We start from the raw sequence: 57,671 nt of genomic DNA, 5'->3' as shown, positions 1-57,671 counted from the left end.
GTAAAATACCCTCCGCTTGCGAGGTCATGTCTTCTAACGCCTGCATTGATGTGTCGGCACGCACGATTTGCACCATTTCTACTTTTTCAAACTGATGCTGACGAATCAATCCACGAGTATCACGCCCTGCACTGCCCGCCTCACTACGAAAGCATGGAGTGTGTGCCGTCAGCTTGATCGGCAAGTCTTTTGGATTAATGATGCTGTCTCGTACACTATTGGTTAATGGCACCTCTGATGTGGGAATCAGATAATACTCTTTATCGCCACGCAGCTTAAATAAATCCTCTTCAAATTTAGGCAGTTGCCCCGTGCCTTGCAAACTATCACCATTAACCATATAAGGCACATACATCTCAGTGTAACCACGCTCAATATGAGTATCTAGCATGAATTGCACAAGCGCGCGATTCAATCTGGCCAGTTGACCACGCAAAACACTGAATCTAGAACCTGTGATTTTGGCAGCCAATTCAAAATCAAGCTGCCCCAAAGTCTCGCCAAGATCGGTATGGTCTTTAATCTCAAACTCAAAGGTGCGTGGCACACCCCAGCGACGAATCTCAACATTATCCGCCTCACTTTCACCCACAGGTACGGTCTCATGTGGCAAGTTTGGAATTTTTAGGCTTTCGGTCTCAATCTGAGTCATCAGATCACGCAATTTAACCTCAGCAGCTTTCATAAGCTCGCTCACTTGCTCCATTTGACCCAATAAATCATCTGCGTTTTCGCCCGCACGCTTCATTTCGCCAATTTTTTTAGCACCAGCGTTTTTTTGTGCTTGTAGATTTTCAGTCTCAACTTGTAAGGCTTTACGCTGATTTTCCATGCCTTGCCAAAAGTCAATATCAAGTTCATAGCCACGAGTTGCCAAGATTCTTTTAAGCTCTGTCAAGTCACCACGCAATAATTTTGGGTCTAACATATCTTACCTTTATGTTTAAAAAAATAAAAATGCCATTATCATAGCAAAAAAGACATGAAATTGCATGTCAGTTTGACAATTTTTCAGTGAAAGTGAGAAAAAAGTAAGACTTTCATGATTTTTTATGGCTTTTTGGTTTATTTTTTTGCATAAAAACAGTAATATAGTCATTCTTTTAGTAACTTTTCATCACAGGAATCCATCGTGAGCAAGGCCCTTTATCCATACACTCTAAAACCTGTCGCACTCAACATGACCAAGGATGAATTTCAAAATGCACAGCTGGCTTTATTTGAAAAAAGCACCAACAACTTCACATTAAGCTCCATCCGCACCAAAGAATGGTTCATCATCGCTCTTGTCGTGCTGGCAGCAATTGCAGGTCTGATTTTCGTAACAGGCTACTCCACCATCATCTTTTGGGTCATGCTCATACTTACAGCATTGTATTTAGTGGTTCGCACAGCTGGATTGAAATGGTATGTGCGTCGTGAATATGAAAAGCAAGCCAATGCCGTCAAAATGCCTGACGAAATGGCAAAGATACAGCTTGGCGTGCAAGCACATGGCATCGTGATGAGCATGCCCACCCAGACAAATCTCTTTGATAATCCACAGATGCGTGGCATGCAGATGCGTTCAACACCACTACAATCAGCCGTCATTCCATGGACTGCGGTCAGTAGCTGGGACGAAACAGATGGCTATATATTTGTGATGTTTGATATGAAAGGTCAAAAAGGCAGTCAAATCATTCCAAAACGCCTACAAGACAATGGATTGCCCATCAAAACCATCATCAAACATCTAAGCGAAGTCAAATCAAAAGGTCTAGAGTCTTTAACCAACACCCAAAAATAAAGCCTAGCCATCATATTTAGCATAAAAGCAGCAGAGCAATCGCTTTACTGCTTTTTTTGTTCATCAAAAACATTTTATATTTAAAAAAATAAAATGTTTTATTAGATATAATATAATTGACCTATTATCAAAAATGACGCATACTACCCATCATCTAAGGCATGGGCACTTAATTGTCTGTGTGAAATAAAACTCTTCAAAAAGGACCTCATCATGACAGACACCACCAACCAAATTGGTCTTACAAAGACAGAACTCGCTTCAGTCATCACAGCACTCAATACTTTGCTGTCTGGTTATCACTTATTTTATCTCAATGTACGCGGCTATCACTGGAATGTCAAAGGCGAGCATTTCTTTACATTACACCCAAAATTTGAAGAGCTATACACCAAATTACAGTTACAAATTGACGAAATCGCTGAACGAATCCTCACTTTAGGTGGCACGCCACTGCACGCTTATAGCGATTTTATCAAACATTCTGGCATCACAGAAGATAAAGATGTGTTTGATGGCAGAGCATGTGTTCAAGGCACCATCAAAGGTCTACAAACTCTCATCAAAGAGCAGCGTCAAGTAGCACTAGTCGCCGAAGAAGCCTGCGATCAGGGTACGGCTGATATTTTGGCAGGATATGTTCAAGATCAAGAAAAAGAGGTTTGGATGTATAACGCCTTTTTAGGATGATTTCACCAAATAACAATAACATGCCTCCATCAAAAAACACCTCAATCATCATTGGGGTGTTTTTTGATAACTCACTACATTATCATCAATGTTTTAATTCAATGATTTCAACCCAATAGCCATCTGGATCTTTAATAAAAGCAATGTCTTTCATACTCCCATCTTCTGGACGCTTTTGAAATTCAACGCCATTGTCATCAAACCATTTTACCGCCTCATGAAGATTTGGCACACTAAAACAGATATGCCCAAAGCCTCTTGGTTCGCCATTGCCATGATGATAGCTAAAATCAGCATCATCTTCAGTACCATAGTTGTGGGTTAATTCTAAAATGGCACGCTGGCGTGATACATAAGCAGTCAAATCCTCTGTCTGAGGTAAATCATCACGCTCCTTTTCGGTGAGCTTTGCCAAGAAATACAAATCAAATTTGGCATCTGGATATTGACTGTGGCGCAGCAAGGTCATGCCAAGTACGCCTGTGTAAAATGCCAACGATTTTACAGGATCTTTGATGCGTAGCATGGTATGATTAAAGACATAACCCTCTGATTGAGTCGGAATGCTTTTTACGCCATCAGCTTTTAAGGACTGTTCTGGCTGTGCGATGGTTGTCATCAATACCCTCCATTGATCTTATTTAAGGTTCACTAAAAAAATTCACTCGGCCTGTGGCGACATCATACTCAGCACCAACAATCATCAAGCGACCCGCATTGACCATATCCTCCAAAATGCGTGAGCCGTGCTTTAATTGACTGACCGACATACGCACATTCGCACGCACGGCACGGTCAATGAACTCATCCATGCCAATCTCACGATCTCCTGCCGTAGCAATCTCGTGTAGATTATAGACGCTTGGACGAATTCTATCCACAATCGATTGCAGGTTTGGCGAATAGCACTGTTCAGGATTCATCAATGCCTCCACACATGCAGTTACCGCACCACAGTGGCTATGACCCAGCACCACCACAAGTTGTGTGCCAAACTTATCAGCGGCAAACTCAATCGAGCCAATCTGGCTGGGTGCAACAACATTACCCGCCACACGAATGACGAACAAATCACCAAGCCCCTGATCAAAAATCAACTCCACAGGCACGCGTGCATCTGAACAACCCAAAATGATCGCACTGGGATTTTGCTCCTTGACCAATGTTGGCGGTGGAATGCGCAAAGGTTCGGTACTGGCAAGGCTTGCCACATAGCGTTCGTTGCCTTTTTTTAGCATGTCTAGGACGGTTTGAGCATCTACATTTTTCATGAACATTCTTTCTTATTCACTGCCAGGTATCTTGGAAGTATTGACATTTGGCGTAGCAATGAACTCTGGGGGTGATGGTTTTTGGATCGGAGTTTCATTGATGATTGCTGGCACCGTCTCTTTTGGCTGACTTGGTTTTGGCTGATCATCAAAAGAGATGTTTTCTTCTGGCGTGCTGGCAGTTGGCATCCGCACTGCTGACTTGGATTCCATCATCCCATCATTTTCCTGCCTTTGGATCGCTGACGCTCGCTCACGAGCCTGCTCTTGGCTCCTATTGGCAAGCATCTCGTCGGCTTTGGTGGCTGCCTGTATGGGAATCTCATTACGAGTAGCCTGCAATCGGACTTGTCTTGGTTGGCGACTTGATGAATCACGAATCACATCGCCTCTTTCATAATCATCAATGATGGATAAATAGTCCGCCATCGCTACCGCATTGACCTGAACGCTTGTTGGCAAAGCAAAACTGACAGCATGGGCAGTCGCATTTGCCTGCTCCATGCTGTCAAATTTACCATAAGTTAGAATATAGCGTGGGTTTTTATTGTCATCTAAATAACGAAAATAAGCAAATCTATCACGGTCATTTCGTGTGTTCAGATAGTTAACAATCACATCGTTTTGGCTCACATCCATGACTTGAATGGTGAATTTTTTAGCATTAAAATATTTTTTATCCTTAAATTCAGCAGGATAAGTACGCAAATCACGAATCAATGTGGAAAAATCGATTGGCGGCACAACGGTATCAAGCTCTCCAAGCGACTCAATATGAGTGGGCAACTCAGTAGAGTTGGTATTTTTTTTGTCAATCTCATCTTTTTTGGTGATGGTCGGAGCACTACTGGCAATCCATAAAATCAACCAAGCAACAAGCATCGCTACCGCCAAGCCAAGCCAATACAACGCTTGACGACGATGATATTTTTCTTTAATTGTGGCACTGATCGCCATACATCGTACCTTTTTTGTTAAGTTTTAGGTATTGTATCAATTTTTGTGTGATTGTAAATACTTAATGAATGCTCAAAAAAAACCATCTCCACGATCATCACAAGTATTCATCGATCGACATCAGCGTTTCTATCAATGATTGACGATCAAAATCTGCCGTCACAAACCCTTTACCAATACCCTCTAGCAATACAAGACGCAGTTTGCCTGACTGAACCTTTTTGTCATGCCCCATCAGGTCAAGTGCCTCATTAACATCAATGGCTGGCGGCTTGACTGGCAATCCAAATCTTCTCAAAAGCCCTGCCACACGAGTGATGGAATGACGCTCAACCAGTCCAAGCTTATGAGACATCACCAAAGCCTGCATCATCCCAACTGCCACTGCTTCACCATGCAGCCATACACCGTAGCCTTGATGCGTCTCAATCACATGGGCAAAAGTATGACCAAAATTTAACAAAGCCCTGACCCCAGACTCTCTCTCATCTGCTGCCACCACTTCCGCCTTAAACTGACAGGACCGAAACACCATCTCTGCCAAGACCGAGCCATCTCTGGCATTGATGGCATCGCCATGCTCTTCAAGCCATGTCAAAAAGCCCTCATCTAAAATCAAGGCGTATTTCACCACTTCTGCCAACCCAGCAGCGAACTCTCTGGCAGGCAATGTATCAAAAGTTGTCATGTCTGCCAATACCGCCATGGGTTGCCAAAATGCACCGATCATATTCTTACCACATGGGTGATTGATGCCTGTTTTGCCACCTACTGACGAATCCACCTGTGCCAATAGTGTCGTCGGCACTTGAATGAAGTTGACGCCACGCATGAAGCTTGCTGCTGCAAATCCCACCATATCACCAATCACACCGCCCCCTAACGCAATCAGCGTACAATCACGAGAGAATTGATGCTCAAATAAGACATCATAGATCCGATTGATACTATCTTGGTTTTTATGACTTTCACCATCTGGCAGTATGCAAGCCGCCACCGTTAAGCCTGCCTTTTTTAACAAACTCTCAAAGTCCGCCAAATAAAAAGGAGCCACCACCTCATTGGTAACAACCAATACCTGCCTACCCTTGATAAAAGGCATGATGGGGCTTGCTAAGTCCAATACACCTTGTGCATCTTTCTTACTGGCAACAATATAAATTGGATAATCATGGCTTTGGGTGTGTACAATCAATTCATGATTCATCATGACAAATCCTTAACCTATTTTTTTGGTCAATACAACTAAAATAAGTACCTAAATTTCACTTTTTTAATCTGGCAGATACCACCCAATCTAAAAAACAGTCATCGGCACACACCAGATGACTTATGATGATTTGACATATTTAGGCAGCATCCGCATGATGTTAGCAACCATTTGCTTGGGAAAAACTCGCCCAGTAGGAACAACAATGGTTGCAACCTCCTGATACAAAGGATGACGAATCCGATAAAGTCTCTCTAAGACTTCTTTGGGATTATCATTTTGTAGCAATGGACGATTTTTATCTTTTTTAGTACGAAACAGCTGAGTATCAACACTTGCCTCCAGATAAATCACCAAGCCTTTTTTAAGCAATGCCCTATTTTCTGCACGCTCCACTGCTCCACCGCCCGTTGCCATAACGATGTTAGACTGCTCAGTCAATTCAGCCAACGCTCGTGTTTCACGCTCACGAAAGCCAATTTCACCTTCTTTGGCAAAAATCCAAGGAATGTCCGCACCAGTCTGCGACACAATATAATGATCACAGTCAACAAAATCTCGTCCAAGCTGCTTGGAAAGTAGCTTGCCAATCGTCGTCTTGCCCGCCCCCATCGGACCAACCAAAAAAATCGATGGCAACATTTTAGCAAGTCCCTCGCTGGTTTTTTTGACCACCGTATCTTCAACGATTGAATGATCTTCTTCAAACATGAATACTCTATTTATCTTTTGTCAAAATCGCTTATCATACAAGGTTTGGGGGAATCTTGCTACTGTTTTTCATGAAATCACAGATAATTTTATGCCACCAAGCGATTGTTATTGCAAAAATCACGACATTGGTACGATTTTTGGTGTAATAAAAATCAACAATTCGTCTTTGCTGTCGCTATGATTTTCTTGACGAAACAATCTGCCAACCACAGGCAAATCGCCAAAGAATGGCACCTTTTTCACGCCTGCTTGATTGGTTTGTCGGTAAATTCCACCAAGAACCACTGTTTGACCATCATTGACAATGACATTCGTCTCTAAGGCATCTTCTTGAATAGCGATCACTCCCAAATTAGTTACAGGTGTGCCATTTTTGACACTAAGCTTTAGGGTGATTTTGCCATCTGGTGTGATGGTTGGTGTCGCTTCAAGCACAAGCGCCGCCTCTTTAAATACCACATTGGTCGCTCCACTCGATGTTTCTTCATGATAGGCAATCTGCATTCCCGATGAGATTCGTGCTGTCTGTTTATCAGCGGTTAAAACCTTTGGCATAGAAATCACTTCACCTCGTCGGTCAGCTTGCATGGCGGATAACTCCAAATCAAGCAACGCATCAGGCATATTAATCAACCCAAAGGCAATGCGACCTGCTGGGTTGGCAATGCCCAAATTGATGGACGGGCTGGCTGATTTTGTCAAGTTAGTTGTTGAATTTTCCAAACGGCGTAGATGTTGCAATGTTGCTTGCGACCCAGCAATTTTTAGATGCTCACTGTTTGATAATACACCAAAGCTTACCCCAAGCTCACGACCAAATCCATCATTAGCACTGACAATTCGAGCCTCAATCATCACCTGCTGAACAGGAACATCCAAGCGAGACACCAGTGCTGACACCTCCTCAATGACAGGCTCAACATCTTTGATGATGAGTGTGTTGGTGCGTGTGTCAATATTCGCCCCACCACGCGCAGACAACATGCTGGCAGAATGTTGCCCATCTCCTTGGTGCGTGATGAGTGATAAAATATCTTTTGCTTGAGCATAGTTGATGCGTATGTATCGTGTCTGCAAAGGCAGATGCTGCTCAGAGTGTCGCCGAGCTTGAGCTTGGCGTTCTGTCATCTGTGCCAATTCATGAGCAGATGAAATGCTGATCACACCTTGCCTCTCCTGCTTAACCAACTGCTTGGCATCAACAACGATATCAAGTGCTTGATCCCACGGTATGTTATCCAGTTTTAGTGTGATATTACCCACAACAGCATCACTTACCACGATATTAACATCGCCTGCGTGAGCAATGACATCCAAAACCGCACGCACAGGCATGTCTTGAAATGCCATAGAAATGCGTTCCCCTTGATAATCTTTCGACTCAGCAGCAGCTCCTTGCATGAATAACAGGCTTAAGATCACCAGTGAAAGCCTTGACCACCTTATTTTTATGGCAATCATGCGATTTATCAATCCTTCATTTTTATTGACCCGTGGAAAATGCCAAGTGCGTCTTTCGTTCATAATAATGCCCATCTACTTGTAATGATGCCTCTACGATGCCAATCTGCTCATGACTGATGTGGGTGATGACTCCATGATTCTCACCAATATACTGCCCAACTCGCACATGATGTGCCACCCCATCAGGGCTTAACACCATTGCCATCAGACGGCCATCTTTCTCCACTCTCCCTTGATACCTAAGAGATGCTAAGGGATATTGCTCTAAAATTTCTCGTGATCGACTTGGATTAACCGTCATCCTTTTGCCAAAGATTTGGGGTGTTGTTGTGAGTTTTTCGATGTGATTTTGGGCAGTTGGTGCAACTGGCTTAGCAGTTTCCTCTAAAGACTTAGACTGCCTTGCTGTATCTTGCTCATCACGGTCATGATGACTTTGATGATTGCGACCAAATGGAGAGGCAAACGGATCATTGTTTGGCTGATAATGCACAACATCACTTGCCACATCCAAATGCTTCATATCAGGAGGCGGTGAAGTGGTCGCATGAATGGCGGCCAGTTTACTCTCAACTTCTTGATCGACCGATGGTTGACACCCCATCAATAATAATCCAGACACCGTCAGCAGGCATGATAAGCACCGCTCATTAGCCATCAGCATGAACCGCCTCTCGTTCCAACTCTTTTTTGGTTTTAGCACGATAAGTCTTAGCTTGAATGCTTAGGCGAATTTGGCTACCTCCTTGATGCTGACCACCTTTTGCCATGTCAAAATCATGAAAGGTCAATGGCACAGGCAATGATGACAATTCTGCAAACAGATGCCCAAGCTGATGATAATCGCCAACGAATACGAGCGTCATGCCACGCTCAAAGAACATGGGCGTTTCGCTTTGTGCATGCGTTTTGACATCCGCGACTTGCACGCCAGTACGCATTGCTAGGGCATGAATTTGCTCTACCAAAGAGTTCACATCAAACGCATTTGGCAGCTGTTCAGTGATGGCGGATAGATCGTGATGCAAAATTCGTGTCTGCGCCTCAACTGCCGACAGCTGCCCTGCCTTGGCATATTTTGTAGCATACTGCGCCATCAACTGAATTTCTTGTGTAGCAAGTGAACGCCTTTCAAGCACCATTGAATGAATGACCATGATCCACCCAAATGCCATCACAAACATGACAAGCACCCCAAAAATCAACCCCTTGAACCACCAAGGTGCTGCACCGACATTCTCCCATGATAGCTGACTGATTTGTTGCCATGTCTGCCGTATCGTGCGACCGTCATTCAACTGCTTCATGGTCCATCATCTCCTTAGTTGCGTCAGTTACATCAAGCTGGATTGCACCATTGGCATGTTGCGTCTCATGAGAATCACTCAACACCAATTCATCAAGGTCAAGCCGAGCTGTTATCACAAAGTCAACCCAGTTGCCATCTGCTGACTGTTGCAAGCTGGTAACAAGCACATCATCAGCCCCAATATCATTTGAAGTCTCATCACCCAGTCGCCAAGCAAAGCGGCTGACGGAGGCGGTATCTTTAGACACCCCAAATATTGTTAGCATCTCGCCTGCATGACTGATTCTCGTCAAATACACCAACCCATCACTCACGGTCGCCAAATGCTGGATAAAATGCACCATCGCTACTCGGTTTGCCTTCAACTGATTGATGCTTTTGGCTTTATCAAGCAATTCTTGTTGTTGACGATCAAAAACAGCAATGCGGTCAATGCTCTCATCAAGCACTGCCATTCGCCGAACAATGTCTTCATTGATGGCTTGTTGGCGATTCAGTTGATGCCAATGATAAGCATAAATCGTCGCAATCATGATGATTGAGATTGCCAATACGCATTTAAGCATGCGGTAAAAGCTTGTGTTTTGACGAGCCTGCCTTAAATATCGCCAAGGCAATAAGTTCATGGTAGGCACACTCATACCACCCCCTTGATATCAGCTCGCATGGCAGCACCGCATGCCACCGCCATCTGCGGTGCAAGATGCACATCTGTACACCCCACCATGCCATTAAATGGATTGGCAAGCAACACTTTTTTGGCAGTCATGCCAGACAACACACCCACCAGCCCTTCATCCATCAAACCTGAAAGCACCACCACATCAACCACTGACTGCGTGCCAAGCTCGCATTCTTCTATCATCTTTTGAATGTCAAGTGCCACATCAAAACAAGTTGATTGAGCATCACTCATCACGCCATCATTGCCTAGCCCATCAAACCCCACAGATAAGCCATTCACTCCATCGGTTTGCTGACCAAAACATATCTCATAGTCGCCATCTGACTTGTCATCATGGCCGTGTGCGTAGTCATGAACATTAACCAGCATTTCATCATCTTGGCTAAGTTTGGTGTGCTGTGCAACCCCATCTGCTTTTTTGGCATACATCGCCAAAAACTCTTCAAAATCCACGCCAAAATCATCACAGTGCTGAGTGTCTGCTTGTTTTTGACTGAACAGCGTCTCATCATCTGTTGTTGATTGAACAGCACCATCGGTCAAATACTGCTCGAATTGCTTATCAGCTTGAGCTTGATGCACGCCGTGCGGTGTGTCATGGGATCTTGTGGTGGATTTTGAACCAGAGGTCAAGTACTCTTGGCGATAGTCAGCACCTGATAAACCTCCTGCATCATCAATATCGGCGACATAGGCATAAGTCTTCACATCATCTTTATGTATCAAAAGCACACGGCCCGCCAGCCCAACCATCATCGGCGATAACGCACGCAATAAGGCGAATTCAGGAACATCTATCACATTGATATCAAGATGACAAGCCGTCAACACATCCATGCACTCATCTACGGTAGCTGCATGCACAATGGTAAGCAAGACCTGCATTTGATTACCATCATCTTCTTGAATCGCAAAATCAAAATTAACTTCATCCAAAGGATAGGGAATGTGCTTGTGTGCGTCCAGTCGGATATGAATGTCCACTTCATCATCACCCAGTCCTGATGGCAACACGATATTTCGTATCATCACAGGCGCAGACGGCACCACAGCAACCACGCCTTGAGTAATGCCATGCTTACGCAACAGGTCGGATAACACCGATTGCTTGGTGCGCATCTCATCGTCATTAAGACGCTCGGTGGCATACGCCTTGACATGAAATCTGCCACGATGGCGAGTCAATGCCACCATTTGTATCGACCCTAAGCCGATTTCAATGCCAACCAAAACGCCACTTGACCGCCAAAATAACAAGCGATTCATCACACGCTCAATCCACTGACTTACGCTACGCATGATTACTTTTTACCGATAAAGTACACTGATTGCCATTCATCAACATTAAAGCCTTTCTTATTGACGCATGTCGTCATGATCAAAAGCTTGCTGATGTTCATCATTACAAAAAAATCTTTCGCAACCATCATCTTGTCGCAAGATGCCACGATAAGTCGCCAATGAATGTCCACAATAATCACAGTTTCGCAAACTGGTGTCATCGCCTTGTTGTGCAAAAAACGCCTTAGGCGGTTTTGGATACATGAATTTAAAAAACAACTTCATCACAATCAAGATAATAACAACATTAATGATAAAAGCAAACATAACATTCCCAAAAATAAGACAACCTAAAACTAAGGCAAAGCATGGCACTCATCGTACTCGTGATTTTCCAGTGATGTCTGATGACGCATCATAATATAGCATAAAAATACCCCATCACGCACACCAACAATGTCAAAAAAAGCCAAATTTTATGCTATACTAATCAGTGTCAAATTATTTTTTATGTTGATGACTGGCGGTTGAATGAATCGTGTGCTTGGATACGCCTAACCCATGGTACAAATAGGAATTTGTGCATCACGCCGCCATGAATGACGACCCACAAAATCATGTTGTGAAATTTTAGGATTATAAAAATGTCAGCAATCAAAATCAATGACAGTGAAGCATCACTACAAAGCATAGAGACATCAGCAGGTGAGATTACCTTTGCCATCATGCAAACCAACTTTTGGGTGGGCGATATCGCAGGCAATGTCAAAAAAATGAGTGCATTAGCGATGGATGCTAAAAACAAAGGTGCAGACATCGTCGTCTTTCCCGAGTTATCACTCATCGGCTATCCCCCAGAAGATTTATTGCTACGCCCAACTTTATCTGAGCGTGTCAAATTCGCCATGGATGAACTTGCCAAAGTTGAGGGCATCGTCATCATCTTAGGCTATCCACACATCGATCAACACGGCACTTTTAACTCTGTTGCCATTTTACAAGGCGGCAGCCAAAAAGGTTTCTATCATAAACAATGCTTGCCCAATTATGGCATTTTTGACGAACGACGCTACTTTGATGAAGGACGCAATCAAGTGTTGTTTGACTATAAAGGTGCTACGATTGGTCTTTTAATCTGTGAAGACATTTGGCATGACGCACCCATTCACGCTCTTAAAAAAGAAGGAGCTGATTTGGTTATCGTCATCAATGCGTCGCCTTTTGAAGTTGGCAAACAACAAAAACGCAAAGAGTTGCTGACTCGCCAAGCAAAAACCCACAACCTACCCATCATTTACGCCAATACAGTCGGTGCTCAAGATGACATCGTGTTTGACGGCGGCTCACTCATCATGCAAGCGGATGGCTGCATCGCCCATGAGGGTGCCAGATTCTTAAATCAATTAATCATGGCAAAATTCAACCCAATCAACCGCACTTTTGATAAACAACACAAAGCACCATTGGTATTGTCTGAAGAATCAGAGATTTATCAAGCCTTAGTGGTTGGTCTGCGCGACTATGTCAATCGCTCAGGCTTTAAAGGCGTGATTATCGGTCTGTCTGGCGGCATTGACAGTGCTTTAACCCTATGCCTTGCTGTCGATGCTTTGGGGGCGGATAAGGTCTATGCCGTGATGATGCCTTATGAATTTACCTCCAACATGAGTTTAGAAGATGCTGCCGCCCAAGCTGCTCGATTGAATGTTTCTTATACCGTTTGCCCAATTCATGATGCGGTTGAGGGCATGCGTGCCACACTGGCACCATTATTTGCCAATAGCACGCCTGACAACACAGAAGAAAACCTACAAGCTCGTGCTCGTGGCAACATACTGATGGCATTATCCAATAAATTTGGACACATGGTGGTCAGCACGGGCAATAAATCAGAAAATGCGGTTGGCTATGCCACGCTTTATGGCGACATGGTCGGTGGTTTTGACATGCTAAAAGACATCTACAAGACCGATGTCTATCGCTTAGCCAACTACCGCAACCGCCTAGAAGACAACCCAGTCATTCCAGAACGCGTCATCACACGAGCACCATCTGCCGAATTGCGTCCAGATCAAAAAGATCAAGACAGCCTGCCAGATTATGAAACGCTGGACGCCATTTTAAGAATGTATATTGATGACGACCTAGGCTACAAGGCGATTTGTGCCGCAGGATTTGAGCCTGCCTTGGTAGAAAAAGTATTACGCATGGTAGACAATGCTGAACACAAAAGACGACAAGGAGCGATTGGCACGAAAATCAGCAAAAAGTCCTTCGGTCGTGAGAGACGCTACCCACTAGTGAACGGCTGGTCAATTACTGGCTCATTTTGACATCAGTTTTTATCAATAAAAGTGATGATCATTAACCAATCATCACTTTTTAATCATTGAGCAAGTGCGATTTTTTAATCAAGGCATCAACTCTTAGTTTTGTACACACAAACAACCGTAACGACAAACTCATCATCAATTTGGCAACTGGTCAATCACACTGCAAAGTTTGGCAACTTAACCACATCAGCAAACTTGCTGACGACGCCAAGTCAGCAAATCAGCCACATCTTTAGCAATGCCTTGTTTTAACATTGCTAAATCGTCGTATTTTTTTTCGCCATGCAAAAAAGTACGAAACACCACTTGTAAAGTCATGCCGTATAAATCAGCCGAGAAATTTGGTAGGTGCACCTCCAGACGATATTGCATGCCGCTGACACTAGGTCGCATACCCACATTGACCGCACCAAAAAGACTTCCTGTCGCCACACCGCAGATGCCTTGTTGCTTACCCAGCAAAGCCCAATCAACCTTTTTACCATCCTTAAAGGCAAAAATGTCTGCACCATAAACACCTAGCACAGCAGGCTTAGGGCGATTAAGGGCGATATTTGCAGTCGCAAAGCCCAACTGACGACCGATCTTGTCGCCATGTTCCACAATGCCTGTGATGGCATAATCTCTACCCAAAAGCTGTTTGGCAAATGCCAAGTCATGATCAGTAAGAGCTTGGCGTATCAAGGTTGAGCTGATACGCACCTCATCATTAAATATGGTATTCAAGCTTGATACACTAAAATTGGAGTCCATCAAAAAGTGAGCATCACCCAATCGATCCTGTCCAAAGCGGAAATCATCGCCAAGCACCAAATGACGCACATTCAACCTATGCAAAAGCTGGGCAAACTCATCAGCCGACAGCGAACGAAATTCATCATCAAATCCAGCGACGATCAGGTGGTCAATGCCCAGATTTGCCATGATGCTCGCTTTTTCATTAAGACTTGTGAGTCTGGACGGTGGATTGTCAGGACAAAAAAACTCCCTAGGTTGTGGCTCAAATACCATCACTGCCGTAGCCAGTTGCTTGGATTTAGCATCCTTAACCAGCACATCAAGCATCACTTGATGCCCCAAATGCACACCATCATAATTACCAATCGTTAAGGCAATCGGTGGTAGCTTGTCAGGCTTGTTTAAATTTAAATAAGTAAGTTGCATGGCGTGATTGACAGCAGATTAAAATCCGTTATTCTAGCACATTTATGACCAAATTAAACTACTGCTTTTGTGCCATCGCATCAACGAATGCAACACTTTTTTCATTCACCACTTCTTTTGCGGTTTTGGCATGAATGTCCAAGCCCTTAATCAATGGCAAACTCATCACATCAACCCGCTGCCTTACCGACAGACTCACAGGCACCATGCGTGCAAACTCAAATAAATGCAACCACATCTCTTCATCATCCAGCTCTTCATCATCATCTAAGCGAATGGCAGCAATCTGCAACAAATCGTGAATCACGCCCTGCTCTTCTTTGGTCAGTTTCACACTTGTTATACCAAGCCCTGTCATGTAGCCCCCTGCCCAATCTTTAAGCGCCAATAATCGTTCACGCAAATCATGTTCATCATCAGGAACAAGCGGTTCATAGGCATAGGCATCATCTTTATCTTTTAAGGCAAAACTCACATCTTCGCCGTATTCGGTAAGCAGTTCGAGTGCTTTTTGATTGGGTATCTGAAAGCTAAGCTCTTCTAAAAGCCTTATCCAGCCTGTCTCATCTGGTGCATGACACACCGTCATCACGCCTGTCATGATGCCATGCAACTCACTGATTGACACATCTGACCAATCAACAAATGCCGCTGTCCAATCATCAAACCCTGATAAAAAATCATTCATAGTTCACCTCTCATCTCATCATCAATCTGCGACATCCATCATGCATATGCAGCATGGAAAATCACAAGCCTGATGACACATCTCGCCAAATGATGAAAATCACCCAACCCAATCATTATAGCATTTTTGCATGCTTACCTGATGCAAAATTTTGCACAAAATACCGTTTGACAGCACGCATGATGATGGCGATAATAATAAAAACACACTGAAAGATTTTAAAGGAATTGCCATGCTAAGCCAACTCCAGGCCCTAGAGCACACCATCTTAGAGATGAAAAAGCAGTATACTGTAACCGCCACCGAACTTGCCAACTTAAAACACAAGCTTGCCAACGATGACAAACCCACCATCATTCACAACCTACAATCCACTTTAGAAAAAACCACACAACAACTCAAAGATCAAACTGAGCGAGCCGATTCCCTAGAGAAATCTCGCAACGCACTACAAGCACAAATAGAAACCTTGATTGAACAAAATCAAGCACTAAAAGCCCACAATAAAGAGCTTAAAGACAAAAACACCCTTGCCATCTCTCGTGCTGAAATCGTCCAAGAATGGCTCGCCAAGATTGACAGCCAGCATTAATGTTAACTGCTCCACACCTAAAAACAAGGACCACTCATGAGCCATAACACCTCAACAAACAACACCAAACCCCAATCCGTTCACATCAGCATTGCAGGCACACCCCACCGCATCATTTGCCCGTCCGATCGCGTCAAATCATTGGAAATCACCGCCGACAAACTCAATGAAAAAATTCGCCAAATTCGGCAAGAAAGCAAAGGGAAAATTTTAAATAATGAAGAATTGCTTGTGCTGGTTTGTTTGGATTTGTATGACCAAGTACAAGAATTAAGTGCCGACATTCACACAAAAGAACAGTCAGCAAATCAAGCCATCGTCTTGATTGAAAAAATCAACAAAGACGCACAGTCAGTTTTAAGATAGCGTTTAACTTAGCCTTAAAAATATCAATCAGCATTGGGTGATTTTTCGACCGCCCAATGCTTTAATAAAAGCTCTACACAAAACCTTCACCTTCAAGCAACCATCCATTCAAACATCAGCTGACAGTTCAGGTTGGGGATGTTATTTGATTTCATATTTTTGTCATGATGATTAAGTATACTTTATCAACACCCACTTTTGGTAAAGCTCTTATGAAACAAACGACTATTTGGACGATATTACTCACCCCAACTTTGTTGAGCATTGCCGTCGCTCAAACACCCATTAAAACCCCAGCAGTTTTGGCAGGACATGCCGTTCAACCCGCTAAAAGCTTCATTCAAGCGCCGCCAGACGCCCCAAAATCTCTCCATACCAGTGGCAAGTTTACCACTGCGGTTCGTACCGACACTTTGGGTGTTATTATGGGAAAGTCAGCCACTCGCCCAACAGGCATCAGCCTGCCTTTTCGTGGTCAGCCTTTACAAGGTTACTCTGGCATCCAGCGAATGCAAGACGGAAGTTTTTGGATTTTGACTGACAATGGTGCAGGCTCAAAAGCCAATTCACCTGACTTCATGCTGCATTTGTCGAATTATGACATTGACTTTAAAACAGGTGAATTTTATAAGAAAAAAACCATCTTTTTAAAAGACCCCAATAAGATCATCCCCTTTCACATCATCAACGAAGCCACCGACTCTCGCTATTTGACTGGAGCAGATTTTGACCCAGAGAGTTTTCAAATCATTGATGATGCACTATGGATTGGTGATGAGTTTGGCCCTTATTTAATTAAGGCAGATATGAATGGTACTGTATTGGCCATTTTTGAAAGCCAGCTTCAAGGAATACCACTCATCTCACCAGACCATCACAAGATGCGTACTCCTGCCACGCCCAAAGGAACCTTTGCTTTTAATGTCAGACGATCTAAAGGCTTTGAGGGTATGGCAAGTTATGGAAAATACCTATACCCAATGCTTGAAGGGGCTTTATGGGACATCAACACGGACAACAATCAAAACGAAGATGGCACTGCTTATCTAAACATCATGCAGTTTGACACTCAGCAACAAGCATGGACGGATAAGGTTTGGTACTACCCCCTAGAAAGCCCCACGCATGCCATCGGTGATTTTAATATGATCGATGCCAATCGTGCCTTGGTGATTGAGCGAGATGATGGCGAGGGGGTGGTAAAATACGCCTGTAAAAATGGCATGAATCAAAGCCGATGCTTCAATAACTTACCCAAGTTCAAGCGAGTATACTTAATTAAGTTTGATGATTCACATGTAAATGATTTTGTACAAAAATTGGGCTATGTGGATTTATTAGACATCAAAGACCCAAATAAAATCGCCAAAAAGCCTTTAAGCGGTCATGTGTTTGAATTCCCATTTTTTACCATTGAAAATGTTGATGTGGTCGATGACACACACATCATCGTGGGCAATGATAACAACCTGCCATTTTCCAGCAGTCGCTTACCAAATGTCGCTGACGACAATGAAATGATACTATTAAGCACGCCAGAGCTGTTAAACTTAGGCAAATGACGCCAACAAAGAACCACTCAATAAAAAAGCAGGCACCACGACCTGCTTTTTTTTAAAGTAGAGTTAGACAGCATGAGCTTTGTCAAAAACAAGCTGATTGCCATCAAAATCTACCAAGACAACATCTCCTGCCACAAATTCACCTGATAGCAACTTTTGTGCCAATGGGTTTTCAATCTGTTGCTGAATGGCACGCTTTAAAGGTCTTGCACCAAACACAGAATCATGACCGACCGACACCAGCTCACTCATCGCTTGATCGGTCAAAGTCAATCCCAAACCACGCTCTTTTAAGCGGTTACGCAAGCGATCAAGTTGAATGTTGGCAATGCCTGCCATTTGTTCTTGTCCAAGCGGATGAAACACCACGATCTCATCAATACGATTGATGAACTCTGGGCGAAAATGTGCGTTCACCGATACCATCACCGCCGACTTCATCTCCTCATAACTTGCGTCTGCCATCTCAAAGATTTCATGACTACCCAGATTTGAAGTCATGATGATGACGGTATTTTTAAAGTCCACCACACGCCCTTGAGAGTCGGTCAAGCGACCATCGTCTAGTACTTGTAAGAGAATGTTGAAGACATCAGGATGTGCCTTTTCAATTTCATCAAACAGCACCACACTATAAGGTTTTCGACGCACCGCCTCGGTCAAGACGCCACCTTCTTCATAACCAACATAGCCTGGTGGCGCACCCAACAAACGACTGACGCTATGCTTTTCCATGAACTCACTCATGTCAATGCGTACCATTGCCGTCTCATCATCAAACAGAAAATTCGCCAAAGACTTGGTCAGCTCCGTTTTACCAACACCAGTCGGTCCCAAAAATAAGAACGAACCACTCGGCTTATTCGGATCAGAAAGGCCTGCTCGACTACGACGCACGGCATTAGCAACCGCAGTTACTGCCTCATCTTGACCGACCACTCTTTCATGCAGCCTATCCTCCATTGCCAGCATTTTTTCACGCTCGCCTTGCATCATTTTGGCGACAGGAATGCCCGTGGCAGCAGCGACTACCTCCGCAATTTCTTTATCCGTTACCTTATCTCTCAACAGCTTTGGCTGGGCGTCATCAAGTGCTTCATCATGTTCAAGCTGTTTTTGTAGCTCTGGAATCACGCCATACTGCAAACGACCTGCTTCGGTATAATCCCCTTCTCTTTGGGCTTTTTCTAAGGCAATGCGAGCTTGGTCAAGCTTGATTTGGATGTCTTTATTGCCCGCAACCAATGCCTTTTCACTTTTCCAGATTTCTTCTAAATCTTGATATTCTTTAGAAAGCTGGGCAATCTGACTTTCTAACTGCGCACTTTCAGACTTCGCACCCTGACCGTCATCATTTTTGACGGTTTCAAGTTGCATTTTTAACTGAATGATTCGGCGATCAAGCTTATCCATGACTTCAGGCTTGCTATCAAGCTCCATCTTGATGCGACTTGCCGCTTCATCAATTAAGTCAATCGCCTTGTCAGGCAACTGGCGGTCAGTGATGTAGCGATGGCTCATCTTGGCAGCAGCGATGATGGCATCATCTAAAATACGCACGCCATGATGCAACTCATAACGCTCTTTTAAACCGCGCAAAATGGCAATCGTATCTTCAACACTTGGCTCATCAACCAAAACCTTTTGGAATCGGCGTTCTAGTGCAGGGTCTTTTTCAATATATTGACGATATTCATCTAATGTCGTCGCCCCCACACAACGCAACTCTCCACGAGCCAGTGCAGGCTTTAACATATTGCCTGCGTCCATCGCCCCACTTGTTTTACCCGCACCAACCATTGTGTGCAACTCATCAATGAATAAAATGACGCTACCGTCTTGTTTGGCAAGGTCGTTAAGCACTCCTTTTAGGCGTTCCTCAAACTCGCCATGATATTTGGCACCTGCAATGAGTGAACCCATATCAAGCGATAGCACTTCTTTGTTTTTTAAGCTGTCAGGCACTTCTCCATTGATAATACGCTGGGCCAAACCCTCAACGATGGCGGTCTTACCCACGCCAGGCTCACCGATGAGTACAGGGTTGTTCTTAGTGCGTCTTGACAATACCTGTATGGTACGGCGGATTTCATCATCTCTGCCAATGACAGGGTCTAGCTTGCCATCACGAGCACGCTCAGTTAAATTTATGGTATATTTTGCCAAGGCTTGTCTAGCGTCTTCAGCATGTTGATGATTCACAGTATCTCCCCCACGAATGTGATTGATGATGGATTGTAGCTTTTGGGCATTTAAGCCTGATTTTTCCAAGAGTGTCTTAGTATCAGTAATCTGTGCCATGGCAAATAGCAGCCACTCACTTGCCACAAACTCATCGCCTGCTTGATCGGCGAATTTTTTTGCCAGATTCATGACTTGTACCAAATCAGGTGCCAAATTTGCTTGACCTGTTGGTGTCGTGAGGGTGGCAAGTGCATCAAGCTTTTTATCCAGCTCGGTGTGTATCACACCAAGATCTGCTCCAGCTTGGGCAAGCATTGAGGCATTGCTTTCATCTTGCATCATCACAGACAACAGATGTACAGCAAAAATGGCGGTGTTATCACGAGACAATGCAAGGCTTTGGGCAGCCTGTAATGCCTGATGTACCTTTTGGGTCAGTTGATTCAAATTCATATCATTCTCGCTTTCATTGATGATGGAAAAATATTTTTCCATTTACCAAATATATGCTTGACAAATACAAATTTTTCAATAACTCATTTTGAAAAATGATCTAAAAATTTCATAAGTAATTGATTTTTAATAATTATTATAAATTTTTCATCACACCTTGAAATGTCAGTATTCATACCAAGTAAAAAGTAAAATCGCTCTTTTAAGCGTGCAATGCTTTGTATATGGTGCCAGCCAGCACTTTACCAATGCCCTTGACGCTGGCAATCTCAAGCTCAGAAGCACTCAGTAACTGCTGCATGCCACCAAAATGAGTCAATAACTCTCGTCGTCGCTTTTCACCAAGTCCAGGAATGACTTCAAGCACCGAAGAGCCACGAGATTTATCACGCTTCTTACGATGGCTGGTGATGGCAAAGCGATGAGCCTCATCACGAATATGCATGATTAAATGCAATGCCTTATTATCCATCGGCAAATCTATCGGTTCATGATCAAGAAAATGCAACACTTCAAGCCCAGCCTTTCTACCCTCACCTTTGGCAACACTGACAAGCAAAGTATCATCAAGCTTACCAAGCTCGTCTAGCACCTCCTTAGCAACATTCAGCTGACCCTTACCACCATCAATCAATAACAAATCTGGCAAATCATGCTTGGTATAACGACGAGTTAGGACCTGACGCATCGCCGCATAGTCATCACCCCCTGTAATGTCATGAATGGCATATTGACGATAATCTCGCTTGCGAGCACCACCTGAATCAAAGACCACACAAGAACCCACAGCCGCCTCCCCCATGGTATGACTGATGTCAAAACATTCCACACGATCAATCGCACGATCACAGACCGACTCCAACAAAGATTTTAAAGCGGCAAATCTTAAATTGAGTTCTTGGTAATCGCTCATTTTTGCACCTAACGCGTTATCTGCATTCATCTTCGCCAGACTAAGCCATTCGGCACGATGTTTTTGTGTTCGATGCTTGATTTGGGTTTTTTTGTTAAACTGCTCTTGCAATATCTTAGCAATCGTTTCGGCATCATTCAAAGACTCACTGACGATGATTTCCTCTGGCAAGTCTTCACTGACTTGAAAATAAAAGGATAAAATAAATTCTGCCAAACGCTCGGCATTATTTTTATCACCCACGGCAATTTCATCAGGAAAATAATTCTTACCGCCAAGTACCTTGCCTCCTCGCACCGTCAAGACATGAATGCAAGTTACACCCACTTTATGATTGATGGCAAAAACATCTGCCTCCCCTGTCAAGCGAAAAACTGCTTGGCGTGCCTGCATCTCACTGACCATCGTGATGCGATCACGATAGAAAGCTGCTTGTTCAAAATTAAGTGCTTCTGCCGCCTGCTCCATTTTAGAGACAAGCATCTTTTGAACCTCGCCATTCTCCCCACCCAAAAACATCAATGCACTTTTAACATCATCAAGATACTCTTCACGACTCACCATACCAACACACGGCGCCTTACAGCGTTTGATTTGATATTCCAAACAAGGTCTTTTTCTGGTATTAAAATAACTGTTGGTACAACTTCGAATCATGAATAGCTTTTGCATCAGCAACAATGCTTCTTTCGCCCCTGTGGCTGAGGGGTATGGTCCAAAAAAACGCCCTTCAGCATGTTTGCCTTTACCGCGTCCATAGCCAAGGCGTGGAAATTTATCCATGGACATGAACACATAAAGATAGGATTTATCATCACGCAAAATGATGTTATAAGGCGGTCGATGTGCTTTGATGAGATTCTGCTCTAAAAGTAATGCTTCTGTCTCACCACGCACAATAATGATTTCAATGTCATGAATTCTTTGCACAAGTGCGCGCGTCTTTGGGTGTTCAACAGTTTTAGCAAAATAGCTACTCACACGATTTTTGAGTGATTTTGCCTTTCCCACATACAAAATCTCGCCATCACCACCAAGCATCTTATACACACCAGGCAAATTCGGCAGGGATTTTAAGATGGCATTTAAATGCGATTTTTTATCAAACCCTTCCTTGTTAATGGCGATGCTGTCTGTCATGGTTGCTCTTTTTTGTCATATGATTAACATCAATATATAAGGTGATAATCACCTTTTGCAAGATAAAAGCCCAATCAAACAATAAAAATCCAACCAAAATTAAACAAAACACTTATCATGGTATTTTTGCAGATCAATGGCATCATCAAGTTTTTTTTTGGTTTTTTATCAAAGGCTTTTGACACGGATCTGTGCCGTCTTAAAATCAATTTGGTGCAACATGATAACCATGATAGGGGCGGCTGCCATTTGCATCCACAATAACATCATCATTACCAATGGACAAAATCATTGATCAAGCAAATAAAAAACCTTGCCATAATGACAAGGTTTGTAGCAACTAAAAATCGCTTGATTAGGATTAAGCGTCTTTTTTTGCACCCAATTTTTCTTTGATGCGTGCAGATTTACCAGAGCGTTCACGCAGGTAGTAAAGCTTAGCACGGCGTACATCGCCACGACGCTTCACACTGATGCTTTCGATCAATGGTGAATGCAACTGGAAAGCACGCTCCACACCGATGCCGCTTGAGATTTTACGCACGGTAAAAGATGAGTTTAGACCACGGTTGCGCTTAGCGATGACCACGCCTTCAAATGCTTGCAGACGCTCACGGTCGCCTTCACGAACTTTCACCTGAACCACAACCGTATCACCTGGGGCGAATGATGGGTGGTCTTTTAATTGTGTATTTTCAATATGTTGAACTAGGGGGTGTTTATTGCTCATGGCAATCTCCAATCAGACGACATAGGCTGTATTCCTTTTTTTAGTGGTTAAAAGGTCGCATATCGTATCATCATCATGCAGTCATAAACTGCTTGCCCAAACCACATGGGCAAAAACTTGACCATTTTACTGATATTTGAGTATTTTTTCAAGAAATTTTTAAGATTTTACCTCATCATCAAGCACTTTTAGCCATTTGACTTGCTCTTTATTGGGTGTAAATTTTTCCCACAAGTCTGGACGGCGTAACTTAGTACGCTGTACCTGTTGTATGAATCGCCATTTGGCAATATTAGCATGATGCCCTGAGAGTAACACCTCTGGCACTGCTTGACCATGAAATACCAATGGCTTGGTATAGTGCGGATAGTCAAGCAGACCATCAACAAAGCTGTCCTGAATGGCTGAGTGATCATCGCCCATGACAAACGGCAAGCGACGAATGATGCTATCCATGACAATCATTGCAGGCAATTCACCCCCTGTTAATACATAATCACCCACCGAAATTTCAGCATCAACATAAGCTTCAAGCAATCGCTCATCAATGCCTTCATAACGACCACACAGCAAAATCATGCCATCATATTGAGCAAATGCCACAACACTTGACTCATCGAGTACACGACCTTGTGGCGATAAATGCACCACAGGGCATTGTGGCGATGATATGCCCTGCTGACCAAAATGATCTTCTGCCAATTTTTTGGCATGTAAAATCGCTTTTTCAAGAGGCTCTGCCATCATCACCATGCCAGGACCACCGCCAAAGGTGCGTTCATCGATGCGTTTGTAATTATCTGTGGTAAAGTCTCTAGGATTAATGGTGTGAATGACCACTTTCTCACAAGCCACCGCCCTCCCTGTAATGCCAAAATCACGCACCGCCATGAACATCTGTGGCATGATACTAATCACTGCAAAGAACATCGTTCACTCACCACTTAATAATCAGCACCCCATGCCACAAGCATGCTCTTCATCACCAAATCCACATTCAGTACAATGTCTGGGTGCCAAGGGATCAGTCTGTCTTCGTCATCAATACTATCTTTAGTAGCTTTCACGCTGATGATTTCATGCGCACCTGTCTCAAACATCTCTTTAATCACACCAAGATTTTCGCCTGCTTCATTAATGACAGTCAAGCCCATCAAGTCCGACCAATAATACTCATTGTCGTCCAGTGCTGGCAAACTGTCTTTATGCACCCAAATCGTCGTGCCATTCATGGTCTCAGCAACATTCCGATCAGCAATCTCTACAAAGCTTGCCACCAAACCAGACCCTTGCTCACGCCATTGCTTAAGCGTCAATGATTTAAATCCTGTCGCCGTTTTCATCCACCAAGGCGACATTTCAAAAATATCAGCGCGATTATCCGTTTCGCTAAATACCCACAACCAACCCTTAATTCCATAAGGTTTTTTTAGCGTGGCAATTTTGATCAATTCATCAACAGGTGGCATGTCCGCACCATCACGGCGTAGATTTGGCTTACTCATCATATTTGTTCATCGCTCACTTTTATACATAGTACCAAAAATAAAAAAAAAAATCGGATTGCATTTTGGTTTTATACAACTTGCAAACCGATTTTTTAGATGTAACTTTTTTGGCAGTCGCCAGTGCATTAAGCAGCTTGCTTTGTTTTTACCAGCTGAGCAACACGGTCAGAAGGCTGTGCACCTTTTGCAATCCAAGCATTGTATGCGTCCAAGTCAATACGGAAAGTCTCTTCTTGACCACGAGCCAATGGATTAAAGAACCCGATTTTTTCGATGTGGCGACCATCGCGTGCAGCACGCTTGTCAGCAACAACTACTTGATAAAAAGGACGCTTTTTGGCGCCGCCACGAGCTAAACGAATAACTACCATGAGGAACTCTCTTTTTGAAAATAAGTAAAAAATTTGTTGCAAGAATTGGGATAATCGCCTACCTGTCAGTTTTTTTGAGGATGAGCCGATGACAAGTCAAGCCATTACAAGATTTTAATTATAGCAAAAATTTACACGCCTTTCAAAGAAAAATCCATAAAATATCGCTGTTTTTCTCAAAAAAACGCACATTTCTCGCACTCACTCTCATGCACAATAAAGAAAAGCTGACAAACTGTGGTAAAATTTTAAGGCGATTGTTTTAGTCATCAAAACTGCGAGTTCATCATGAATCACCATAAAAACTTTTTCGCAACAATGCGTTACCGTCTACATTCTAATACCTGGCAGACGATTTTGGTGGTGTTTTTTATTGTTTTTGTCAGCGTCGCCTTATCATTATGGCTGTTTTGGCGCAGTCTTTATTTACCAGAGTTAAAAAGCCATGCCAGTTATTTGACCAGTGAACTTAGGTTATTTGATCAAGCTCGCACCAAGTGGGCAAAAGACCCTGAGTCTTTGGCATGGCTTGAACAAAATAGCCATATTGATCTCATTCACAATCCTACAGAATTTCCTGATGTGGCGGATAAATTTTTTGCAGGCAACATCACCGACATACTTGCCAAAGAAGTTCAGCGTGAACTTGGAAGAGAGGTTAAGGTATATTTTAAGTTTAAACCTGTGCCAAAACTTTGGATTCAAGACAGCAAATACCCTGACATTTGGCTGCGTGAGCCAATCGCTTATTATTCTCAGTACAGCACAGGGTTATTGGCAGGCTTTTTAATCGGATTGCCGTTTTTAACACTCTTAACCATTTTTGTTTTAGTGCGTGGTTTAAATCGACCACTTAAACGCCTTGAAAAAGCCGCCATTAACTACATTCAACAAGGTCATGCCACCACACTTGCCACCAATAAAGGACCTAGAGAAATCCGCAGAGTCAATACTGCTTTTAATCAACTGTTCACCACGCTCAACCAAGCTCAAAAGGAACGCACCATCATGCTTGCTGGCATCAGCCATGACTTGCGAACACCACTCACCAGAATGAGGCTGACTGCTGAGATGCTGCCTGATGAATTTGTCCGTGAAGGTTTGGTGTATGACATTGAAGACATGGATGCGATTTTAGAACAATTCATCTCTTTCATGAAAGATGGGTCAGATGAACCTGTACGCCCCACGAATTTAAATGCCATTTTTAAAGAAGTGATGGTGCAGTTCTCAGACATTCAGTTCGTGCTTGAAAGTCAATTGGATAAGAGTGTGCCAGTGCGTCCTTTATCCATCAAGCGTCTGATTATCAACCTGGTCAATAATGCCATACGCTACGGTCGTGAACCAATCCATCTAGGAGCACACATCTGCACCCCCAGTAGCGAAATTGATGACATGGAATCAGAGTTTCCCCAAAGTCACTTCCCAACACTGGTCATCTACATTAAAGATGAAGGTGATGGTGTGGCAGAAAATGAATTGGAACGAATCATGCAGCCTTTTGAAAGAGGCGAAACCGCACGCACCACTCAAGGCAGTGGATTGGGGCTTGCCATTGTTAGCCGCATCGCAAGTCTTCATCAGGGCAAGGTGAGTGCGATGAACCACCCAGATGGCGGTCTGTATGTCTGCATCAAAATACCACTCATCACTCAAATCATTGATGATGACATTCAACCTGCCACGACCATAACTTGAATCGACAAAAACCCAACAATGATAAAAATGAACCACCGATCTCATTTTTTATCATCAAAGGCGACCGTATTTTCTTAGGGTTGATGATTATTCGATTGGTGGCGGATTACTTAGAATCGCCAATCACCACTTGGTCCGCTTTTGCTTGGGTTAGCTTGTCAGCAGCAATCGTAACTCCTGCCTGCTTAGCAGGCCAATCCATGATGAATCGGGCACCTTGTAAGTCTGGACTTTCATCTACTTTCAAATTGGCATTGAACCAAAAGGCAATGCGTGAGACGATAGACAATCCCAACCCATAGCCGCCAGATGCACGGGTACGGCTGTCATCTAAGCGAGCAAATGGCACAAAAACCTTATCCCGATCTTCTTCTTTGATACCATGACCATCATCTTCCACACTCACAAAAGCACGCCCTTTGATCACACCTGCACGGATTATGATGGTACTTTCAGCATAACGCATGGCATTACCTGCCAGATTTTGTACCACACGATGCAAATACCTCCTGTCTGCCATTGCTTGAGCTTTCATTGGTGATACCTGAACTTGCACCTTGATGTCTTTACCCAAAGCATTTGTTTCTCGTTCAATTTGCACAAGCAACTCTTGTAAATTGACCATTTCCCAATCCATTTTGGGCGCACCTTCTTCAAGCTTGGCGTAAGTCAAAATTTCATCAATCAACTCATTGAGTGCTTCAATGTCCTCATCAATGTATTGTTTTTGAAATTGTCTGGACTCATAATCATCCTCATCTGCCAGCATATCCACCGCAAAGCGAATGCGTGCCACAGGCGTTCTAAGTTCGTGCGACACAGCACGAGTCAACTCTCGTTGTGCATCGATCAAACGCTTAATGTGCTGAGTCATGGCATTAAATGTTGATGACAATCGGGAAATGTCATCATGCCCCACTACTTGAACTTTGGTGTTAAAATCTCCTTGGGTAACCCTATTAACCCCCGCTTGCAAAAGCTGCAAACGACGCTCAAGTGGAAAAATCAATCCATAAACACCCAAGCTTACCAACAAAATACAAATCAGCACCATGCTGATGATTAGGTTCAGTGGAAACCAATTAAACAAATCAACAGGCCCTACCACAATGACATCATCTTCAACTTCTGTTGACATCACCATCGTAATGAAAGAATTTTGGACACCATCACCATCTTTGTACAATATGACAGGCTCATCTCGACGCAGGCGAGAGATCTGACTGGCATCAAGGTTTAAAGATGCCACAGATCTGATTTCAATAGGGTAGGTAAATTTTTGACTTAAAAACTCCAAGCGTTTTTCTTTGGCTTGTATGGTTGGGTAATAAGACAAATCGTCCAATAAAAACACAATCAACGAACGAACCTGCTGTTCATTTACCTGCGAAATTTTAACAGTGATCAGGTTGTTTTCATTTGGGATTCGATGATAGATGGTAGATTCTTTCGTAACAGGGTCATAACGAATGACTGTTTTGTCTTCATTAATCCGTCGAATTTCTTGACCTCTAAGATCCACCAAGTGCATGGGAATGATGCTAAAAGCCTCTCCAAATAAACGACTGGCATCCGACAACCAATACTGGCGATGAACTTCATCTCGTTGATGTGCCACACCTTGACTAATCAGATAGAACACCCCTGTAGAGATTTTTTCTCGATACGACTGCAGACGCTCCTGATTGATTGCCCCCACCAGTAAATAAGTAAAAAAGGCAACTGCCAAGCAAACCAATAATAATCCTGCATAGATACGAAAAAAAATACTACGCTCAGCCACAGAAGTCAATGCCATACGAAATCACCCTAATAAAATAAAAGCCAGCAATCGCTAGCTTTTATTTTTTAATTCACTTAATTACCTTCTTTGACGAACAAATAACCCTTGCTACGAACCGTTTTGATGCGTTTTGGGTTTTCTGGATCATCGCCAATTTTTGGACGAATACGCGAGATGCGTACATCAATAGAACGATCCTGACCATCATACTCAATACCACGCAAACGCTCAAAAATGTCCTCACGAGATAAGATGCGTCCAGAGTTAGATGCAAGCAACCAAAGCAAGTCGTATTCAGCACTGGTAAAATCAACCAGCTCATCATTCAAGGTTACCGAGCGACCACCATTGTCAATAACCAAGTTTCCAAATTCTAAGCGTTGCGGTGAGTCAACAGCTGGGGTAGCCTCTAAACGACGCAATAAAGCACGGATACGAGCCAAAAGAACACGCGGCTGAGCTGGCTTTGGAACATAGTCGTCAGCACCCATCTCCAAACCCAATACTTGATCCATGTCTTCAGTGCGGGCAGTGAGCATCAAAATGGGATTTTGGTAATGAGGGCGTACTTCACGACAGACAGTTAAGCCGTCCGAACCAGGCAACATCACATCAAGCACAACCAAATCTGGCTGCTCACTGATGATGCGACGAATCGCACGAGCACCATCCATCTCAATGGCAACATCCAACCCATTGCGTCGCAGATAGTCTTGGGTTAGTACCGCCAGTCTCTCATCATCTTCAACGATGAGAATTCTTGGAATGTCTTCTTTTTCTAAATTTGGTGTCATTGTTGTCATGAATTATCCTTGGGCATCAAAAGATGGCTTGGAAAATACACCGATTAAGCACGGTTTTTGTATTTGCGAATGGTTTGTAGCTGTGCTAAAGATTCAGCAAGTGCTGTTAACGCCGCACTGGTTTGAACAGTGTTGCTCTGATTGGCAAGCATTTCCTCAGCATTACGGCGAGCCTCAGCAATCTTTGCCTCATCTAAATGATCGGCACGCTCAGCAGAATCAGCCAATACAGTTACCAAATGTGGCTGCACCTCCAAGATGCCACCAGAAACATAAATCACCTCATCAACACCCTCAGCATTCTTAAGATTCAATGCACCTGGTTTTAATAAAGTAATCAATGGCGTATGACCCGCAAGAATACCTAGCTCTCCATCATGACCTGTCGCCACCAACATATTAATATCACCAGCGTACAACTCTTCACGAGCACTCACTACTCGACATTTGAAAGTTGCCATTAAATTCTCCTAATCATTAAGCTTAATGATGACGACTGCCAAATCGACAATCGTCAAAAATTTTAATCACACAAGGTGATTTAAACAACTAAGCTTATGCTGCTTGTAGCTTTTCAGCCTTGGCGATTGCTTCATCAATACCGCCAACCATATAGAACGCCTGCTCTGGTAAGTGATCGTATTCACCTTCAATGATTGATTTAAAGCCTGCAATTGTATCACGAAGAGCAACATATTTACCAGGTGCTCCAGTAAATACTTCAGCAACATGGAAAGGCTGCGACAAGAAACGCTGAATCTTACGAGCACGATAAACAACCATCTTATCTTCTTCTGACAACTCATCCATACCCAAGATGGCGATGATGTCTTTAAGCTCTTTATAGCGTTGCAACACTTCTTGTACACCACGAGCCACATTATAATGCTCCTCACCAATGACTTGTGGATCCAGCTGGCGAGAGGTAGAATCCAATGGGTCAACCGCAGGATAAATACCTTGCGAAGCAATATCACGACTTAATACTACTGTGGCATCTAAGTGAGCAAAGGTAGTTGCGGGCGACGGATCTGTCAAGTCATCCGCAGGGACATAGACTGCTTGCACCGAAGTGATCGAGCCAGACTGGGTTGAGGTAATACGCTCTTGCAAAATACCCATCTCCTCAGCCAAAGTCGGCTGATAACCCACCGCTGATGGCATGCGACCCAAAAGTGCTGACACCTCTGTACCTGCCAAGGTGTAACGATAAATATTATCCACAAACAGCAGAACATCACGACCCTTACCAGTGGCTTCATCTTTCTCATCACGGAAATACTCTGCCATTGTCAAACCAGTCAAGGCCACACGAAGACGGTTTCCTGGCGGCTCATTCATCTGACCATAAACCATCGCTACTTTTGATTTGGTGAAATCTTCAGTATTAACAACGCCAGCTTCTTGCATCTCGTGATAGAAGTCATTACCTTCACGAGTACGCTCACCAACACCTGCAAATACAGAAAGACCAGAATGCTTTAAGGCGATGTTATTGATCAGCTCCATCATATTGACAGTTTTACCAACACCAGCACCACCAAACAGACCTACTTTACCGCCTTTGGCAAATGGACACAACAAGTCAATGACCTTGATGCCTGTTTCTAGTAGCTCAGTTGAGTTAGACTGCTCATCATAGCTAGGAGCATCACGATGGATAGACCATTTTTCAGCAGCATTCACAGGGCCCGCTTCATCGATTGGGCGGCCAAGCACATCCATGATGCGCCCTAAAGTCGCTTGACCAACTGGCACGGAAATGGGAGAGCCAGTGTTAGATACTGGCAAGCCGCGCTTCAGGCCCTCGGTTGAACCCATAGCAATGGTACGAACCACGCCATCGCCCAGCTGTTGCTGTACTTCTAAAGTTGTTTCGGTGCCATCAACTTGCAATGCGTCAAAAATCTGTGGCACTTGACCACGACCAAACTCAACATCAATTACCGCACCAATAATCTGCACAATACGACCGCTCATTGCGTTCTCCTAAATATATCGTTTATTCTACAAGACCCACTTTTGACTGGTTGGCAGTCTGTCTAAATGTATAATTAGAGACCACACCTTTGCTGTCAAACAAAATAACCAATTCTTTGGTCTGGATATTAGAGCCTTGTGAGATAAAATTGTAAGGGATGAAGTTTCTTGCCATAGGCGTTGATTTTGAATGACGATAAGTCCAAACTTCATTGCCACCATCAGTAAAAGAAACCGAATCCGCTGAACCAAAAGCATCCATAATATTTTGCTTGGTGGTTTTGCCTTTGATGATATTTTGTTCAATCGTTTGTTGACTTTGCTCCTTCATAGCAACATTGCCCACAGAAACACAGCCAACAGACAGTAAAGCTATACCAACTGATAAAATCATTGTACGCATATAATTCATAAATAATTCATCCATTTATCAAGAAACAGCGGCTGCACCGCCAACAATTTCTGAAATCTCTCTAGTAATCGCTGCTTGACGCAACTTGTTATAAACCAACTGTAAGTCTTTGATTAGATTACCAGCATTATCCGTCGCAGCCTTCATCGCCACCATACGAGCCGATTGCTCAGAAGCAATATTTTCAAGTACTGCTTGGTATACGATAGACTCAATATAACGAACCATCAAACTGTCAATCAAAGTCTTGGTATCTGGCTCATAAATATAATCCCAATCGTGCGACATATTCATGTCATCATCAAATGTACCCTCTGGTAATGGCACAAGCTGGGTAACTGAGGGTTTTTGCGTCATGGCATTGATGAATTGGTTGTATACCAAATAGATGCGATCCAAACGACCTACCCTGTAATCGTCTAGCATGACCTGCACCGGTGTGCTAAGTTGTTCATAGCTTGGGCTATCACCATAATCCGTAAGAACCGAACTCACCTTACCACCAAAGTTTCTAAAAAAGCTAACGCCCTTAGAACCAATGGCGGCGAACTCAACCTCAACGGATTGGTCCTGATATTGCTTTACTGACTTCAAAAGATTTTTGAACAAATTAATGTTCAAGCCACCTGCCAAACCACGATCTGATGTCACAACAATAAAGCCCACACGATTGACTGGACGGCTCACCATATACGGATGTTTATAATCCGATTGCGCTTGTACCAAATGGGTAATCACTCGGGACATGCTTTCAGCATAAGGCCTCCCCATCTCCATACGCTCTTGAGCTCGGCGCATTTTACTGGCAGCCACCATTTGCATTGCACGGGTAATCTTTTGAGTGCTTTTAATACTGGTTACTTTTGCACGTATTTCTTTTAAGCTTGCCATAGTTGTTCCAATACTGGACTTATTTTAAATAAAGTTTGGTGTGCTGACATCAGCACACCGTTGTTTTGGTTAGTAGCTTGCTGATGCTTTGAATGATTCAATCGCTGCTTTTAGACGACTCTCAATGTCATCATTATAGTTGGCAGTTTGGTCAATTTCATCCATCAATGCACCATGTTCGGCACGCAAGCTTCTGAGTAATGCTTCCTCAAAAGCACCAATTTTCTCAACAGGCACATCAGCCAAATAGCCTTCATTTGACGCATAGATGACCGCTGCTTGATCAGCAATTGACATTGGTGCGTATTGCTTTTGCTTCATCAACTCAGTGACACGCTCACCATGTTCAAGCTGTTGCTTGGTTGCCTCATCAAGATCGGAAGCAAATTGGGCAAATGCTGCCAGTTCACGATATTGAGCCAATGCCGTACGAATACCACCTGATAGCTTTTTGATGATCTTGGTTTGTGCAGCACCACCAACACGAGATACTGAAATACCAGCGTTAACCGCAGGACGCACACCCGAGTTAAATAGATTTGACTCAAGGAAGATCTGACCATCGGTAATTGAAATCACATTGGTCGGTACGAAAGCTGACACATCACCTGCTTGTGTTTCAATGATGGGAAGAGCAGTCAACGATCCAGTCTTACCCTTAACCTCACCATTGGTAAATGCTTCTACATAATCAGCATTCACACGAGAAGCACGCTCTAACAGGCGAGAGTGCAGATAGAAAACATCGCCTGGGTATGCTTCACGTCCTGGCGGACGGCGTAATAGCAGCGAAATTTGACGGTAAGCAACCGCCTGCTTAGATAGATCATCATAAACAATCAGAGCATCCTCACCACGATCACGGAAGTACTCACCCATTGTACAGCCTGAATAAGGTGCAATGTATTGAAGTGCTGCAGGCTCAGAAGCTGATGCAACAACCACTGTGGTATAAGCCAATGCACCAGTCTCCTCCAGCTTACGCACCACATTGGCGATGGTAGAGCGTTTTTGACCGATGGCAACATACACACACTTGATGCCAGAATTTTTTTGTGCAATGATGGCATCAATTGCAAGAGCCGTCTTACCTGTCTGACGGTCACCAATGATAAGCTCACGCTGACCACGACCAATAGGGATCATGGTATCAACGGCCTTATAACCTGTCATTACAGGTTCATCAACTGATTGACGAGCGATAACGCCGGGAGCAATTTTCTCCACCTTATCAGTCAGTTTGGCATTGATTGGACCTTTTCCGTCAATGGGGTTGCCCAGTGCATCAACGACGCGACCCAACAACTCAGGACCTACCGGAACTTCCAAAATACGACCCGTGCAGTAAGCCTTTTGACCTTCCTGTAGACTTAGGTAATCACCAAGGACGACCGCACCCACCGAGTCTTGCTCAAGGTTTAGTGCCATGCCATAGACATTACCCTCAAACTCAATCATTTCGCCATACATGGCTTCTTCTAAGCCATGAATCTGCACAATACCATCCGAGACACTGACGATAACGCCTTCGGTTTTTGCAGTCGCGCTCACATCAAGGTCTTGAATACGCTGCTTAATCAGATTACTGATCTCAGCTGGATTCAATTGTTGCATTGCCTTATTTCCTTTAAACTTTAAAATGTCAAGCTACCGCTTATTTATGCGGTCAGTTGATTCTTTAATTGTTGTAACTTGCCACGCACCGAGCCATCGGTAAACTTATCGCCCACTTTGATTGTCGCACCGCCGAGCAGTTTTGGATCAACCGCTTCATGCAAAATGACAATCGAACCTGTTGAGATCGCAAGACGCTCTTGCAAAGCTTTACGCTGGGCTTCAGTTAAGGGGTAGGCTGAAGTAACATAAGCGTCAACCTGTTTTAGCTCTTGTGATTTTAATTTGCTGTAATGAGTATGGATTTCAGGCAATAAAGCCAGTCTATCATGCTCTGATAACTGTTTGGTAAAATTCACCAACGCATCAGAAATTTGAGCTGCCGTCTGTGAAACATAGACATCATTCAATACGGCAGTCTTTTGCTCTGCAGAAATGGCTGGATTGCTTAGTAATGAAGAAAAAGACTCATCACGCACAATGCTGCTTGCAATCAATAGGAAATTTTCCCATTCAGTGATTACATTATGATCTTTAGCATACTCAAACGCCGCTTTGGCATAAGGTCTTGCTAAGGTAGATAGTTCAGCCATGAATTCCTCTAATTACAGCTTAGCCGCAAGCTGGTTTAGCATGTCAGCATGTTCTTGTTCATTGACTTTGCTTTGCAAAATCTTTTCTGCACCTAGCACTGCCAATTGAGCAACTTGTGAACGAAGTTGCTCACGGGTTTGAGCAGCTTCTTGCTCAACAGTTGCATGAGCTTGTGCAATGATACGCTCACCTTCTAGGCGTGCCTGCTCTTTTGCATCTTCAATCATTTGGTTTGCGGTCTTGTTAGCACGCTCAATGATGGAAGAAGCTTGAGATTTTGCGGCTGCAAACTCTTGTTCTACTCTCTGCTCAGCAGAAGCCAAATCTGCTTTGGCTTTTTCAGCGGCACTTAGACCCTCTTCAATTTTTCTTTGGCGCTCATTAATAGCACCGATCAGTGGCGGCCATACGAATTTCATCACAAATAGTACGAAAATCGTAAAGCTAATCAACTGACCAAGAAGTGTAGCATTAATATTCATCCAATCACCTCATTGTTAGTAAAAGTCAGGTGATAGCCAATTCTAGGTCGCTTCACTGCATAACAATTCTGCGACCAGAAATGGGCGTTAAACTGACAGTTTCAGCTTATGCGAATGGGTTGGCGAATAATAGAAGCATCGCAATACCAACACCAATCATTGGTACGGCATCAAGCAGACCCGCCACGATAAACATTTTAGTTTGTAGTTGTGAACCCAACTCTGGTTGGCGAGCGGTACTCTCTAGGAATTTACCACCCAAAAGAGCAAAGCCAATGCCTGTTGCCAATGCACCTGCACCGATGAGTAGAGCGACTGCAAGTAGTGTGTACTGTGCGATTACTGGATCCATGATGTCTCCTTAGATCTAAATAAAGGGTTGATTAAAAGGTTTTTAATTAATGTTCTGATGTTTGCGAGATGAGCGACAGATAAACAATCGTCAACATCATAAACACGAACGCTTGTAAAGTGATTACTAAAATATGGAAGATTGCCCAAGGCACTGATAACGCCCACTGAATCCAAAATGGCATTAAAGCAATCAAAATAAAGATGAGCTCGCCCGCATACATGTTACCAAATAAACGCAGTCCGAGAGAAATTGGCTTTGCAAGTAAAGTAACAATTTCAAGAACTAGGTTTACAGGAATTAGCAATGATTGCAACACTGGATTTTTTGCACTAAATGGATGCAATGTGAATTCTGCAATGAATCCACTGACACCTTTATATTTAAGACCAAATCCAATGATTAGGAAGAATACGCCAATCGCCATACCCATGGTGATGTTCGGATCTGTTGTTGGTACAATCTTGAAGTAAACATGATGTGGATCATGTCCCATGGCTGCACCAACCTTTTGTGCAAGTACTGGAATCCAGTCTACTGGTATCAAGTCCATCAAGTTCATCAAGAAAATCCAAACAAAAATTGTTAAGGACAATGGAGCGATGAGCTTTGAAGGGCCGTTATAAGATTCACGCACACTGTTATCGACAAAATCCACAATCATTTCGATAAAAGCTTGCAACTTGCCTGGCACACCAGAAGTTGCTTTGCGTCCGATTGCCCAAAACAACGCACAAAAAAAGATGCCCAAGCCAATGGCCCATAGCATTGAGTCTAAATGAATGGCGTTAAAGCCCATTTCTGCGGCTTCAGCGGCATCGTGAGCCACTTTCCAACCATGCTCTGGATGATGACCAAAGGTCCAGTTGGTTAAGTGGTGGGCGATATAATCTGAAGATGTCTGTTCGGCTGCCATAATAAGTTTCTTATTTCAAGTCAAACAAAAAGATTCGGTGATAAACACCCAATCAGAACCAAAATCCATGATAAACATCAAAAGACAACTGAATGTCGCCGACTGAACACTTATCTGAATTTAAGATACCATTTTAAATGCTCAAATCACATCACCCACCAAATCTTATGCAATCACTACAACTAAGCAGTCGGAATCCATGATCAGTTTGCAATAAATCGTATCAAAAAATTACATTCATATCTGGTTGCCTATCTTACTTTACTCAAGGCTATATGTAAAGAGTAAATATGAATTTTCCTACTGAAATTTTACAATTTAAGTTAATTTGAAGCAAAAGTCAGCTTAAATTGTAAAAATTGACCTCATCTGCCGTTTGAAGTTTCAATCAACATCCATCAATAGTAATAAATGCCACTCATCTTAAAACACAAAGGCAACATCATCGCATCTTAAATAAACCAACCAAACAAAATAACTGCATGACAAAATAAGCAGTTACCACACTAACAGCACTGATCGGTTGAGCATGAATAAAAATCAATGCGAACCCCACCAGTGTCGTGAGCCATTTTAACATCTGGCCAAGGTACATGTTTAGCAACACGCCTTGTCTTAGCTTTTTATTACTGTAAGCCACCAAAATAAAGATGCTTTGAGCGATGAAATTTAACGAAGCACCTGCCGCCACACTTTTGGTCATGAGCCAATCACGATTCATGATCATCTCAACACATGCGACCAGCAGCACCATCGCCAGTAAGTACCACAAACAATATTTTTGTACTTGACAGACTTGCTTTTTTTTATTGCGTCCTGCGGGTTGAGTCATCAATCCACTCTTGTTCAAAACTGTTTAAAAGACTCTTATCGAGTATCAATAAAAATCCATCAAAATGCACACGAATAACTATCAAGATTCGTGTGCACAAATGACCGTATTATAAAAATTTTTTTTGATATTAACAATAGCAAATGCTTGGTTTTATAAAAAAATAATCGACCAAAGACCACCCCAGCAAAAACACTAAGACACATTGCTAAGATCAATCAAACACCTTGAGTGCACCGCTGAATGTCCGTCACCAACCCAACCCAACCTTGGATAAAGTCCTTAGCATCACTCATGTCTTCTTGATGAACCACCGTGCTTACCTCACCCAATTTATTAACGATACCATCGGAAACTTTGCGTTGTGATGCCACACACATATGTGTCTTAGGTCGGGTCTTTTTTAGATGGGCGATTTGACTTGCTTTAGGAGACAGATGGTGATCTGCGGTCAACGCTCCATCAAAAGTCAAATTTGCTGATTTTTCAAGATACTGAAAAGAATCGTGGTACGCCCAGTATGGCATGGGTTTACCTTGAAGCTTCACCGACCGCACCGCCTCATCCATGCGAACTTGAAAATTTTTGGCGTTTTGGGCATAAACTGATGCTTTATCTGGATTGGCGTGCGAATGAATGACCGCAAGTGCTCTTACGATTGCCTTAGCGTTCTTAGGGTCAAGCCAAATATGCACATCCAAACTTTCTGGCTGAGGCTTTCCATCGATATGACGCATTGGCAAACGATCAAAAGCTTTTAAATCAAACAATGAGATTGCATTAGGTGCATCACTTAGAGTATTCACCAAGTTTTGTTCAAGCAGCCCACCAAACCATACCACATAATCACTCTCGCCAATCAATTTTTTAGCAGAAGGACTAAGCTCACCATGATGACCAACATCACCCGCCCCCAACAACATTTGGGCAGGATGGTCATCGCCTGTAACAGCATTAGATAGCAGCAGTAGCGGATAGTTACTCACGCTCACCACGCCTGCATTTGCAACCAATACATTTGCCATCAGAGTAAATGCCGCACCGACTTTCGTCAGTGTTTTTAGTGTGTCTATTGACTTCATTATTTGTTCTCGCTATGTTGACTTAATCGTCTATGATGTGAAGATTTTTATAAAGCTTACACAACCAATCAAGTTGAAAATATGCTATATTATAACCCAATTATCTACAATTGACATGAGTCAAGAAAAAATAATTTTATTCAGAACATTCAGTTGAATTAAGAATGAGATGTAAAAATTGGTTTTTATCATGGGAAAAAGGTCTTCTATAAGGTATAATATAACCGTTTGAGCATCAAAACCACATCAGCATCAGCTTGTTGTAACACAAAAATTTCATGCAACCATAAAAGACCAAACGCATCATGACAACATCATCACACACCTGCACCTGCGACCATCACCACGATGTCCACCATCAGGATGTCAATGAACGCATTATTGAAGCTAAGGCACATTGCAAGGCACAAGGCGTTCGATTCACGCCACTGCGTGAAGAGGTATATGCTTTAATTTTGGCATCAGACAGACCTATGGGGGCGTATGATTTGATCAGTGCCCTACAAGCTTCTCGCCAAAAAAATGGGGTCGCCTCCAAAAATATTGCTCCCCCCACCATCTATCGGTCGCTTGATTTTTTATTAAGCGAAGGCTTGATTCATCAGCTAAGCTCACTAAATGCGTATGTACCATGTTGCCATCCACGCTCAAAGCACGCAGCGGCTTTTTTGATTTGTCAGTCTTGCAGCAAGGTAGAAGAATGTAGCAATCTGCCTGTTAATGACATCATTAACTTTGCTAAAAATGACGCTCGATTCGCTGTATTACAGACCATCATTGAGCTAAAAGGCACTTGTCGTGATTGCCAACAATAACGCATTGCTTGGTCTACGCAACATTGGATACCAAGCATCAGGCACAACATTGCTTAGCGATGTGTCTTTTGACTTATATGCTGGCGAAATGGTCAGCTTGATCGGCCCTAATGGTGCAGGAAAGTCCACCCTAGTCAAAATCATCTTGGGCTTATTAAAGCCCACTTCTGGACACATTCACACAACAGCAACAAATCTTAGCTATGTCCCACAAAAATTTGGCATACCTCAGATTCTGCCTTTGCGCGTCCAAGACTTGCTTAACCAAGCCAATAAAAGACGACTGAATGCCGACCAAAAAGCATTCATCTTGGAAAAATTATCCATCGCACCACTCATTAATAAACAGTTGGCAAATCTGTCTGGCGGAGAAACACAGCGTGTACTGTTGGCAAGAGCCCTGCTTGACAAACCACAGTTGCTCATCTTAGATGAACCCATGCAAGGCTTGGATCCAGATGCCGAAAGCTGGCTATATCACTTTATTGATGAATTGCCTGACTTTTTGGCATGTGCCATGCTGGTTGTGTCGCATGACTTATATTGGGTAATGAAAGGCTCAAAGCGTGTGATATGCCTTAATAAACACATTTGTTGCCAGGGTGTGCCAAGTCAGATTGCCTCAACACCTGAATTTCATCGTTTGTTTGGGCATTTTCAGCCTTACATTCATCATCACGACCACTGCCAGCATACCAACGATTGTCATCAACATGATCATGAGGACATTTTATGACCACATGGCTACCCATCATTGCACCCGCATGGATTGCAGGTTCGTTGCTTGCTTTGTTGTCAGCACCACTTGGCTGCTTGGTATTATGGAGACGCATGGCTTTTTTTGCTGACACGCTTGCTCATGGGGCATTGCTTGGTGTAGCGATGGCCTCTTGGTTAAACCTATCTACCAATATTGGCATTGGCATCGTTAGCATGTCTGTAGTGATTGCTCTGATATTCACCAATGACAAAAAACTGCCGAATGATGCCACGCTGTCTGCTGCTGCCGCAACTTTGCTTTGTCTTGGATTGCTCACTCTCACTCAACTGACTCAGCAACAGGCGAATGTTTTGGGATTTTTGTTTGGCAGTCTGCTTGACATTGACTGGAACGACCTACCAGCTCTTGGCATGATGATACTGATGGGGGGTGCTTTCTTGGTTTGGATTTGGGACGCTCAAATCAAGCTTGCCAGCTCCGAACCGCTCGCTCAGATTGCAGGCATCAAGCCTTTACGACAGCAGATTTTTTTTATGGGACTGTTGGCGGGTTTTTGTGCGATTGCCTTGCAAGCGGTCGGCAGCTTGCTCATCAGCGGACTACTCATTTTACCTGCGTTAAGCGCTCGCCTGCTTTCGTTTTCTCCTCGTCAGATGGTCTTGATTGCAATGATTTTGGCGCAGGTTGGGGTAACGGTGGGCATTTGGGGAAGCGTTTTGCTTGATGTGCAGACAGGTCTTGCCATTGTCTTAACCTTGGCATTGGTGTTTTTTTTATTACTTGTTCATCATAAATTTCATAAGAGCAATCAGGCGTGAACCTCATTCATCACCAAGACACATTCAGCATTGCCCAGCTTAGCGACCTACATTTATCAGATGGGCGAAGTTTTGATGGGTTTTTAAAGGTGTTGAAGCTTGCAGTTGCACATTCGCCAGACTTATTGCTTCTGACTGGCGACTTGGTGAATGACGGCAAGACAGATGGGTACGACTGGTTATTCAAAACCCTTCATCAAACCAACATTCCCTACCTGTGCATGATGGGCAATCATGATGTTACACAAGAGATGGGACATGAACGACCGTTTAACGAACGCCAATTCCTACCCATCAAAGCCGATGACAGACTCATCAGGCATCATCGTCTAACCATTGAAATGACCGACACCACTTGGCAGATCTTGACACTCAACTCTACAATCAATGGCAAAATACACGGCAGGCTGTCATCAGATGAGATGCAATTTTTACAAATTCACTTATCCGACCATACACCCACCATCATTGCCTTGCATCACCACCCACAACCTGTTGGTTCGGCATGGATTGATGCTCATATGCTAAGTAATGGTGATGATTTTTGGCGAACAATCGCTCCTTACGATGGTGTTAAAGCCGTACTATGCGGTCATGTACATCAAGCACACAGCTTGCAAATAGATGGTAAAACATTGCATACTTGTCCTGCCGTTTCCAGACAGTTTCGCCCACATCAAGATGATTTTGCAATTGATGATGTTGCCGCTGGATTTCGTTTGATACAAATTTGCAACAAAAAAACCCTAGAAACTTGTATTAAAAGAGTCCAAAATTAGACGGTTTGTTTATCAGTTAATTTTAGTTAATTTTCTATTTTCAAGCCAAACACCTCATCAGTTTTACCCATGATGAATCAAGGCTGATAAGCGCCAAATCATGAGACCATGATGGCTTATTTAATCCGCTTGATCATGTTTGGCGACAACACCGATGTGATTTGATGTCATCATATCACCAATCCACCAATCCACCAATCACAATAAACTTTAAAGGATCATTCATTGCATGGCTACTAAGATTTTTTCACCTTATCAAGCAGGCAAAGACGAAGAATACATGTCAGAGGAACAATTGGCACACTTTCAGACCTTGTTACTTGCTTGGAAAGAAGAACTCATGTCAGAAGCAGAACGCACCAAAGATTACATCAATGAAGAAACAGGAGCAATGGCAGATATCAATGACAGGGCAACCCAAGAAGAAGAATTTGCCTTAGCGTTGCGTACTCGTGATCGCGAACGCAAACTGATTCGAAAAATTGACAAATCCATCGCTGAAATTCAAACAGGTGATTATGGCTACTGTGAAACTTGTGGTACAGAAATTGGTCTAAAACGCCTAGAAGCTCGCCCAACCGCCACACAGTGTATTGATTGTAAAACACTCTCTGAAATGAAAGAAAAACAAAATTTAGGCTGATGATCAGTACACCAAACCATCGACCCATCATTGGGCGATTTGCACCCTCTCCAACAGGACATTTACATTTAGGCTCGCTCACAACCGCTGTGGCGAGCTTTTGTCAGATAAAGTCATTGGGTGGTATTTGGTTGCTACGCATTGAAGATGTGGATTTTGAACGCTGTAAAGCACAGTACACCACTTCCATCCTACAAGACCTAGAAAACTTAGGACTGCATTGGAATGGCGATGTGACATTTCAATCGCAAAGAATGGCGATTTATGATGAATTCATGGATCGTATCAAACCTTTGACTTATGCATGCCAATGCTCTCGCAAACAACTGACCGAATATTTTAGGCAACACCCCAAAAACACCGACACACCCTTGGTTGCTAATGACATACTCATGCAGATGGTCAACACCGAAAGCCTAAACACACCATTGATTTATCCTAGAATTTGCCTGCATCGCCATCATGACAGGCATCAAGCAAACAGTAAAATCCGTCTATGCTTACCCGATGTGTTTGGTGCATTTTATGATGGCATTCAAGGAGTCATTTGGGACAATCCTGCCAAAAGCTTGGGTGATGTCGTCATCAAACGCCAAAACGGCATGATGAACTACATCTTTGCTTGCTCAATTGATGACGGACTTCAAAACATCAGTCATGTCATGCGTGGTCTTGACATCATGCCCATGACAGTGGCACAGATTGCCATCAATCATATCGCCAACCTGCCTGTGGCAGACCATTTTTATCATCTGCCTTTATTGCATAACCAAAATGGGCAAAAACTCTCCAAACAAAATCTCGCCAAGCCCATTAAGAACACCAGACCCAGCGATTTGCTGATTCAAGCCTTAACGCTACTAAAACAACCCATCGCTGATGACATGTCAACAGGCACCGTAGATGAGATACTACAATTTGCCATCAAGCACTGGAATCATCAGCCACTAATGCACAAATCCAGTCTGGGCATGACCGAATAAATACCCAAACATCAATAATTACGACTTTGCCCTGCTCGCTCAATATTGACACTCTCCTTATCAATTTTTAAAATCATTCCAATCATCATCAAGCTCACCAACATCGACGAACCTCCATAGCTATAAAATGGCATGGTCAATCCTTTGGTAGGCAACATGCCCATATTCATGCCTGCATTGATCAACACCTGACCAAAAATCACCGCCGCAAAGCCTGCCGTCATATAACTAAGACGCAGTTGTCGGCGTTTTAGGGCAGCATAACTGATGGCACTGATGGACAATACCACCAGTGCTTCTAATAACAATACCAAAGATACCCCAAAAAAACCCAACTCTTCGCCAGTAATCGCTAAGATAAAGTCGGTGTGTGCTTCAGGCAGATGTGACAATTTTTGGATACCGTCACCATAGCCCACACCCGTGAGCTGCCCTCGACCAAAAGCAATCAAACTTCTAGACAGCTGATAATCAGAATTTTGCATGTCATCAAATGGATTCAAAAAAGAAAACAAGCGTTCACGACGATATCCTGCAAGCAAAATGCCCAGCATGATGATTAAGGCGGTAATCATGACAATCACCACATAGTCTTTGAGTGGTGAGCCAGCCACCCAAGCAATGACCAGTAAAGTCGCCACAATCACCACCACCGAACCATAATCAGGCTGAAAAATCAACAACGCCAAAACTGGCACATACCAAACGAACAACCGCCAGCCCGTCAGAATGCTATCACGCATGTCAGCAGAACGACGCACCGCATATTCTGATGCAACCATGGCCATGACCATCTTGGCAAATTCGGCAGCCTGCCAGCTAAATCCAGCAAAACTCAACCAACGCTTTGCACCATTGATGGGTGTGGCGATGAGGGCAGTAAGAATGAGCATTCCTACCACCATATACCATAAGGCTAAAATGCCATTGAATCGACAATAGAATTTCAAAGGCAAATGATACACCACAGCAGCTGCCATCATACCAATGATCATGTACAGTGCCTGCGACCAAAAAAACCGCATGGGATAAATCCCTTTGCTTAAAGCATAGGGAATGGACGCTGATGCAATCATCAACAAACTCAATGATAATAAAAGCCCCAGGCACACGATGAGCGTTGTGCGTGCTGATGGCAAATATGACATGGACAACTTTTGAAAAACTGCAGGCATGACCTTAAACAACTTTGATGAAATGAATTTTAAAGATTAGACGGCTATTATAAACGACTTTTGGTCCATCATAGACACTTTCTTAAATTTACCCATCACTCAGACTGCCTGATGACACCAGCGATGGGATACCATGTCTGCCCATGCCCCATTCAGTTGCGTGTTTAAAGTTACTCAGATCACACGCCTAGCAATCAAGAGACCAAAAGTCGTGTAAGCACACCATAAGGCATTGGATGGGTTAGGTATTTTTTAGCTGATGAACCATGGCCACGAACTGATCGCCTCTATCCGCATAGCTAACAAATTGATCAAAGCTTGCACACGCAGGTGATAATAGGACAGCACCAGCATCACTTTGGCTGGCGGCATCTACTGCTGCTTGCATCGTGCCAGTTTGATGAATGCGACTGGTTAGCGATGACTTAGTGGCAAGCCCCTGCTCAATGATGTCTGCATCCGCTCCGATGAGATAAATGGCGTGTGCATAGATATCAAGTGAATCAGTCAATTCACTAAAATCTTGCCCCTTGCCCAACCCCCCCAGAATCAGTGCCAATGAACGCCGACCATATACCGCACCCAACCCCTCAATGGCGGCCAAAGTTGAACCGATATTCGTACCTTTTGAATCGTTAAAATACGCCTTGCCAGCCACCTCATCCACATATTCACAGCGATGTGGCAGCCCCTTAAATGCCTTTAATGCCTTGAGCATGCTTGGAATGTCCAAGCCTACTGCCCGACCAATCGCCAAAGCAGACAAGGCGTTAAGTAAATTATGCTTACCTTTAATCAATAACTCATCAGCAGACAGTAGCAATTCATCATCATGACATAGCCAAATCACCCCGTCTTTGTTAATCAGGCAAAAGTCTGCATGACACTCATTATCAATCAGTCCGCTTGTGGTGATGATTGCTGCTTTTGGCGATGCATCATCGATCATTTCTCGGCAGGATTTAGCAAGGTTTGAGTCATCAAGGCAGATGACGGCTGATTGCACCTCATCAAAAATTCGCAATTTTTGTGCCAAATAGCCAGCCATATCGCCATGACGATCCAAATGGTCAGGTGAAATGTTCAAGATGGTTGCCACGCCAGCACCCAGCTTGCTGATGTGTTCAAGCTGGAAACTTGACAGCTCCAATACAGCAAGCTGCATGCCTTCAATGTCTAGCAACTCAATGGCTGGCGTGCCGATATTTCCACCCACACCAACGACTCTGCCAGCCACTCTCGCCATCTCACCCACAAGCGTGGTAACGGTAGATTTGGCGTTTGAACCTGTGATGGCAATGATGGGCGTTGACAGACCCAAATGAACATCTCGTTCACGCAGGGCATCAATGAACAGCTGCACATCACTGATCACAGCAATGCCAGCTGATTTGGCAGCTCTGATGGCATCTTGACGAGGGTCAACCCCTGGGCTGATGACGATTGTGTCTGCCGATAACAAGACCTGCTCATCAATGCTACCAAAAGAAGTCGCCACCCCTTGTGGCAGCTTTGCTGCAAGGCTTGGAGTCAACTTTTCATCGACCACCATCACACGATGTCCGCAAGACTGCAAAAAATTCACCGCAGACAATCCAGAACTGCCCAGTCCAATCACCACATAAGATTTACCTGTTGGGTTAATTTGCTCCATCACTCACTCACTTTGATTATAAGACCATGGCTTATTGTAGCAGAATTTCACAGAATGAATATTGTATTTTTTTGACATTTGGCGGTATAATTGGTAGCAAGAATCATCAACCAATCCGACTCATCCGCCAAGGAAACATTTTCATGAAATTAGTCTCAGCAATCATTAAGCCATTCAAATTAGACGATGTGCGTGAGGCACTCTCGGAAATTGGCATTACGGGCATCACCATCACCGAGGTTAAAGGCTTTGGTCGCCAAAAAGGTCATACAGAGATGTACCGTGGTGCAGAATATGTGGTGGATTTTTTACCAAAAATTAAAATAGAAATCGCCTGTGCAGATGCCTTGGTTGATGCCATCATCGAAGCCATCATTAAGGCCGCCAACACAGGAAAGATTGGCGACGGTAAAATTTTTGTGACACCCATTGAGAATGTCATCCGCATTCGCACAGGTGAGATGGACGAACAAGCACTGTAAAGCATAGGGAATACTTAGCTAAAAAAAATACCCCGAAGACCGAAGAACATGGGGTATTTTTTTGGGATTATTTTGTGTAGCGGACACCGACTTGCGTGCCTGCACGACTACTAATAGTGATGTTGTTGCCATTTAGAGTGATGTTGGCAGTGCCTGAAATGGGTAGGGTTGGGTGCTTACCTTTACCTGCATACTTGCCACTACCTTGTGGCTTAATGTCTTTAATGACAGTCGCACCTTCACGCTTTTGGGCTTTTTTTGTCAAGCCTTTTGTCATCACCGCTTGGTACCCATCGCCTACTTTTGTGATTTTAATGATGGCTTTTTCTTCGCCTTTTTCACTCATTTTCCAAGTACCGACAATGGCATCATTATTTGCCAAAGCTGCTGTTGAGATGACCATGCCTAAGCTTACGGCAGCAAATTTAGCCAATCGTTTCATAAATACTCCCTAACATTTTTACCATAATACATGTTTAAACACAATCTGAGAACAACTGTGAACTGTTAAATCATTATAACCAAGCCACAAATGAAAAGCAAACATTAATTGAGCGTCTGGATTTGATGTCGTGTCAAACAAAAGGATTGATGGTAGTATCTGACTGTGTCGTTGATGACTCACTGACAGGCACATCTGGCAAACCGTCGAATGTCTTGATGAGATGCCAAGCAAAGTCATAGAGTGCTTGTGCCTGCATACGACCCACACCATCTCTACCAATCTCAACATCACCATGAATGATGATTTTATCCAGCTGATTTTCGATGGTTAAATTACCAATCGTAAGCACTTCATGATCATTTTGAAAAATTTCCATCATTTCTCCTTGCTAAATGAGCACACACTTTATTTATTTAAGGCACTCGTCATATATTTAAAAATTTCAATCAATAGCAATACCCAACCTTGAATGCTATTGAGATTAATGTCATCCAAGCTATCCTTAGGTTTGTCAGGCATGATGGTGCCATCAGTAGCAAGTCGTGGTAATTTAGCACTGTTTTGCACAGATGCAGGTAGGTTTGGCATGGCGTCAATCCCAGTGCGGTGAGCAAGTTCGGCCAAGCTGATGATTTCATGGCTAGAGTTTTCCGCATTGGGAGAGTAGTAAACCCCTGCTTGATTGAGACTTGGAATGTATATCGCCTTAAAAAAATGACTTGGCACCAGCACACGCCCACCGATCCGAGAAACAGCATGACCATCAAATACCACGCCAGTTACCACATAAACCCTACCATGTTGCATGGTCATTCTACGAGTGATTGACTCAATGTGCCGCCATATGTTACGATTATGCGTGCCGTTTTGTGGAGCGATGTTAGCCAGGCTAAAACTTTCATACTGAGTATTAGCATCTGCCATGTCGCCATTTGGTGCAAGATGACCCCTATCAAAACCTGAACGACTATAATCAGACAGCCCTGCCCTGCGATCGTGTGGCAGTCTTGTCTCCACACGAAAACTGTCTTTTCTTACCAGCTTTCTTGCTTGTTCAATGCGTGTTCGAGTCAGGTATTCCGCCGACCATAATGGCGTACGAGATACGCCAGAGTGCAATACCGCAAAGCCATCAAAACAAAGAGCATCAATCTTTTGATTGAGTTTTTTACCCCGATCACCGATTAGCATCGGTGCAACCCCTTCATAAAAATGTTGCCGACACTCAATAAAAGCATCATTAAAGCCTTGTGAAAAATCACCCTTGACCACCGCCACACTCGTCGCATGAGTGGTCGGATGATACAAAAAAACACAAGCAAAGATCTTCAATACAGATAATAGTCTCATGCGTCCATTATAACAAAAACCATGTAAAAAATCAGGGCGTGATGATCATGTGATATTTTTTTTAAATATTTGATGAAAAAATCCTCCATCACCCCCATGAAGCACTTTTTTGACATCACCAATACTCATGAATCATCATACTTTTGCACCACGGCTACTGACTTGGTTTGAGGCACATGGCCGTCATAATCTCCCCTGGCAATATCATCATAACGCTACGGCCAACATTTATGCCGTATGGTTATCTGAAATCATGCTTCAACAAACCCAAGTAGCAACCGTCTTAAAGTATTTTGAAAAATTTATGAAAAAATTTGATACGGTTGAGCAATTGGCAGTCGCCGACTGGAATGAGGTGGCAACACTATGGGCAGGGCTTGGCTACTATGCTCGTGCTAGAAACCTACATAAAGGTGCTAAGCAAGTTGTTGATTTTATTGAAAAAACAGGCGATTTTCCACAAACAACCGACGACTGGCAAAGCATCAGCGGCGTGGGTCGCTCCACAGCAGGAGCGATTGTGGCAATGGGCGTGCGTGGTCGCGGTGTGATCTGCGATGGCAATGTTAAGCGAGTGCTGACACGCTGGGCGGGCATTGATGGCGACATCAGCAAATCTGCCACCGACAAAGAACTGTGGAAACTCGCCGACACACTCACTCCCATACAAGACAGTGGCAAATACGCCCAAGCAATAATGGACTTGGGAGCGACCATCTGCACTCGCACACGCCCCAACTGCACCCTCTGTCCATTATCTGCCGACTGCACAGCTCATCAAGAAGGTTGTCCCACAGCCTATCCTGTTAAAGCCAAAAAGGTCAGCAAGCCACACCGACATTCTTTGGCTCTTGCCATATGTCATGATGGGCAATTTTTATGGATCAAACGCAATAATAATGGTGGCATATGGGACGGTCTGTATGCCTTTCCCTTGATCATGACCAATCATCAATCAAATCAATCACCAATCAGCCTTGATCAAGTCAAGAATGCTCACGAGATGACCGACAACACTCAAGCACCAAGCCTTGCTGAAAGACAAGTCCTTGATGGTCTGCCAAATTTGACACTCAATACACCCACAACCATCAAACACACACTCACACACTTTCACTGGCATTTATCACCAGTACTTATTGATGTTGATGAGACATCTTACAGCCAAATCAATCAAAGTTTAAAAGCGATTCATGCTGACTTTATTTGGCAAAAAGACCATGAAAACCTGGGCGTTCCAAAAGCAATGGAAAAAATACTTCATCAACTCCTGCACGATGCCAAAAAGGATATCTCTTCAACACATACAGCTGATTAACTAAAAAAATCTTTAATCCTGTCATGGATTAAAGATTTTTGAAGCAAAAGACTGGTGTTTAAGTCATCATCAGATATTCAAAGGCGGATAGACCAGCTTTGGAACCCTCTCCCATGGCGATGTTGATTTGCTTATATGGCACAGTCGTTACATCACCACAAGCAAAAATCCCCGCTTTATTGGTGCGACATTTGGCATCAATTTCAATCTCACCATGTTCCGTCACGGTCACCAAGCCTTTAACAACCTCGGAATTTGGCACCAAACCGATTTGTACAAATACTGCCGACAGTGGTAAGGTTACTTCATTTCCAGACATTCTGTCTTCATAAATCAGCCCATTGACTTTACCGTCTTGTGCTGTGATTTGTGTTGTGGCAGCATTGTTGATGATGGTAATGTTATCACGAGCCTTGGCTTTATCTACCAAAACTTGATCAGCACGCAATTTATCTCCAAATTCTAGCACAGTAACATGCTTGACAATGCCTGCCAAATCTAACGCTGCTTCTATGCCCGAATTACCGCCACCAACGACTGCCACAGGCTTATCTTTAAAGAATGGCCCATCACAATGGGGGCAGTAGGCCACACCATTGCCAACATATTCATCTTCACCTTTAACGCCCAGCTTACGCCATTTTGCACCTGTCGCTACGATGATGGTGCGACTCAACCAGCTTTCTTTGGTATTTAATCTTACTTGATAGCCATCTTTCACTTCATCAATCGATGACACACTCACATGTTCCTTGACAGTAATGTCGTATGCCTTGATGTGCGTGGCAAGATTGGTTGCCAGCTGATCGCCGTGCGTAAGCGGAACAGAAATCAAATTCTCAATGTCTTGGGTATCCTTGACTTGACCACCGATACGGTCGGCAACCAATGTTACTTTCAGACCTTTACGAGCGGTATAGATGGATGCGGCAACCCCAGCAGGTCCACCACCAATGACGGTAACATCTTGCATGGCAAGCTGCTCAACTTCTTTTTCAAAAAACAAGTCAGTGTGCTGGGATTGTAATTTATCAATGATGCGAGCAGTGTCCACCTTACCATTTAAAAACGGCTTACCGTCTAAAAATACCGCAGGCACTCCTTGAATGTTATTGGCTTTTACAAGATCAGGAAACACACCGCCATCAATCATCTCATGAGTGATGCCATCATTCAGCAAGGCAAACTGATTCAACGCCTGAACCACCTCTGGACAATTATGGCAAGATAGCGATACAAAGGTTTGGAATTTGAGTGGTTGTCGAATACGCTTAACCAAGTCCTGAATGCCCTCATCAAGTTTGATCTGATGACCGCCTGCTTGCAAAATTGCCAAAATGAGAGAGGTGAATTCATGCCCCCCTGGAATGCCACCAAACACAATGCCCGTGTCTTTGTTCTGCGCAACAATTTTAAAGCTTATGGCGGATAAGTGAGCATCCTCCATCGTTTTGTCAAAGATGATTTTATCTGAACATTGAGCAATTTGTTCAAGAAAATCGATCAGTTCGGCACGCTTAGCATGTTCACCTTGACCGATGACGATTTGGATTGGCTGAGTCATATGAGTGCTGCAAGATGTTACAGCATCAAGCAAAGATTGATCTAACATAGTTACCACCTTAATTAATTAATGCCATCAATTTTTTTGATGGCGCCATTATAAACACAGCATCAACAAATGAAAAATTAAGAATTTTAAACATTAAGATTATTAAAGCTCAATTTAACAGATGGATCAGATCGGTCTTTAATCATCTGATGTCCATAAATAGTTATTTTATCGCTTGCGAATGTGGGGCGTTCTTGATAATATAAAGATGTCGCCACAACTTGTGGTAACTTTCAACCAATTAAGGAGAATTTTCGTGTTTCCAGAATATCGTGAACTCATCACCAAACTAAAAACAGAAAACGACCTACATTTTATCAAATTATTTGATGCTCACAATGAACTTGATGAAGAAATCAACAACCTTGAAAACGACCCAGTCGCTCACACCAGTCGCAGTGATGAAATTGAAGGGTTGAAGCGTAAAAAGCTCGCATTAAAAGACGAATTATTCACATACCTACAAAGCAAGGCATGACAGCCATTCCAAAAAAGCTTAATTTAAAGCCCAAGCTTTATGGAATAATAAAAAAATCGCTCTCATTGGAGCGATTTTTTATTGGATAAATCAGATCTTGCCGACCAAATCCAAGCTAGGCTTAAGAGTTTGCTGACCTGCTTCCCATGCTGCTGGACACACTTCACCATCGTTGTCACGCACATATTGGGCGGCCTTGACTTTACGAATCAAGTCTTTGACAGAGCGACCAATGCCCAAGTCGTGAATTTCAGCCACTTTGATCAAGCCATCTGGATCAACCAAGAAAGTACCACGCAAAGCAGCGTGCTGACCTTCAATCATGACATTAAAACCACGAGTAATCTCACCTGTACCGTCGCCAAGCATTGGATATTTGACCTTAGCAATCGCAGGTGAAGCATCATGCCACGCCTTATGAACAAAATGTGTGTCGGTAGATACGGCATACACTTCCACACCCAAACCTTGCAGCTCTTCATAATGATCAGCCATGTCCTCTAACTCTGTTGGGCAAACAAAAGTGAAGTCGTGCGGATAAAACATGAATACCGCCCACTTGCCTTTGACATCGGCGCTAGAAATGGTCTTAAACTCACCATTAACAAAAGCTTCGGTAGTAAATTCAGGAATGTGCTGATTGATGATTGCAGTCATGATAACACCTTTTATTTTAAAAAAATTTGTGAAAACAGTAAGACTTAATTACTGCACCTGCCCATGATAACAAAAAAGTCGAACCAATACAGTTAAAAGTTTTAATTATTTTGTTTTGTTTTATAAAACTTGGGTGTAAAATATATTCATGATGACACATTGATACACATCAACAAACAAAACAGTTTCAGCACAATTTGGACGATAAAAGTTTTGATCACCCAACGACAAAACCTCAATGACACATGAATGGGAGTGCTTTATGATCACACTACGCCAATTAGAATTTGCACTGGCGGTTGCCAAACACAAGCACTTCAAGCGAGCTTCTGAAGAGTGCAACATCTCCCAATCTGCTTTGAGCTTAGGCATTGCCGAGCTTGAAAAACAACTTGACACACAAATATTTGAACGCAATAACAAACAAGTACTCATCACTCCAATCGGTCAAGAGATTTTGGATAGAGCTCGACATGTGTTTAGTGAGATTAATGATTTAATGACGCGTGCACACAGCCATCAGATACCCCTTGCCTATCCGCTTAGTATCGGCATCATTCCTACTGTCGCACCTTATTTATTGCCAAAAGTATTACCCACTCTTAAAGCCAATTATCCAAATTTTGAGCTCTCCATCACCGAAAAACAAACCGAGAGACTCATTGATCAAGTTCGATATGGTCATATTGATACAGCAATCATCGCCCTACCTTACCCCATCGATGGTCTGCACACCTTTGAATTTTGGGCAGAAGATTTTTTTGCCATTTTTCCAAAAGAGGGGGTCGATGCAAACCTCAAACACATCACCAGCAGCGATTTGCATAAAACCAACCTCTTGCTACTTGGTGAAGGTCATTGTCTAACTGATCAGGTGCTGTCTGTCTGCCAAATGAATAAGAGTGAAATCAAGTCAAGCTTTTCTGATGCCAGTCTCAATACCATCATTCAGATGGCACTTGCTGGCATGGGGACAACACTGGTACCCAAAATGGCATTGCATCAACTCAACAACTCCCATGAAATCAAAGCCATACCACTTGCCGAATCTGGCCCACACCGTCGCCTTGCTTTCATCACAAGACTCAATTATGCACGCGTCGATGACATACACTTACTTAGTAAGATTTTTAGAGCAGCACTTGATGACGACGCTAAAAAGCGTGGTGATGATTAATCACAAGCCTTTGTCTTCACACCTTTTAATAAGTCATGCCACCTTTTGTAATCTGGCATGGCTCGTTCTACCTCCGCCCAAAAATGCACGCCATGATTGGCATGTATCAAATGGCACAACTCATGCACAAAAACATATTCAGCACACTCATAAGGATAGCCCGCCAAATATGTCGAAAGCCATATCCGTCGCTGATGCGTATTACAGCTCCCCCATCGGGTCGTCATTTTACGCAAGCGAACCTCATCTGCATATTCACCGACAATGGGTTGCCATTTTGCCATGAGTTTTGGAATTTTTTTCTTTAAATGCTGACGATAAATCGCCTCCACACCCTCTGCATCCTCAGGCAGATCCATCACTTCTCCCCACAAGGTTGTCATGCATTGACGCCGATTGATTTGCCTATGATGCAGCCTTTCATTCGCTCGCATCGTCCATGCCAATCTCCCAAATACCACTTTTATCACATCCTGTTCTTGCATGTAAGATGGCACACTGACGAAACATTCTGACGGTCTGACACGAATATTAATATTTTTAATTTGCTTTTTGGTAATGGTTAAGTTAAGACCATGTGCTGCAAATGCTTGTTGTAGCTCTATGATTCTCATGGCAGTAGATGAGTTTAAAAAACACTTTCTTTTTTAAAAAATAATGCAGTCATCACAGCACACGACATGCTGATGAATTACCCCAATGAACACTCTAACACGACCGTAAGAGATGTCATCAATTTTTTTTAAGACAGCCAGAAGTCATGATGACAACATTAATCCCAAACAAGAATTGATCAATAAAAAATCCCCCAGTAATGATTGGGGGATTTTAAAGATTGGTTCATGAGTGAAACTGATGGTCATTACATCATGCCGCCCATGCCGCCCATGCCGCCCATGCCAGCTGGCATTGGTGCTTCTGGTGCTGGCTTATCCGTAATCATTACCTCAGTGGTAAGCATCAGACCTGCGACGCTGGCAGCGTGTTCTAATGCTGAGCGAGTTACTTTAGCAGGATCTAGGATTCCCATCTCAAGCATATCGCCGTATTCGCCTGTTGCTGCGTTATAGCCATAGTTGCCAGAGCCATTTTTCACCTGGTTGACAATAACAGAAGCTTCGTCGCCTGCATTGGTAACGATTTGACGCAGTGGTGCCTCCATCGCACGACGCAAGATATTGATACCTGCATTTTGGTCGTCATTATCACCTTTTAGGTCAGCCAATGCTGCCAAGGCACGAACCAATGCCACGCCACCGCCTGGCACAATACCCTCTTCTACGGCTGCACGAGTGGCATGCAAGGCATCATCAACACGGTCTTTTTTCTCTTTCATTTCTGTTTCAGTTGCGGCACCAACTTTAATAACAGCAACACCGCCAGAAAGCTTGGCAACACGCTCTTGAAGTTTCTCTTTGTCATAGTCAGAAGTAGACTCTTCAATTTGGCGTTTGATCGCTTCTACTCGACCATCAATTTGTGCTTTATCACCTGCACCATCAACGATGACGGTGTTTTCTTTACCAACGGTAATCTTTTTGGCAGTACCCAAATGCTCCACAGTCGCAGTCTCTAGGCTTAGACCCACTTCTTCTGAGATTACGGTACCGCCTGTCAAGATGGCGATGTCTTGAAGCATCGCTTTACGACGATCGCCAAAGCCAGGTGCCTTGACCGCACATGCTTTTAGACCACCACGCAAATTATTCACTACCAAAGTTGCTAATGCTTCATTTTCAACATCTTCAGCGATGATGAGCAGTGGGCGTGAAGTCTGCATGACTTGCTCTAGTAAAGGCACGATTTCACGAATGTTAGAAATCTTTTTATCAACCAGCAAGATGTATGGGTTGTCAAACTCACAAGTCAAAGTATCTTGCTTATTAGCAAAGTATGGGCTGATATAACCACGGTCGAACTGCATGCCCTCAACCACTTCAAGTGCATCTTCAAAACCTGAACCCTCTTCAACAGTAATCACACCCTGCTTACCAACAGTCTTCATCGCCTCACTGATCAGTTCACCGATTTTAGTATCAGAGTTGGCCGAGATTGAACCGACCTGAGCAATCGCCTTGAAGTCATCTGCTGGTGTAGACAGCTCGTGGATTTGCTCAACGGCAACACGAGTCGCCTTATCAATACCACGCTTTAAATCCATTGGGTTCATGCCAGCAGCAACCGTCTTCATGCCCTCAGTTAGGATGGCTTGGGCAAGTACGGTAGCGGTCGTCGTGCCATCACCTGCGATGTCGTTCGTCTTAGAGGCAACTTCACGCACCAGTGCAGCACCCATGTTTTCAAATTTGTCTTCAAGCTCAATCTCTTTGGCGACCGACACACCATCTTTGGTGATGGTAGGTGCACCAAAAGACTTATCAATCACGACATTACGACCCTTAGGACCTAAGGTTACTTTGACAGCATCTGCCAAAATATTTACACCATTAATCATCTTTTCACGGGCAGTTGTGCCAAAATTCACATCTTTTGCCATTGTCATACTCTCTTAAATTCAGATTATTATAAAATTTGATTGGAATGTGTTAGAATTTTTAAAACCAGGCATAATAAGGCAAGTCAGGCTTTTAACCCATTGCTTACTCCGCCCAAGCCATAAGCTCTAATTCATACCAAAACACCCAAAACATCACTTTCTTTCATGATCAGCAACTCTTCGCCATCAACCTTGACGGTTTGACCTGCATATTGACCAAACAATACTCGATCACCTACTTTAACATCAAGAGGACGCACGCCATTATCGGTAATTTGACCATTACCAACAGCAATCACTTCACCTTGTTGAGGCTTTTCTTGGGCAGAACCAGGCAGTAAAATGCCACCTGCGGTTTTTTGTTCTTCTTCGGTACGGCGTACCACAATGCGATCATGTAGTGGACGAATTGACATGAGATTCTCCGTTTTTTTAAATTTTCAAGATTAGCCAAAAAGGCTCGATAGTAAAATGGAGCTGACTAAAAAATTTTCAAGTCAGCTCCACATAAAAAAATACAAAATTTTTAATGAATATCATCTAAAATAGTCATGATAAAAAAACAACTCACGCATTGCCCTAAAAATTACGAATAAAACCCATGCAGTCTTGAAATGTTGGTAAATTTTCTACACAATGTTTTGAGCCAAGTAGCCGACCCAACCACGCAAACCAAACATCGAAGGCAACCATCATGAAAAAAATGATACAAAAAATCTCTCTAATCGCTTGTGCATCAGTACTAAGCACCCTAATACAGGTTCAAGCTGCCGACCTACCTGCATACAACGCCACTTATCGCATCAATGCCTATGGTAAGGTTGGTACAGCCACTCGCACTCTCAAAAAGTCTGGCAATACCTATCATTATGCAGTCAAAGGAACAGCGGCAGGTATTGCCAGTCTGAATCAGTCAGCAACCTTTAGCTTATCAGGAACAAAGATCACACCAATCAATTCATCTTTATCAGCCAAAATACTTGGCGTGGGCAATACGCATAACATCAGCTTTAATAACAACACAAAAACCGCCATCTCCATGTATAAAAATAAATCCACCGCACTTAGAATGAACGGTCAGGCTTATGATGATTTGAGTTTAGAAGCACAAATCCGCCAGGAGTTGATGAATGGCAAATTCAGCGGCACTTATCAATTGGTCAAAAAAAACAGCATTGAAACCATACGATTTAAAAAATCTGGCAACTCAAAAATCACCGTCCCTGCAGGCACTTATGAGGTGATTCGAAT

General features: G+C 43.3%; 61 protein-coding genes (2 of these 61 cut by a window edge). 18 read left to right on the top strand and 43 right to left on the bottom strand.

Features of this window, described 5'->3' with window-relative positions; genetic code table 11:
- On the bottom strand, nucleotides 1-928 hold the 5' portion of the coding sequence (serS, locus tag M2R47_RS03525) for a serine--tRNA ligase (RefSeq protein ID WP_249099029.1). The gene continues 338 nt to the left of window position 1, outside the view; only the first 928 of its 1,266 coding nucleotides appear in the window; the start codon lies at nucleotides 926-928; the stop codon falls past the left edge of the window.
- Between the two features lie 204 nt (nucleotides 929-1,132).
- On the opposite strand from serS, the gene M2R47_RS03520 reads away from it, so the two are divergent.
- Both M2R47_RS03520 and M2R47_RS03515 read left to right on the top strand, forming a co-directional pair.
- On the top strand, nucleotides 1,133-1,789 hold the full coding sequence (locus M2R47_RS03520) for a YcxB family protein (RefSeq protein WP_249099026.1): 657 nt from the start codon (nucleotides 1,133-1,135) through the stop codon (nucleotides 1,787-1,789).
- Nucleotides 1,790-2,002: 213 nt separating this feature from the next.
- Nucleotides 2,003-2,479 carry a Dps family protein gene (locus M2R47_RS03515; protein WP_249099024.1) on the top strand — a complete coding sequence of 159 codons (477 nt, stop codon included), beginning with the start codon at nucleotides 2,003-2,005 and terminating at the stop codon, nucleotides 2,477-2,479.
- Between the two features lie 85 nt (nucleotides 2,480-2,564).
- Here M2R47_RS03515 and gloA read toward each other — a convergent pair whose 3' ends face one another.
- From gloA to M2R47_RS03460, 11 genes are all read right to left on the bottom strand, one after another.
- Entirely contained in the window at nucleotides 2,565-3,098 is a 534-nt protein-coding gene (gloA, locus tag M2R47_RS03510) for a lactoylglutathione lyase (protein WP_249099021.1), read from the bottom strand.
- A gap of 22 nt (nucleotides 3,099-3,120) precedes the next feature.
- Nucleotides 3,121-3,750, bottom strand: a complete 630-nt coding sequence (locus tag M2R47_RS03505; RefSeq protein ID WP_249099018.1) for a carbonic anhydrase — start codon at nucleotides 3,748-3,750, stop codon at nucleotides 3,121-3,123.
- A 12-nt stretch (nucleotides 3,751-3,762) separates the two neighbouring features.
- On the bottom strand, nucleotides 3,763-4,707 hold the full coding sequence (locus tag M2R47_RS03500; RefSeq protein WP_249099015.1) for a hypothetical protein: 945 nt from the start codon (nucleotides 4,705-4,707) through the stop codon (nucleotides 3,763-3,765).
- A 97-nt stretch (nucleotides 4,708-4,804) separates the two neighbouring features.
- Nucleotides 4,805-5,917, bottom strand: coding sequence for a 3-dehydroquinate synthase (gene aroB / locus M2R47_RS03495; protein ID WP_418001180.1), 1,113 nt, complete (start codon nucleotides 5,915-5,917; stop codon nucleotides 4,805-4,807).
- 120 nt (nucleotides 5,918-6,037) lie between these two features.
- Nucleotides 6,038-6,559 carry a shikimate kinase AroK gene (gene aroK, locus M2R47_RS03490; RefSeq protein WP_407068810.1) on the bottom strand — a complete coding sequence of 174 codons (522 nt, stop codon included), beginning with the start codon at nucleotides 6,557-6,559 and terminating at the stop codon, nucleotides 6,038-6,040.
- A gap of 189 nt (nucleotides 6,560-6,748) precedes the next feature.
- Nucleotides 6,749-8,155 (bottom strand): type IV pilus secretin PilQ, encoded by a 1,407-nt coding sequence (locus M2R47_RS03485; protein ID WP_249099008.1) that lies wholly within the window; start codon nucleotides 8,153-8,155, stop codon nucleotides 6,749-6,751.
- Complete coding sequence (locus tag M2R47_RS03480) at nucleotides 8,115-8,759, bottom strand: pilus assembly protein PilP (RefSeq protein ID WP_249099006.1); 645 nt, start codon at nucleotides 8,757-8,759, stop codon at nucleotides 8,115-8,117. The genes M2R47_RS03485 and M2R47_RS03480 overlap by 41 nt, the downstream gene beginning before the upstream one ends.
- A complete protein-coding gene (locus M2R47_RS03475) occupies nucleotides 8,746-9,402 on the bottom strand; it encodes a type IV pilus inner membrane component PilO (RefSeq protein WP_249099003.1) in 657 nt (218 codons plus the stop codon). The genes M2R47_RS03480 and M2R47_RS03475 overlap by 14 nt, the downstream gene beginning before the upstream one ends.
- Complete coding sequence (locus tag M2R47_RS03470) at nucleotides 9,386-10,045, bottom strand: PilN domain-containing protein (protein ID WP_249099001.1); 660 nt, start codon at nucleotides 10,043-10,045, stop codon at nucleotides 9,386-9,388. The genes M2R47_RS03475 and M2R47_RS03470 overlap by 17 nt, the downstream gene beginning before the upstream one ends.
- Nucleotides 10,042-11,388, bottom strand: coding sequence for a type IV pilus biogenesis protein PilM (gene pilM / locus M2R47_RS03465; protein ID WP_249098997.1), 1,347 nt, complete (start codon nucleotides 11,386-11,388; stop codon nucleotides 10,042-10,044). Before pilM ends, M2R47_RS03470 begins: the two co-directional genes overlap by 4 nt.
- Nucleotides 11,389-11,445: 57 nt before the next feature.
- On the bottom strand, nucleotides 11,446-11,697 hold the full coding sequence (locus M2R47_RS03460) for a hypothetical protein (protein WP_249098995.1): 252 nt from the start codon (nucleotides 11,695-11,697) through the stop codon (nucleotides 11,446-11,448).
- A 317-nt stretch (nucleotides 11,698-12,014) separates the two neighbouring features.
- On the opposite strand from M2R47_RS03460, the gene M2R47_RS03455 reads away from it, so the two are divergent.
- On the top strand, nucleotides 12,015-13,703 hold the full coding sequence (locus M2R47_RS03455) for an NAD+ synthase (protein WP_249098992.1): 1,689 nt from the start codon (nucleotides 12,015-12,017) through the stop codon (nucleotides 13,701-13,703).
- A 186-nt stretch (nucleotides 13,704-13,889) separates the two neighbouring features.
- On the opposite strand, the gene ribF is transcribed toward M2R47_RS03455, so the two are convergent.
- The gene (ribF, locus tag M2R47_RS03450; RefSeq protein ID WP_249098989.1) at nucleotides 13,890-14,867 is read right to left on the bottom strand and encodes a riboflavin biosynthesis protein RibF; all 978 of its coding nucleotides are present in this window, start codon (nucleotides 14,865-14,867) and stop codon (nucleotides 13,890-13,892) included.
- Nucleotides 14,868-14,925: 58 nt separating this feature from the next.
- Entirely contained in the window at nucleotides 14,926-15,555 is a 630-nt protein-coding gene (locus M2R47_RS03445; RefSeq protein WP_249098984.1) for a UPF0149 family protein, read from the bottom strand.
- 232 nt (nucleotides 15,556-15,787) lie between these two features.
- On the opposite strand from M2R47_RS03445, the gene M2R47_RS03440 reads away from it, so the two are divergent.
- The 3 genes from M2R47_RS03440 (at nucleotide 15,788) to M2R47_RS03430 (ending at nucleotide 18,075) form a co-directional block, all read left to right on the top strand.
- Nucleotides 15,788-16,147 (top strand): hypothetical protein, encoded by a 360-nt coding sequence (locus M2R47_RS03440; RefSeq protein WP_249098981.1) that lies wholly within the window; start codon nucleotides 15,788-15,790, stop codon nucleotides 16,145-16,147.
- Between the two features lie 36 nt (nucleotides 16,148-16,183).
- Nucleotides 16,184-16,513 carry a cell division protein ZapA gene (locus M2R47_RS03435; protein WP_249098978.1) on the top strand — a complete coding sequence of 110 codons (330 nt, stop codon included), beginning with the start codon at nucleotides 16,184-16,186 and terminating at the stop codon, nucleotides 16,511-16,513.
- Nucleotides 16,514-16,725: 212 nt separating this feature from the next.
- Nucleotides 16,726-18,075, top strand: a complete 1,350-nt coding sequence (locus tag M2R47_RS03430) for an esterase-like activity of phytase family protein (protein ID WP_249098974.1) — start codon at nucleotides 16,726-16,728, stop codon at nucleotides 18,073-18,075.
- A 63-nt stretch (nucleotides 18,076-18,138) separates the two neighbouring features.
- Here M2R47_RS03430 and clpB read toward each other — a convergent pair whose 3' ends face one another.
- The 6 genes from clpB to rpsP form a co-directional block, all read right to left on the bottom strand.
- On the bottom strand, nucleotides 18,139-20,712 hold the full coding sequence (gene clpB, locus M2R47_RS03425) for an ATP-dependent chaperone ClpB (protein WP_249099057.1): 2,574 nt from the start codon (nucleotides 20,710-20,712) through the stop codon (nucleotides 18,139-18,141).
- 202 nt (nucleotides 20,713-20,914) lie between these two features.
- The gene (gene uvrC / locus M2R47_RS03420) at nucleotides 20,915-22,765 is read right to left on the bottom strand and encodes an excinuclease ABC subunit UvrC (RefSeq protein WP_249098972.1); all 1,851 of its coding nucleotides are present in this window, start codon (nucleotides 22,763-22,765) and stop codon (nucleotides 20,915-20,917) included.
- 361 nt (nucleotides 22,766-23,126) lie between these two features.
- Nucleotides 23,127-23,495, bottom strand: a complete 369-nt coding sequence (gene rplS, locus M2R47_RS03415; protein ID WP_249098969.1) for a 50S ribosomal protein L19 — start codon at nucleotides 23,493-23,495, stop codon at nucleotides 23,127-23,129.
- A gap of 159 nt (nucleotides 23,496-23,654) precedes the next feature.
- Nucleotides 23,655-24,425, bottom strand: coding sequence for a tRNA (guanosine(37)-N1)-methyltransferase TrmD (trmD, locus tag M2R47_RS03410; RefSeq protein WP_249098966.1), 771 nt, complete (start codon nucleotides 24,423-24,425; stop codon nucleotides 23,655-23,657).
- A 14-nt stretch (nucleotides 24,426-24,439) separates the two neighbouring features.
- Complete coding sequence (gene rimM / locus M2R47_RS03405; protein ID WP_249099054.1) at nucleotides 24,440-25,000, bottom strand: ribosome maturation factor RimM; 561 nt, start codon at nucleotides 24,998-25,000, stop codon at nucleotides 24,440-24,442.
- 128 nt (nucleotides 25,001-25,128) lie between these two features.
- Nucleotides 25,129-25,374, bottom strand: a complete 246-nt coding sequence (rpsP, locus tag M2R47_RS03400; RefSeq protein WP_249098963.1) for a 30S ribosomal protein S16 — start codon at nucleotides 25,372-25,374, stop codon at nucleotides 25,129-25,131.
- A gap of 288 nt (nucleotides 25,375-25,662) precedes the next feature.
- Here rpsP and M2R47_RS03395 point away from each other — a divergent pair, with 288 nt between their 5' ends.
- Nucleotides 25,663-27,075, top strand: coding sequence for an ATP-binding protein (locus M2R47_RS03395; RefSeq protein ID WP_249098960.1), 1,413 nt, complete (start codon nucleotides 25,663-25,665; stop codon nucleotides 27,073-27,075).
- A gap of 106 nt (nucleotides 27,076-27,181) precedes the next feature.
- Here the strand turns inward: M2R47_RS03395 and M2R47_RS03390 are convergent, their stop codons facing one another.
- The 13 genes from M2R47_RS03390 to M2R47_RS03330 all read right to left on the bottom strand — a co-directional run bounded on the left by M2R47_RS03390 (nucleotide 27,182) and on the right by M2R47_RS03330 (nucleotide 38,816).
- Complete coding sequence (locus tag M2R47_RS03390; RefSeq protein ID WP_249098957.1) at nucleotides 27,182-28,873, bottom strand: ATP-binding protein; 1,692 nt, start codon at nucleotides 28,871-28,873, stop codon at nucleotides 27,182-27,184.
- A 59-nt stretch (nucleotides 28,874-28,932) separates the two neighbouring features.
- Nucleotides 28,933-29,652 carry a response regulator gene (locus M2R47_RS03385; RefSeq protein WP_249099052.1) on the bottom strand — a complete coding sequence of 240 codons (720 nt, stop codon included), beginning with the start codon at nucleotides 29,650-29,652 and terminating at the stop codon, nucleotides 28,933-28,935.
- 53 nt (nucleotides 29,653-29,705) lie between these two features.
- Nucleotides 29,706-30,122 carry a F0F1 ATP synthase subunit epsilon gene (locus M2R47_RS03380; protein WP_249098954.1) on the bottom strand — a complete coding sequence of 139 codons (417 nt, stop codon included), beginning with the start codon at nucleotides 30,120-30,122 and terminating at the stop codon, nucleotides 29,706-29,708.
- Between the two features lie 94 nt (nucleotides 30,123-30,216).
- Complete coding sequence (atpD, locus tag M2R47_RS03375) at nucleotides 30,217-31,641, bottom strand: F0F1 ATP synthase subunit beta (RefSeq protein ID WP_249098951.1); 1,425 nt, start codon at nucleotides 31,639-31,641, stop codon at nucleotides 30,217-30,219.
- Between the two features lie 22 nt (nucleotides 31,642-31,663).
- A complete protein-coding gene (locus M2R47_RS03370; RefSeq protein ID WP_249098948.1) occupies nucleotides 31,664-32,068 on the bottom strand; it encodes a hypothetical protein in 405 nt (134 codons plus the stop codon).
- 3 nt (nucleotides 32,069-32,071) lie between these two features.
- On the bottom strand, nucleotides 32,072-32,944 hold the full coding sequence (atpG, locus tag M2R47_RS03365) for a F0F1 ATP synthase subunit gamma (protein ID WP_249098945.1): 873 nt from the start codon (nucleotides 32,942-32,944) through the stop codon (nucleotides 32,072-32,074).
- A 69-nt stretch (nucleotides 32,945-33,013) separates the two neighbouring features.
- On the bottom strand, nucleotides 33,014-34,558 hold the full coding sequence (gene atpA, locus M2R47_RS03360) for a F0F1 ATP synthase subunit alpha (RefSeq protein ID WP_249098942.1): 1,545 nt from the start codon (nucleotides 34,556-34,558) through the stop codon (nucleotides 33,014-33,016).
- Nucleotides 34,559-34,602: 44 nt separating this feature from the next.
- Complete coding sequence (locus M2R47_RS03355) at nucleotides 34,603-35,151, bottom strand: F0F1 ATP synthase subunit delta (protein ID WP_249098938.1); 549 nt, start codon at nucleotides 35,149-35,151, stop codon at nucleotides 34,603-34,605.
- A gap of 12 nt (nucleotides 35,152-35,163) precedes the next feature.
- A complete protein-coding gene (locus M2R47_RS03350) occupies nucleotides 35,164-35,634 on the bottom strand; it encodes a F0F1 ATP synthase subunit B (protein WP_249098936.1) in 471 nt (156 codons plus the stop codon).
- A gap of 106 nt (nucleotides 35,635-35,740) precedes the next feature.
- On the bottom strand, nucleotides 35,741-35,986 hold the full coding sequence (gene atpE / locus M2R47_RS03345; protein ID WP_078277101.1) for a F0F1 ATP synthase subunit C: 246 nt from the start codon (nucleotides 35,984-35,986) through the stop codon (nucleotides 35,741-35,743).
- Between the two features lie 46 nt (nucleotides 35,987-36,032).
- The gene (gene atpB, locus M2R47_RS03340) at nucleotides 36,033-36,902 is read right to left on the bottom strand and encodes a F0F1 ATP synthase subunit A (protein ID WP_249098933.1); all 870 of its coding nucleotides are present in this window, start codon (nucleotides 36,900-36,902) and stop codon (nucleotides 36,033-36,035) included.
- A gap of 442 nt (nucleotides 36,903-37,344) precedes the next feature.
- A complete protein-coding gene (locus M2R47_RS03335; RefSeq protein WP_249098928.1) occupies nucleotides 37,345-37,734 on the bottom strand; it encodes a hypothetical protein in 390 nt (129 codons plus the stop codon).
- A 218-nt stretch (nucleotides 37,735-37,952) separates the two neighbouring features.
- Nucleotides 37,953-38,816 (bottom strand): metal ABC transporter substrate-binding protein, encoded by an 864-nt coding sequence (locus tag M2R47_RS03330; protein WP_249098924.1) that lies wholly within the window; start codon nucleotides 38,814-38,816, stop codon nucleotides 37,953-37,955.
- A gap of 305 nt (nucleotides 38,817-39,121) precedes the next feature.
- Between M2R47_RS03330 and M2R47_RS03325 the strand changes: the two genes are divergently transcribed.
- The 6 genes from M2R47_RS03325 to gluQRS all read left to right on the top strand — a co-directional run bounded on the left by M2R47_RS03325 (nucleotide 39,122) and on the right by gluQRS (nucleotide 43,575).
- Entirely contained in the window at nucleotides 39,122-39,631 is a 510-nt protein-coding gene (locus M2R47_RS03325) for a Fur family transcriptional regulator (protein WP_249098921.1), read from the top strand.
- Nucleotides 39,615-40,367: a metal ABC transporter ATP-binding protein gene (locus tag M2R47_RS03320; RefSeq protein WP_407068762.1), complete on the top strand. Its 753-nt coding sequence runs from the start codon at nucleotides 39,615-39,617 to the stop codon at nucleotides 40,365-40,367. The genes M2R47_RS03325 and M2R47_RS03320 overlap by 17 nt, the downstream gene beginning before the upstream one ends.
- Nucleotides 40,364-41,170, top strand: coding sequence for a metal ABC transporter permease (locus M2R47_RS03315; RefSeq protein ID WP_249098918.1), 807 nt, complete (start codon nucleotides 40,364-40,366; stop codon nucleotides 41,168-41,170). The genes M2R47_RS03320 and M2R47_RS03315 overlap by 4 nt, the downstream gene beginning before the upstream one ends.
- The gene (locus M2R47_RS03310; protein ID WP_249098913.1) at nucleotides 41,167-41,949 is read left to right on the top strand and encodes a metallophosphoesterase; all 783 of its coding nucleotides are present in this window, start codon (nucleotides 41,167-41,169) and stop codon (nucleotides 41,947-41,949) included. The genes M2R47_RS03315 and M2R47_RS03310 overlap by 4 nt, the downstream gene beginning before the upstream one ends.
- A gap of 229 nt (nucleotides 41,950-42,178) precedes the next feature.
- Nucleotides 42,179-42,592, top strand: a complete 414-nt coding sequence (gene dksA / locus M2R47_RS03305; RefSeq protein WP_249098911.1) for an RNA polymerase-binding protein DksA — start codon at nucleotides 42,179-42,181, stop codon at nucleotides 42,590-42,592.
- A complete protein-coding gene (gene gluQRS, locus M2R47_RS03300; protein ID WP_249098908.1) occupies nucleotides 42,592-43,575 on the top strand; it encodes a tRNA glutamyl-Q(34) synthetase GluQRS in 984 nt (327 codons plus the stop codon). The genes dksA and gluQRS overlap by 1 nt, the downstream gene beginning before the upstream one ends.
- An 11-nt stretch (nucleotides 43,576-43,586) precedes the next feature.
- Here the strand turns inward: gluQRS and M2R47_RS03295 are convergent, their stop codons facing one another.
- Together M2R47_RS03295 and murD are read right to left on the bottom strand one after the other, a co-directional pair.
- Nucleotides 43,587-44,723 (bottom strand): peptidoglycan glycosyltransferase FtsW, encoded by a 1,137-nt coding sequence (locus tag M2R47_RS03295; protein WP_249098904.1) that lies wholly within the window; start codon nucleotides 44,721-44,723, stop codon nucleotides 43,587-43,589.
- 268 nt (nucleotides 44,724-44,991) lie between these two features.
- Nucleotides 44,992-46,404, bottom strand: a complete 1,413-nt coding sequence (gene murD / locus M2R47_RS03290) for a UDP-N-acetylmuramoyl-L-alanine--D-glutamate ligase (protein ID WP_249098901.1) — start codon at nucleotides 46,402-46,404, stop codon at nucleotides 44,992-44,994.
- 143 nt (nucleotides 46,405-46,547) lie between these two features.
- Between murD and glnK the strand changes: the two genes are divergently transcribed.
- Nucleotides 46,548-46,886: a P-II family nitrogen regulator gene (gene glnK, locus M2R47_RS03285; RefSeq protein ID WP_249098898.1), complete on the top strand. Its 339-nt coding sequence runs from the start codon at nucleotides 46,548-46,550 to the stop codon at nucleotides 46,884-46,886.
- 67 nt (nucleotides 46,887-46,953) lie between these two features.
- On the opposite strand, the gene M2R47_RS03280 is transcribed toward glnK, so the two are convergent.
- The 3 genes from M2R47_RS03280 to M2R47_RS03270 all read right to left on the bottom strand — a co-directional run bounded on the left by M2R47_RS03280 (nucleotide 46,954) and on the right by M2R47_RS03270 (nucleotide 48,681).
- The gene (locus tag M2R47_RS03280; protein ID WP_249098896.1) at nucleotides 46,954-47,328 is read right to left on the bottom strand and encodes a DUF2147 domain-containing protein; all 375 of its coding nucleotides are present in this window, start codon (nucleotides 47,326-47,328) and stop codon (nucleotides 46,954-46,956) included.
- 133 nt (nucleotides 47,329-47,461) lie between these two features.
- Nucleotides 47,462-47,710, bottom strand: a complete 249-nt coding sequence (locus M2R47_RS03275; RefSeq protein WP_249098893.1) for a hypothetical protein — start codon at nucleotides 47,708-47,710, stop codon at nucleotides 47,462-47,464.
- Nucleotides 47,711-47,736: 26 nt separating this feature from the next.
- A complete protein-coding gene (locus tag M2R47_RS03270) occupies nucleotides 47,737-48,681 on the bottom strand; it encodes a DNA/RNA non-specific endonuclease (protein WP_249098890.1) in 945 nt (314 codons plus the stop codon).
- A gap of 127 nt (nucleotides 48,682-48,808) precedes the next feature.
- Between M2R47_RS03270 and mutY the strand changes: the two genes are divergently transcribed.
- Nucleotides 48,809-49,999, top strand: coding sequence for an A/G-specific adenine glycosylase (gene mutY, locus M2R47_RS03265; protein WP_249098888.1), 1,191 nt, complete (start codon nucleotides 48,809-48,811; stop codon nucleotides 49,997-49,999).
- Between the two features lie 58 nt (nucleotides 50,000-50,057).
- Here mutY and ahpF read toward each other — a convergent pair whose 3' ends face one another.
- Nucleotides 50,058-51,611 carry an alkyl hydroperoxide reductase subunit F gene (gene ahpF, locus M2R47_RS03260; protein WP_249098886.1) on the bottom strand — a complete coding sequence of 518 codons (1,554 nt, stop codon included), beginning with the start codon at nucleotides 51,609-51,611 and terminating at the stop codon, nucleotides 50,058-50,060.
- 256 nt (nucleotides 51,612-51,867) lie between these two features.
- On the opposite strand from ahpF, the gene M2R47_RS03255 reads away from it, so the two are divergent.
- Entirely contained in the window at nucleotides 51,868-52,089 is a 222-nt protein-coding gene (locus M2R47_RS03255; protein WP_249098883.1) for an HP1242/YdcH family protein, read from the top strand.
- 90 nt (nucleotides 52,090-52,179) lie between these two features.
- Here M2R47_RS03255 and ahpC read toward each other — a convergent pair whose 3' ends face one another.
- Nucleotides 52,180-52,746: an alkyl hydroperoxide reductase subunit C gene (ahpC, locus tag M2R47_RS03250; protein WP_249098881.1), complete on the bottom strand. Its 567-nt coding sequence runs from the start codon at nucleotides 52,744-52,746 to the stop codon at nucleotides 52,180-52,182.
- 262 nt (nucleotides 52,747-53,008) lie between these two features.
- On the opposite strand from ahpC, the gene M2R47_RS03245 reads away from it, so the two are divergent.
- On the top strand, nucleotides 53,009-53,923 hold the full coding sequence (locus M2R47_RS03245) for a hydrogen peroxide-inducible genes activator (protein ID WP_249098878.1): 915 nt from the start codon (nucleotides 53,009-53,011) through the stop codon (nucleotides 53,921-53,923).
- Here the strand turns inward: M2R47_RS03245 and M2R47_RS03240 are convergent.
- From M2R47_RS03240 to M2R47_RS03230, 3 genes are all read right to left on the bottom strand, one after another.
- Complete coding sequence (locus M2R47_RS03240; protein WP_249098875.1) at nucleotides 53,920-54,537, bottom strand: M48 family metallopeptidase; 618 nt, start codon at nucleotides 54,535-54,537, stop codon at nucleotides 53,920-53,922. The two genes, M2R47_RS03245 and M2R47_RS03240, sit on opposite strands and share 4 nt — an antisense overlap.
- 248 nt (nucleotides 54,538-54,785) lie before the next feature.
- Nucleotides 54,786-56,420, bottom strand: coding sequence for a chaperonin GroEL (gene groL, locus M2R47_RS03235; protein ID WP_249099047.1), 1,635 nt, complete (start codon nucleotides 56,418-56,420; stop codon nucleotides 54,786-54,788).
- Nucleotides 56,421-56,551: 131 nt separating this feature from the next.
- On the bottom strand, nucleotides 56,552-56,836 hold the full coding sequence (locus M2R47_RS03230; protein WP_249098872.1) for a co-chaperone GroES: 285 nt from the start codon (nucleotides 56,834-56,836) through the stop codon (nucleotides 56,552-56,554).
- A 278-nt stretch (nucleotides 56,837-57,114) separates the two neighbouring features.
- On the opposite strand from M2R47_RS03230, the gene M2R47_RS03225 reads away from it, so the two are divergent.
- On the top strand, nucleotides 57,115-57,671 hold the 5' portion of the coding sequence (locus M2R47_RS03225; RefSeq protein WP_249098870.1) for a DUF3108 domain-containing protein. It continues 133 nt past the right edge of the window; only the first 557 of its 690 coding nucleotides appear in the window; its start codon is at nucleotides 57,115-57,117; the stop codon falls past the right edge of the window.

It is taken from the genome of Moraxella oculi (assembly GCF_023336735.1).
GTDB classification, from domain to species: Bacteria; Pseudomonadota; Gammaproteobacteria; order Pseudomonadales; family Moraxellaceae; genus Moraxella; species Moraxella oculi.
The sequence above is the reverse complement of the archived record's forward strand: the minus strand, read 5'-3'. Positions and strand labels throughout refer to the sequence as shown.

Bases quoted from the DNA above. Each gene is read 5' to 3' on its own strand.
- M2R47_RS03515 (WP_249099024.1), top strand. From the start codon at position 2,003: ATGACAGACACCACCAACCAAATTGGTCTTACAAAGACAGAACTCGCT.
- gloA (WP_249099021.1), bottom strand. From the start codon at position 3,098: ATGACAACCATCGCACAGCCAGAACAGTCCTTAAAAGCTGATGGCGTA.
- M2R47_RS03505 (WP_249099018.1), bottom strand. From the start codon at position 3,750: ATGAAAAATGTAGATGCTCAAACCGTCCTAGACATGCTAAAAAAAGGC.
- M2R47_RS03500 (WP_249099015.1), bottom strand. From the start codon at position 4,707: ATGGCGATCAGTGCCACAATTAAAGAAAAATATCATCGTCGTCAAGCG.
- aroB (WP_418001180.1), bottom strand. From the start codon at position 5,917: ATGATGAATCATGAATTGATTGTACACACCCAAAGCCATGATTATCCA.
- aroK (WP_407068810.1), bottom strand. From the start codon at position 6,559: ATGTTGCCATCGATTTTTTTGGTTGGTCCGATGGGGGCGGGCAAGACG.
- M2R47_RS03485 (WP_249099008.1), bottom strand. From the start codon at position 8,155: ATGAACGAAAGACGCACTTGGCATTTTCCACGGGTCAATAAAAATGAA.
- M2R47_RS03480 (WP_249099006.1), bottom strand. From the start codon at position 8,759: ATGCTGATGGCTAATGAGCGGTGCTTATCATGCCTGCTGACGGTGTCT.
- M2R47_RS03475 (WP_249099003.1), bottom strand. From the start codon at position 9,402: ATGAAGCAGTTGAATGACGGTCGCACGATACGGCAGACATGGCAACAA.
- M2R47_RS03470 (WP_249099001.1), bottom strand. From the start codon at position 10,045: ATGAGTGTGCCTACCATGAACTTATTGCCTTGGCGATATTTAAGGCAG.
- pilM (WP_249098997.1), bottom strand. From the start codon at position 11,388: ATGCGTAGCGTAAGTCAGTGGATTGAGCGTGTGATGAATCGCTTGTTA.
- M2R47_RS03460 (WP_249098995.1), bottom strand. From the start codon at position 11,697: ATGTTTGCTTTTATCATTAATGTTGTTATTATCTTGATTGTGATGAAG.
- M2R47_RS03455 (WP_249098992.1), top strand. From the start codon at position 12,015: ATGTCAGCAATCAAAATCAATGACAGTGAAGCATCACTACAAAGCATA.
- ribF (WP_249098989.1), bottom strand. From the start codon at position 14,867: ATGCAACTTACTTATTTAAATTTAAACAAGCCTGACAAGCTACCACCG.
- M2R47_RS03445 (WP_249098984.1), bottom strand. From the start codon at position 15,555: ATGAATGATTTTTTATCAGGGTTTGATGATTGGACAGCGGCATTTGTT.
- M2R47_RS03440 (WP_249098981.1), top strand. From the start codon at position 15,788: ATGCTAAGCCAACTCCAGGCCCTAGAGCACACCATCTTAGAGATGAAA.
- M2R47_RS03435 (WP_249098978.1), top strand. From the start codon at position 16,184: ATGAGCCATAACACCTCAACAAACAACACCAAACCCCAATCCGTTCAC.
- M2R47_RS03430 (WP_249098974.1), top strand. From the start codon at position 16,726: ATGAAACAAACGACTATTTGGACGATATTACTCACCCCAACTTTGTTG.
- clpB (WP_249099057.1), bottom strand. From the start codon at position 20,712: ATGAATTTGAATCAACTGACCCAAAAGGTACATCAGGCATTACAGGCT.
- uvrC (WP_249098972.1), bottom strand. From the start codon at position 22,765: ATGACAGACAGCATCGCCATTAACAAGGAAGGGTTTGATAAAAAATCG.
- rplS (WP_249098969.1), bottom strand. From the start codon at position 23,495: ATGAGCAATAAACACCCCCTAGTTCAACATATTGAAAATACACAATTA.
- trmD (WP_249098966.1), bottom strand. From the start codon at position 24,425: ATGTTCTTTGCAGTGATTAGTATCATGCCACAGATGTTCATGGCGGTG.
- rimM (WP_249099054.1), bottom strand. From the start codon at position 25,000: ATGAGTAAGCCAAATCTACGCCGTGATGGTGCGGACATGCCACCTGTT.
- rpsP (WP_249098963.1), bottom strand. From the start codon at position 25,374: ATGGTAGTTATTCGTTTAGCTCGTGGCGGCGCCAAAAAGCGTCCTTTT.
- M2R47_RS03395 (WP_249098960.1), top strand. From the start codon at position 25,663: ATGAATCACCATAAAAACTTTTTCGCAACAATGCGTTACCGTCTACAT.
- M2R47_RS03390 (WP_249098957.1), bottom strand. From the start codon at position 28,873: ATGGCATTGACTTCTGTGGCTGAGCGTAGTATTTTTTTTCGTATCTAT.
- M2R47_RS03385 (WP_249099052.1), bottom strand. From the start codon at position 29,652: ATGACACCAAATTTAGAAAAAGAAGACATTCCAAGAATTCTCATCGTT.
- M2R47_RS03380 (WP_249098954.1), bottom strand. From the start codon at position 30,122: ATGGCAACTTTCAAATGTCGAGTAGTGAGTGCTCGTGAAGAGTTGTAC.
- atpD (WP_249098951.1), bottom strand. From the start codon at position 31,641: ATGAGCGGTCGTATTGTGCAGATTATTGGTGCGGTAATTGATGTTGAG.
- M2R47_RS03370 (WP_249098948.1), bottom strand. From the start codon at position 32,068: ATGGATGAATTATTTATGAATTATATGCGTACAATGATTTTATCAGTT.
- atpG (WP_249098945.1), bottom strand. From the start codon at position 32,944: ATGGCAAGCTTAAAAGAAATACGTGCAAAAGTAACCAGTATTAAAAGC.
- atpA (WP_249098942.1), bottom strand. From the start codon at position 34,558: ATGCAACAATTGAATCCAGCTGAGATCAGTAATCTGATTAAGCAGCGT.
- M2R47_RS03355 (WP_249098938.1), bottom strand. From the start codon at position 35,151: ATGGCTGAACTATCTACCTTAGCAAGACCTTATGCCAAAGCGGCGTTT.
- M2R47_RS03350 (WP_249098936.1), bottom strand. From the start codon at position 35,634: ATGAATATTAATGCTACACTTCTTGGTCAGTTGATTAGCTTTACGATT.
- atpE (WP_078277101.1), bottom strand. From the start codon at position 35,986: ATGGATCCAGTAATCGCACAGTACACACTACTTGCAGTCGCTCTACTC.
- atpB (WP_249098933.1), bottom strand. From the start codon at position 36,902: ATGGCAGCCGAACAGACATCTTCAGATTATATCGCCCACCACTTAACC.
- M2R47_RS03335 (WP_249098928.1), bottom strand. From the start codon at position 37,734: ATGACTCAACCCGCAGGACGCAATAAAAAAAAGCAAGTCTGTCAAGTA.
- M2R47_RS03330 (WP_249098924.1), bottom strand. From the start codon at position 38,816: ATGAAGTCAATAGACACACTAAAAACACTGACGAAAGTCGGTGCGGCA.
- M2R47_RS03325 (WP_249098921.1), top strand. From the start codon at position 39,122: ATGACAACATCATCACACACCTGCACCTGCGACCATCACCACGATGTC.
- M2R47_RS03315 (WP_249098918.1), top strand. From the start codon at position 40,364: ATGACCACATGGCTACCCATCATTGCACCCGCATGGATTGCAGGTTCG.
- dksA (WP_249098911.1), top strand. From the start codon at position 42,179: ATGGCTACTAAGATTTTTTCACCTTATCAAGCAGGCAAAGACGAAGAA.
- gluQRS (WP_249098908.1), top strand. From the start codon at position 42,592: ATGATCAGTACACCAAACCATCGACCCATCATTGGGCGATTTGCACCC.
- M2R47_RS03295 (WP_249098904.1), bottom strand. From the start codon at position 44,723: ATGTCATATTTGCCATCAGCACGCACAACGCTCATCGTGTGCCTGGGG.
- murD (WP_249098901.1), bottom strand. From the start codon at position 46,404: ATGGAGCAAATTAACCCAACAGGTAAATCTTATGTGGTGATTGGACTG.
- glnK (WP_249098898.1), top strand. From the start codon at position 46,548: ATGAAATTAGTCTCAGCAATCATTAAGCCATTCAAATTAGACGATGTG.
- M2R47_RS03280 (WP_249098896.1), bottom strand. From the start codon at position 47,328: ATGAAACGATTGGCTAAATTTGCTGCCGTAAGCTTAGGCATGGTCATC.
- M2R47_RS03275 (WP_249098893.1), bottom strand. From the start codon at position 47,710: ATGATGGAAATTTTTCAAAATGATCATGAAGTGCTTACGATTGGTAAT.
- M2R47_RS03270 (WP_249098890.1), bottom strand. From the start codon at position 48,681: ATGAGACTATTATCTGTATTGAAGATCTTTGCTTGTGTTTTTTTGTAT.
- mutY (WP_249098888.1), top strand. From the start codon at position 48,809: ATGAATCATCATACTTTTGCACCACGGCTACTGACTTGGTTTGAGGCA.
- ahpF (WP_249098886.1), bottom strand. From the start codon at position 51,611: ATGTTAGATCAATCTTTGCTTGATGCTGTAACATCTTGCAGCACTCAT.
- ahpC (WP_249098881.1), bottom strand. From the start codon at position 52,746: ATGACTGCAATCATCAATCAGCACATTCCTGAATTTACTACCGAAGCT.
- M2R47_RS03245 (WP_249098878.1), top strand. From the start codon at position 53,009: ATGATCACACTACGCCAATTAGAATTTGCACTGGCGGTTGCCAAACAC.
- M2R47_RS03240 (WP_249098875.1), bottom strand. From the start codon at position 54,537: ATGAGAATCATAGAGCTACAACAAGCATTTGCAGCACATGGTCTTAAC.
- groL (WP_249099047.1), bottom strand. From the start codon at position 56,420: ATGGCAAAAGATGTGAATTTTGGCACAACTGCCCGTGAAAAGATGATT.
- M2R47_RS03230 (WP_249098872.1), bottom strand. From the start codon at position 56,836: ATGTCAATTCGTCCACTACATGATCGCATTGTGGTACGCCGTACCGAA.